Below are 57,671 nucleotides of genomic sequence, written 5' to 3'. Positions count from 1 at the left end.
ACAGGCCGAAGGCACGCGCAAGAAATGCGTAGGCGGTACGCGTACACCCATTGCGCGGGCAAGACGCATGCAGAAAAATTCGTTGATCGCCGAGTGGGGATAGCCCGTGCTTCGCATGTCGGGCTTGAGCAGATGCATGGACGGCTCACTGCCCACAGGCTCGAAGAGCGCGTAATCCGGCGCGTCGCCTCGCAAGGTCAGAAGCAGCTTCTGTTGGGCGCCCGCCGCGGACATGCGTTTAGGTGCCGTGGCGGTAAGCGCATGCTGCGGCATGGCCTGGATGCGCGCCTCCAGATTCGCGTATGACAAAGGCTGCAGACCGCTCGATGCCTCCTGTTCACCCTCTGCAAGCAGCGTCAAGGCACCGGCCGATTCACGGCCGTAATAGGCAAGCAGCCCCCACGCATCGCTCGCATCGACTTTGGCTTCGCGAGCGAGCGCAATGCGCATTTCCTCTTCCGGCAACAGGTTGTCGAAGAACCATTGCACCGGACGCTGGCTCGAGGCGTCTATGAAAGGCTGGGCATTCAGCGGGAATGCGGGTGAAAGCGCAAACGCGTCCTCACGACCCAGCCAGTCCTTGTCGTAGGTAAATGACCAGATACCGTTGTCATCGCTGACGGTGCCCACGCGCAGGCCGTTCGCATAGGCGACGAGCGTTCTAGCGGCCATGCGTAGTCCGCCTGCGATGAAGCGCCTTGGTGGCCGAGTCTGGGGGAATGTCCACGGAAACTTGCGCGCGCAGCCTGATGCCCAGTTCGCTGAGCAGATGCAGCACCTTGCCGATCTGCGCTGTGGGCTTACCGGCCTCGATATGCGTGATGAACTTGGGAGACAGACCCGTCGCAATGGCGACGTCGTCGCGTGTCAGCCCTTGGGCGAGCCTCGATGCCCGGACAAGATCGCCGAGCGCCGTCATGTCGTCAATGAAAACGTCGGATTGCGGCACTGTCACCCCTTTGTACGTTCGTACCCGCTCGGGAACATTATGCCACGGCACAAGGGTGTCGACCTGATTTCGTACCCGAGCGGGTACGAAATGGCGTATTAGCGGTTTATGCGTCGATTTCGTACCCGATCGGGTACGAACAGCAGAAGATTGTGGAGCGCACGCCTTTCACGTACCAGAGCGGATACGCGGCGGGTGTCGCTCGTCTTTCTCACTACTGCGGCAAAACGGGCGGCGCGGGCCCTGACCGGCTTGCTCGCGCCACGGCGGCGCAGCCGCCGCGGCGCGTCACATCATCAACCCAGCCAGCGGCGCGCGTTCTGGAATACGCGCATCCACGGGCTCGCGTCAGTGCCGCCCTCGCCCCAGCCTTCCGGATGCCAGCTCATCTGCACCGCGCGATGGACGCGCTCCGTGTGCGGCATCAGCACCGTAAAGCGACCGTCCGGCGTCGTCACCGACGTGATGCCGTTCGGCGAACCGTTCGGGTTGAACGGATACTGCTCGGTCGCCTGACCACGGTGATCGACATAGCGCATCGCCACCGCGACCTTCGACGCATCGCCTTGCTGCGAGAAGTCCGCGTAGCCTTCGCCGTGCGCGATCGCCACCGGAATGCGCGAGCCTTCCATGCCGTTGAAGAAGATCGACGGGGATGCCTGCACTTCGACCAGCGAGAAGCGCGCTTCGAATTTCTCCGACTTGTTGCGCGTGAACTTAGGCCAGGCTTCAGCGCCCGGAATCATCGAGGCGAGGCTGCTCATCATCTGGCAGCCGTTGCAGATGCCGAGCGCGAACGTGTCTTCGCGGCCGAAGAACGCGGCGAACATGTCGGCCAGTTGCGCGTTGAAGCGGATCGCCTTCGCCCAGCCTTCACCGGCGCCCAGCGTGTCGCCGTACGAGAAGCCGCCGCACGCCACCGCGCCGGCGAAATCCGCCAGATTGGCGCGGCCGGTCAGCAGGTCGCTCATGTGCACGTCGTGCGCGTCGAAGCCGGCGCGGTCGAATGCGTAAGCCGTTTCGAGGTGCGAGTTGACGCCCTGCTCGCGCAGAATCGCCACACGCGGACGCGCGCTCCTGCCGATGAACGGCGCGGCGACGTCTTCCGTCGGATCGAAGCTCAGCACAGGCGTGATGCCCGGATCGGCCGCGTCGGCGAGCGCCTCGTATTCGGCGTCGGCGCAAGCCGGGTTGTCGCGCAGACGCGAAATCCGCCAGCTCACTTCGCTCCACGTGCGATGCAGTTCGGTACGCGGCGCTTCGTAAATCTTCTTGGCGTCGCGATAAATTTCGATCGTGTCGCGCTCGTTGAGCTTGCCGATCACATGCGAGCACGCCGACAGGCCGTGTTCGCGCAGTGCGCCCAACACCGCGTCACGCTCGGTCGCGCGCACCTGAACGACAGCGCCGAGTTCCTCGGTGAACAGCGCGCGGATCGTGCGGTCTTCGCGGCGGCCGCTGGTCTGCTTCGCCCAGTCCTTGGCGTCGCCGTAATCGGATTCATGGGTCGGATCGAGCACCAGCATGTCGACGTTCAACGACACGCCGACGTGGCCCGCGAACGCCATTTCGCACACCGTCGCCCACAGGCCGCCGTCCGAACGGTCGTGGTAGGCGAGCAGCTTGCCGTCCTGGTTCAGGGCCTGGATCGCGGCGAAGAAACGCTTCAGGTCTTCCGGATCGTCCACGTCCGGCACCGTGTCACCGACCTGCTGCGTGACCTGGGCGAGAATACTGCCGCCCAGGCGATGCTTGCCGCGGCCGAGGTCGATCGCGATCAGCACCGATTCGCCCACGTCGCTCGCGCGGCGCAGTTGCGGCGTGAGATGGCGGCGCACGTCTTCGACCGGCGCGAACGCCGAGATGATCAGCGAGACCGGCGCGACCACTTCCTTCGCGACGCCGCGGTCTTCCCACTTGGTGCGCATGGACAGCGAATCCTTACCGACCGGAATGCTGATGCCGAGCGCCGGGCACAATTCCATGCCGATCGCCTTGACCGTGTCGTACAACGCGGCGTCTTCGCCCGCTGCGCCGCACGCGGCCATCCAGTTTGCCGACAGCTTGAGCTTGTCGAGCGACGCGATCGGCGCCGCCGCGATGTTGGTCACCGCCTCGCCGACCGCCATGCGGCCCGACGCCGGCGCGTCGATCACGGCGAGCGGCGTGCGCTCGGCCATGGTCATGGCTTCACCACGGAAGCCCGCATAGTCTATGGTGGTGATTGCGACGTCGGCCACCGGGACTTGCCACGGGCCGACCATCTGGTCACGCGCGGTCGTGCCGCCCACCGAGCGGTCGCCGATCGTGATCAGGAACGACTTGCTCGCCACCGTGGGGTGACGCAGCACGCTAGTCGCCACCTCCGACAGCGCGAGGCCGGTGACGTCCACCGGCTCGAGCTGCTGCTCGACGCGTTTGACGTCGCGATGCATGCGCGGCGCCTTGCCGAGCAGCACTTCCATCGGCATGTCCACCGGTTGGTGCGCCGCGTCGTCGTTCAGTTCGGAGTCGATCAGCTTGAGTTGACGCTCGGCGGTGGCCGTGCCGATCACGGCAAACGGGCAGCGCTCGCGCTGGCACATGGCTTCGAAGGCCGGCAGATCGGCCGGCGCGATGGCCAGCACGTAGCGTTCTTGCGCCTCGTTCGACCAGATTTCGCGCGGCGACAAGCCGCTCTCTTCCAGTTGAATCTTGCGCAGATCGAAGCGCGCGCCCTTGCCGGCGCCGTCGACCACTTCCGGGAACGCGTTCGAAAGACCGCCCGCGCCGACGTCGTGAATGCTCAGGATCGGGTTCTTCTCGCCGAGCTGCCAGCACGCATTGATGACTTCCTGCGCGCGGCGTTCGATTTCCGGGTTGCCGCGTTGGACCGAGTCGAAGTCGAGTTCAGCGGTGTTCGTGCCGGTCGCCATCGAACTCGCCGCGCCGCCGCCCATGCCGATGCGCATGCCCGGACCGCCGATCTGGATCAGCAGCGAGCCTTCCGGCAGATCGTGCTTGTGCGTGTGCTGGTCCGAAATATTGCCGATGCCGCCGGCGATCATGATCGGCTTGTGATAGCCGCGCACCAGACCCGCGACATTCTGCTCGTAAGCGCGGAAATAGCCGCCCAGGTTGGGCCGGCCGAATTCGTTGTTGAACGCGGCGCCGCCGAGCGGGCCGTCGATCATGATCTGCAGCGGCGAAGCAATGCGGTCGGGCCGGCCATACGCTTCGTGCTTGTCGTCCGGATTGCGGTGCGCGAGCGGCTGTGCGGCATCGCGCGCGTTTTCCCACGTCTCGACGCCGTCCGGCAGTTCCAGATTCGACACCGTGAAGCCCGCCAGACCCGCCTTCGGACGCGCGCCGCGGCCGGTCGCGCCTTCGTCGCGGATTTCGCCGCCCGCGCCGGTCGCGGCGCCCGGGAACGGCGAGATCGCGGTCGGGTGGTTGTGCGTCTCCACCTTCATCAAGGTGTGCGTGAGTTCGGTGCTGCGGCGATAGTGCTCCGGCAGTTCGCTCGCGCCGAGGTCGGCGGGCGTGCGCGGGAACCAGCGCTCGGCCATGCCGCCCGCCATGATCGCCGAGTTGTCCGAGTAGGCGACGATCGTGCCTTGCGGATTGAGCTTCTCGGTATTGCGGATCATGTTGAACAGCGAGATGTCCTGCTTTTCGCCGTCGATGGTCCAGTCCGCGTTGAAGATCTTGTGGCGGCAGTGTTCGCTGTTGGCCTGCGCGAACATCATCAGTTCGACGTCGGTCGGGTTTCGGCCGAGCTTCGTGAACGCGTCCACCAGATAGTCGATTTCGTCCTCGGCGAGCGCGAGGCCCAGTTCCGTGTTCGCCGCCACCAGCGCGCCGCGGCCCTGGCCGAGCACGTCGACGGTTTGCAGCGGCTTGGCCGGCAGTTCGTCGAACAGGTGCAGCGCGTGGTCGCGCGACGGCGACACGCTCTCGGTCATGCGGTCGTGCAAGGCTGCCGCGACGGCCGCGCGGGCTTCGTCGGAAAGCGCCTTCTTGCCGCCCAGCAGGCCGCTTTTCAGCGTGACCGTGTACTCGACGCCGCGCTCGATGCGGCGCACCTGCGTGAGGCCGCACAGATGCGCGATATCCGTTGCCTTGCTCGCCCACGGCGACACCGTGCCGAAACGCGGCACCACGAGGAAGGTCTCGGCCGTGCCGCGCTCTTTGGTTTCTTCGAGCGGATCGCCGTAGTGCATCAGCGCTTCGATCTTCGCGTTGTCTTCAGCGGAGAGCGGCGTCTGGGCGTTGACGAAGTGCAGATATTGCCCGCGCACGCCGGTGATGTTCGGATCGATGCGCGTAAGCGTTTCGAGCAGGCGGGTTTGACGGAAATCGGAAAGGGCCGAAGCGCCGGGGAAACACGAGAAGTGGGCCATGGACTTGACGTTGCGTCGCTAATGATGCCGATGAGTGATGCCGATGAATCGCGCGTGAAGGCGACGTGAGGCGGAACGGAAGTCCGAGATTATACCCCGGGAACGGGCTTCCGGCGGCCACGCGGCGTGTCCGGGCGGCCGGCGGCCGCGTGCTTGCGAATGTGTTCTTCCGATACGACATCCCGTCGACATGCCGATGCTTTAATCGACGCGCAAGTGGGGCAATTCATTCGCCCGGACGCGTCGGCGGGGCCGCGTGATGCGCGAACCCGCCCGCGGCGCGAACCGCAAACTCATTTGAACAGGCATGTCATGAACGTGAACCGCTATGGCAGTACCCATCAGACTTCGCATCCGCTGGCTTCGATGCAGCCGCCGCGGGGCATGGCCGCAGCGCCCACGCGGCAGGCGCCTCGCATCCATGCGCCGGACGAGACGCTGCGTGCGCCGGTTGGCAATGCGCCGGACTGGACTCGACACGGCAAGACGGACGACCGGGCACTGAGGGTTGGAGGCGGGGCTGAGCCGCTTGAGCGCATCGCCGGCACAGCGGTGCCGTATACGCTGGACGGTTCGGGTGAGCGGGTCCGGGACACCAAGGATGCCAAAGGCAATCCGGTTCGCGACACGTGGGACGCGGATGGCAAGCACACCCGCGACAGCGTGGACGTCAACGGTGCCCCTATTCACGACACGTGGGACTCGGATGGCAAGCACACTCGCGACAGCGTGGACGTCAACGGTGCCCGCATTCGCGACACATGGGACTCGGACGGCAAGCACACTCGCGACAGCGTGGACGTCAACGGCGAACACATCCGCGAGAGTTGGGACGCAGACGGCGAACACATCCGCGAGAGTTCGAACGAAAGCGGCAAACTGTTCGCGACAAATGGGATTCGAGCGGCAACCATATACGCGACACTTGGGACGCGAACGGCAACCACATCCGTGACGTCTGGGACGTAAACGGCAAGCACAAACGCATCGCCTGGCACGAAAAGCCCGACAACATACCTCCTTCGATGGACGCCGAGGGTCTCACGCCCGAACCTGCGGGCCGCAACGGACGCCCGATGCCTCCACCCGTGGCCGGCGGCGCTCCGGCGTCATCGCCACTCCCGGGTCATGGCGACGGCGGTAGCGAGCCGTCGGCACCTGGGGGCGGCGGCCAGCCCTCCGCGCCCACCGGCGATAGTGGCGGCCAGCCCTCCATGCCCACAGGCGGCGACAGTGGCGACATCCAGGCGCCCGACAACAACAGCGGCAATACCGACTACGATCAACCCGCCCCCGGCTCCGCGCAGACCCCGGCGCTGATCGAATTCACGCCGGCGCAAGGCGGCATAGTGAACCGCGCCTATCAACACGTGAAGCGCATGATCGACAGCGCACTCGACAAGCTCGAATCCGGTCATCCGGACAGCAACTTTGCGCGCTGGTTCGGCAGCCCGACTCAGCGGAACGTGCAGAAAGTCGAACAGGTCTTCACCCGCATGCAGCACGCCATGTCGCACGACCGGTTCACCTTCGTCCTCGGCGCGGCGCACGACAACTCGGAGCTGGCGCACGTGCAATCCAGTTCGCCGCATCAGATCAACCTCAAACCGCACTTCTTCGATCATGCGTTTGGCGCCAATACGCCAGAAGCGACGATCGCCCATGAATTGAGCCATTTCCCGTACATCGGCAACACCAAGGATCACCTGTATGGCCCGGCCGCCGTCGCCGGCCTCGCGGCACGGAACAGCGACATAGCCACCGACAACGCCGAAAACTACGGCATGTTCATTCGCGCGCAGGCAACGGCATGAGCCTCTGAGCAGCACCGGCACTCGCCGCGGCCGCGACGGATCACGAAGGACGACGACGCGTCCCGTACGCTCCAGGGCCCTCGCCGTTCCGCCCGCCGCGGCCGGAGCCCGCGCCGCGCGCGTGGCAGGCGGGCCGGTTTGACTGCTATCATTCGCCCTTTCATCAGATCGGCGCGGACGGCCCGAGCAGGCCGGGCAGCGCGCCGCATGTCACGCTCAATGGGAATACGCCGCTTCGGCGCCCCGTCGGCAAATCGAATCAGAACATGGATGTCATCGTCATTGGCGGCGGGATTGCGGGCGTCGCCACCGCTTATCAACTGCGCGCGGCCGGCCACCGGGTATGCGTCGTCGAGCGCCACGCCACTGTCGCGCAGGGCGCGACCTACGGACACGGCGGCACCGTCCTGCCCACCCCGCTGGACGTCTGGTTCGGCCCGACCTTCATGGCGAGCCGTCAAAACGCCAAGAACGGCGTAGTCAATAAAACCGGTTTCAACGGACCGGCGCGCCAGCTGGTCAAACAACTCGCCGAACTGCAGGACCCCGACGCCTTCGGCCATCAATTCGGACTGCTGCGACCGCTGATCGAGCTGTCGCGCGACACCATGGCCGACATGGAAGCGCGCTTCGGGCTCGAGTTCGAACAGGCAAGCGGCGTGCTCTATCTGGTGCGCTCTGAACAGGAGTGGCAACAGACGCGGCCGGCCCTCGGCCTGCTCCGGCTCTTCGAAGTGCCGCACCACGAGTTGACACCCGAGCAATGCGCCGCGTTCGAGCATTCCGTACGCACGGAGCCGGAATTCGCGGGCGGCGTGCTGTTCGACCAGGAGCGCACGGCCAACTGCCCGCTGTTCACGAAACTGATCAAACAGACGCTGGATACCCAGGGCGACGTCCAGTTCATGCTGGGCTGCGAAGTCTCCTCGATCCGCCTCGAAGGCCAGCGCGCCGCGGTCGAGTTGGCGCCGCGGCCGGGCGCGGCATCCCGCTCGCGCGAAGTGGATGTCATCCACGCCGACGCCGTGGTCGTGGCCGCGGGCCACGGCAGCCTGCCTCTTCTCGAGCGCCTTGGCTTGCGGCTGCCGCTGCATCCGCTGCGGCTGCACACGCTGGTCGCACCGATCGCGCATGAGGAATGCGCGCCGCACGTCGCCATCGTGGACGCGGTGAAGCGGATCGCGATCAGCCGGATGAACCATCGCCTGCGAATCGCGGGCGGCGCGGTTTTGCAAAGCGCCGGCCAGATCGACAAGCCGCTGGGCGAAGCCGTGACGAAAGAAGCGCTGGCCCTGCTCGGCCAGGCCACGCACGACTGGATTCCCGGCGCGGCGCGCATCTCCGCGGCCTTGCCGTGGGAAGGCGCCAAACTGCTGTCGCCGGACGGCTTGCCGGTGATCGGCAATGCGCTGCATCCGCGCCTTTTCGTCAATGTCGGTCACGGCCCTGCGGGCTGGGGCCTCGCCTGCGGGGCCGGCAAACTGGTTGCCGACCTGATTTCGGGCGGCACGCCGGACGTTCCCGCGGACACGCTGGCCGCATTGCGCGCGGACCGCTTCCACTGAACGAGGTGGGCGCGCGCATGAGCGGGCCGCTTCCACTGACTGTGAGGCGGGCGCGCGCATGAGCGCGCCGCAAGAGGCGCCCGCCGGGCGCCTATCGGCACTACCATAGCGATTCCCAAGCTTTCTCACCTGGCTCCAGGTGAACCGCCGAGCCCCGCCATGACAGATGCCGACCACACGCCGCCAACGCTCATCAGCCCGCACAACCGCGCATTGCCGCTACTGACGCTGACTGATCTGCGAATCGCGGAATCCCAGGCGGCGACAGCGTTGCCGCAGCACACGCTGATGTCGCGCGCCGGGAAATCCGCCGCGAGCTTCCTGCAGGAGCAGATCACCCGCGACACCTCGATCGGCAAATCCAGACAGAAGGTGTGGCTCATCGCGGGGCCGGGCAATAACGGCGGTGATGCGCTGATTCTCGCGACGGAACTGCACGAAGCCGGCATTGCCGTCAAACTGTGCATGCCGGTCGAAGTAAAACCGGACGACGCCCGCTGGGCTCTCGATACGGCGCGCGCGGCGGGCGTCGCGATCACCGCAACAGTGCCCGCCTCGCTCGACAGCTATACGTGGCTCGTGGACGGCATGTTCGGCATCGGTCTGACACGTCCGCTGGAAGGTGTCTTCGCGGACGTCGCGCGCCGCCTCTCGCAACGAACAAAAACGCGCCCCCGCAAAGGCGGCGTGCTGGCGCTCGACGTGCCGAGCGGACTCGACAGCGACACCGGCACGGTCGTAGCCAATGGCGACGGCGCCGCCGTCCATGCCACGCATACGATCACCTTCATCGGCGCCAAGCCGGGACTCTTCACCGCGCAAGGCCGCGACCTCGCGGGCGCGGTCACCGTCGCGCCGATCGGCGTGGACACCAGCGGCCGTACGGCCGTCCAACTGAACGCGCCCGAACTCTTCTCCGCCTATTTGCCGCCGCGTGATTTCGCAACCAACAAGGGCAGCTTCGGCAGCCTTGCCGTGGTCGGCGGCGACACCGGCATGTGCGGCGCGCCGATTCTCGCTTCGCGCGCGGCGCTTTACAGCGGCGCGGGCAAGGTACACGTCGCGCTTCTGGGCGAAGGCGCCCCGCCCTACGACCCGCCGCACCCCGAACTCATGCTGCATGCGATCGACGCTCTACCACTCGATCAGATGGACGCGCTCGCAGTCGGCTGCGGCATGGGTCATCGCGACCGCGCCACCCAGGTCATGCACGACGTGCTGCGCCTCGACGTGCCCAAGCTGTTCGACGCGGACGCGTTGAACCTGATCGCGAAAGATCCCGCGCTCGCCGCCGAAGTCACCGCGCGCGGCGTACAGGGCGATCCGTGCATCCTCACGCCGCACCCGCTCGAAGCCGCGCGTCTGCTCGGCACCGACGCGCCGGGCGTGCAGCGCGACCGCCTCACCGCGGCACGCGCGCTTGCCGCACGCTTTGCCAGCGTCGTGGTCCTGAAAGGCACCGGCACGGTCGTCGCGGCACCGGACGGCCGTCTCGCGATCAATCCGACCGGCAACGCCGCGCTCGCGACGGGCGGCACCGGCGACGTGCTCGGCGGCATCATCGGCGCGCTGCTCGCGCAACATCTGCCGCGCTACGAAGCGGCGCTTGCGGGCGTCTATCTGCACGGCCTCGCCGCCGACACGCTGAGCGCACAAGGCCACGGTCCCGCGGGCCTGACCGCGGGCGAACTGGCGCCGATGGTGCGCACCTTGCTGAACCGTCTGTTCTATCCGGCAGCGGAGTCCTGAAAGCGTTCGTCCCAACCTATGGGCGCACCGTCCAAAGCGCTGCCGCCCGTCACGCAACGCCGTTATACTGACTGACTGCGCCGCGCGTCGGAGCAAGCACGGGTAACGGCGAAGTTTCCCCGAAATTTCGGCCGAAGCTTCGCCGCCACCCGCGGCGAACCCGGGCGCGCGGCATCGCTCTAACAGCATCGTTGCATCATCCTCGGCAGCGCTTCACGCGCGCGCCTTTCTTCGTGCCCCTTGGTTAGACGGACGCTATGACCCAGAACTCGCTCCCCTCCTGGTCCTCGCTGCAAACGCATTACGAGAAGATTCGCGATGCGCACCTGCGCGACTGGTTCGCCCCCGAGAACGATCCCGCTCCTACCCGTGCCGAGCGCTTTGCGTTCGCGGGCGGCGGTCTCGCGGCCGATTTCTCGAAGAACCGCATCACCGACGAGACGCTGAAACTGCTCGTGCAACTCGCGCGCGAAGCCGGCGTCGAAAAACGCCGCGACGCCATGTTCGCGGGTGAAGTCGTCAACCCGACGGAAGGCCGCGCCGCGCTGCACACGGCACTGCGCGCCACGGATCCGAAAGCGCCGTTCTACGACCAGATTCAGGCCGAGCGCGCCAAGATGGCCGCGTTCGCCGAGCAGGTGCGCAGCGGGGAGTGGAAGGGCTATACCGGCAAGCGGATTCGCTACGTGGTGAACATCGGCATCGGCGGCTCGGACCTCGGGCCGAAGATGGTCGTGCACGCGCTGCATCATCTGGCCACACCGGAGATCACCACGCACTTCGTGTCGAACGTCGACGGCGCCGATCTGTACAACGTGATGCAGCAGATCGATCCGGAAGAAACGCTCGCGATCATCGTCTCCAAGACCTTCACCACGCTCGAAACCATGACCAACGCGCGCTCGCTGCGCGACTGGTTCGTCGAGAAAGGCTGCCCGGAAAGCGCGCTGGCGAAACACTTCGTCGGCGTGTCGGCCAATCCCACGGAGGTGGTCAAGTTCGGCATCGCGAAAGAGAACGTGTTCGAGATGTGGGACTGGGTCGGCGGGCGCTATTCGTTGTGGTCGGCGGTGGGGCTGTCGATCATGATCGCGATCGGACCGCAGCAGTTCGGCGAACTGCTCGCGGGCGCCAACGAGATGGACCAGCATTTCCGCGACGCGCCGCTCGAAAAAAATCTGCCGGTGCTGCTCGGCATGATCGGCATCTGGTATCGCAACTTCTTCGGCTCGCAAAGCTACCTGGTCGCGCCGTATTCGGAAGCACTGCATTTCCTGCCCTCGTATCTGCAACAGCTCGAAATGGAGAGCAACGGCAAGTCCGCGCGCCTCGACGGCGCGATGGTCGACTATCCGACCGCCGCGGTGACGTGGGGCGAACCGGGCACGAACGGTCAGCATGCTTTCTTCCAGATGCTGCACCAGGGTCCGACGATCGTGCCGATCGATTTCATCGCCGTGTTGACGCCAGAGCATCCGCTCGTCAGCCATCATCCGAAGCTGCTCGCCAATTGCTTTGCGCAGAGTGAAGCGTTGATGCTCGGCCGCACGCTCGAGGAAGCGAAGAAAGTGGCCGGCGCGGACAAGCCGGAGCTGGCGCCGCACCTTGTGTTTCCGGGTAACCGCCCGACCAGCACGCTGCTGGTCGATGCGCTCACCGCACGTTCGCTCGGCGCATTGATCGCGTTGTACGAGCACAAGGTGCTGGTGCAAGCCTCCGTGTGGGATATCAACCCGTTCGATCAATGGGGCGTCGAGTTGGGCAAGATCCTCGGCAAGGTGGTCGAGGCTGATCTGACCGCGCCGAGCGTCGATGAAAAGAAGCATGACTCGTCGACGTCCGCGTTGATCGCGCGGGCACGCGCGGCGTTGAAGAAGTGACGGTGAGCGGCACGGCGCATCGCGCCGTCTAGTCGGTGATGAGTCGGTGATGAATTTGCGCTGAATGTGTTTCGACTCTGCGCTGAAGCTGTTCAGTGCGCTCACCTGCCGACACAGTAGCTTCCGCAATGAAAAAGCGGGCCCCTGTGGCCCGCTTTTGCTTTGGCAGCGACGCCCGTCGCGCCCACGGCTCGCTCACACGAGACGCCCCGCCTCGATCGTTACCGTCGTATCGCAGCGGCGCGCCAGTTCGATGTCATGCGTGACGAGAATCAACGTCGCGCCGTTCGCGCGGTTCATTTCGAACATCAGATCGATCACCGCGTGACCAGTGGCCGCGTCGAGACTGCCGGTCGGTTCGTCGGCGAACAGGATCGCCGGATGCGTGACGAACGCACGCGCGAGCGCCACACGTTGTTGCTCGCCACCCGACAGCAGCTTGGGGTAGTGACCGGTCCGCTTGCCGAGCCCCACCTGCTCCAGCAAGCCACGCGCACGCGTCGCAGCTTCGCGGGTGCTGATGCCGCCCTGCAGTTCCAGCGGCAAGGTGACGTTTTCGAGCGCCGTTAAATGCGACATGAGTTGAAACGACTGGAACACGAAACCGACGGAGCCGCTACGCAATGCGGCCCGCTCGTCTTCGTTCAGCTCGCCGAGTTCTCGGCCGAGCAGCCGAACCGAGCCCGAACTCGCGCTGTCCAATCCTGCGAGCAAGCCGAGCAGCGTAGACTTGCCCGACCCGGATGCACCGACAATCGCCACACTGCTGCCGGCAGCGATAGCAAGATCGATGTCGTCGAGAATCGTCAGTTCGCCCGTTGCATCCTTAACCTTCTTGCACAAACCCCGCACTTCAATGACTGGATCAGTTTTGTTTAGCATGGTGAAGCGTAGGTTGAAAGTGCGTGCCATGACGTCTCGCGCCACGGCGCTGACGAAGGCTTGCGGCTGCACCGTGATGGCCGCCACCCTGTTTTCAGCGAGCTTCGCGGCCCGGGCCGCCAATGCGCCCGAACCGGTCAAGCCGGTGATCGTCGTGCTCGGCGACAGCATCTCCGCCGAATACGGCCTGCCCCGCGACACTGGCTGGGTTGCGTTGATGCGCCAGCGCCTCACCGACGAGCGAATCAATTATAGCGTCGCCAATGCGAGCATCAGCGGCGACACCACGAGCGGCGGACGCGCTCGCTTACCCGCGCTCATGCAACGCCTGAAGCCGAGCATCGTGATCGTCGAACTCGGCGCCAACGACGCATTGCGCGGCGTGCCGCTTTCCACCACCGAAGACAACCTGCGCACGATCATCGAGCAGGCTCAGCAAGGTCACGCGAAAGTCGTACTGGTCGGCATGTATGTGCCACCCAATTACGGCCCCGACTACACGCAAAAGTTCCACGGCCTGTACGGCGAGTTGTCGAAGCAACTGCGCGTGCCGCTCGTGCCGTTTCTGCTCGCCGGCATCGCCGACAAACCGGAGATGTTCCAGGCCGATCAGATTCATCCCACCCAGCAGGCACAGCCAGTGCTACTTAACAACGTGTGGCCCGCAGTCAAGCCACTCCTTCGCACAAGTTCGCCGCGCTGAAAAGCCTGCTAACAACTTGTTTCCAGTACTTCGGGAACGCGGATCGGTAAGTTCTATCTGACACTTTCGTAATCCCGTGTAGCCCGGCTCGATTTTGAGCGACTTTTGAGGAGATAACGTGAAATATTTACCGTTAATCGCTTTGACCGTGGCAATTTCCGCCTGTGCCGCTCAACCGCCTGCTGGCGTTCAGTCCGTTGGGCAAAGCCAGCAGCCGCCTAAGGCTGTTGCAACCTGCATCGCGCAAAAATGGGCAGACAGCTCGCAGCAACAAGTCGTGTCGCAAGACACGCTGGCTAACGATCAAGCCATGGACGTGTATGTTCCGGGTCAGCAGCCGCCTAACGGCGCCGCGGCTGTCGTACGCCCTTCGTACACCGGCAAGGGCACCTGGGTCGGCTTCCGCGCCAATGGCGCCGCAGGCAGCGACGCCACGAGTGCAATCAGCGGCTGCCTGTAACGCGCTGCTGCCAACCGTTTGACGAGCTTGCACTCGTCAAATGAAAAAGCCCCGCCATAGCGGGGCTTTTTTGCGTTCGCGCGTGGGCTTACGCGTGGGCGTTACTCGCCGCTTGCTTGCGCATTGCTGCTGTCGAGCGAACCGTAGAACTTCACCTTGGAACGCGCGCGCACGGCTGCGACATACGCCTCTGCTTCAGATTGCGCATCGACCTGCGCGATCTGTTGCTGTGCGGCGGCCAAACGCTGCGGATCGACCGTAGTGCCGGCTACCACCGCGTTCACACGGTAGATCGCATAGCCGTCGTCACCCAGATCCACACCGACATAAGCGGGCAATTTTTGCGCGTCCGCCTTGTAGATTGCACTCAATGCCGCCGGCGGCACGCCCTGCGCGTCGTTGCGTGATACCTTAAGCGACGACGAGAATCCCGTGGTCGCCTTCGACTTCTCGAACTCGGCGAGTTTGGCCACGCCGTCTTTGTGAGCCGCGTCATTCGATTGAACCGCGATCACCTTTTGACGCACGGCGTCCTTGACGGCCTCGAGCGACGGCACCGCTGCCGCCTTGTAGTCAGTCACGCGCGCCGCGATCAACGTATTGCCGCCGACGTCGATGGCCTGCGTGTTGTTGCGCGCCGTCACCGCGTCGTTCGCGAACACCGCGGCGAGGAATTTCGCGTTGTTCAGCGGGCTGTCAGGTGCAAGCTTCGGGTCCGGCTGCGGCGTGACCGTAGCGGTTTGCAATTGCAGCTTGTACTTGTCGGCAGCCGGCTGGAGGCTCTTCGCCTTTTCGTAGACGATCGACGTGAAGCCTTCTGAATCGTCGCTGAAAGCCTTGCTTGCCAACTGCGTCTTCAGGTCTTTCGAGATCTGTTCTTTCACTTCGTCGAACGGCTTCGTAACGGCCGGCTTCACGTCCGTCACCTTGACGATGTGATAGCCGAAGTCGGTCTGCACGATGCCGCTGACTTCGTCTTTCTTCAGCGCGAACACAGCGTCGTCGAACGCCTGGCCGCCTGCGATCATGCCGCGGCCGAAGTAGCCCAGATCGCCGCCCTTCGACGCCGAACCCGGATCCTGCGAATTCTGCTGCGCGATCTGCGCGAACTGGTCCGGATGCGCCTTGATCTGCGCGAGCAACTCCTCGGCCTTCTGCTTCGCCTTGGCCTTGTCGGCCGCGCTCGCGTCTTTCGGCGCTGCGATCAGGATGTGGCTCGCACGCACCTGACCGTCGGTACGGTAGTGCGCGATGTTGTCGTCGTAGAACTTTTTCAGGTCGGCGTCGCTCGGCTGCACGGAAGCGGCGAGCGTTGCCGGCGACATCACGAGATACTGGATCGTGGCGGTGGCCGGCGTGGCGAATTCATTGCGATGCGCGTCGTAATACGCTTGCAGTTGCGCGTCGGTAGGCTGCACCTTCGCCGCGTAATCGCGCGGATGGAACGCGATGCCCTGCACTTCGCGCTGCTGTTCCGCGAGTTCGGTCAGATGCTGCGCGAGCGTCTTCGACGTGAACGCACTGCCTTGAATGCTGGCCGGCAACTGTTGCGTCGCGATGCTGTAGCGCACGCGTTCGTCGTACTGGTCGGGCGTCATGCCTTGCATGGCGAGCAGCTGCTTGTAGCGGTCGACGTCGATCGTGCCGTCAGGATTCTTCAGCGACGAGATCACCGGATCGTTGAGCAGCACGCGACGCACAGCGTCGTCGGATGCGGTCAGGTGCAGGCGCTGCGTTTCATCGGCCAGCACACGCTGTTCGATCAGGCCGTCGAGCATCTCGCTGCGACGCTCCGGCGTGTCGAACGACTTCATGTCGAACTGAGCGCCGAGCATCTGACGGGCACGGTCGAGTTGCTGACGCATCGCGTTATCGTATTCAGCGCGCGTGATCTTGTGACCGTTGACGCTCGCGACGTTTGCACTTTCGTCAAAGAAGCCGCGAAAGCCCTGAATACCCACAAAACCCAACCCCGGCACAATGACGAGGATGAGCATAAACATCATCAGGCGTTTGTGATTGCGGAAAAAATCGAGCATGCGTGAGGAGTGCCAAAAACAGAACGCCCGATCTTACAACAGCGGGCAATAAAAAAGGCGAACCGGAGTTCGCCTTTCGAGGATACTGGCGGAGTGGACGGGACTCGAACCCGCGACCCCCGGCGTGACAGGCCGGTATTCTAACCGACTGAACTACCACTCCTTATGCAGCAACTGCGCTGCGCTGAAACATTCAGCCGAATCTGAAACTGGTGGGTGCTGAGAGGCTCGAACTCCCGACCTACGCCTTGTAAGGGCGCCGCTCTACCAACTGAGCTAAGCACCCGTTTCACGATTCAGTGCTGCCGCTGCGTGACTTCTGTCTACCGACTTCCCTCAAGCAGCGAGCCCATTAGTTTAGCGCATCCTTCAGAGCTTTGCCAGGCCTAAATTTAGGAACCTTTGCTGCCTTGATTTTGATGGCGGCGCCGGTGCGCGGATTGCGCCCGGTGCGCGCGGTACGCTTGCCGACCGCGAACGTGCCGAAACCGACCAGCGTGACCGAACCGCCCTTCTTCAACGTACCTTTGACACCACCGATCACCGCGTCGAGTGCACGGCCTGCCGCTGCCTTCGAAATGTCGGCTTCCTGTGCAATGTGATCGATCAATTCCGTCTTATTCATCCCAACCCCCGAGAATGTTATGGCGATCGTGACGGCGCTCTATAGCGCCTGATATCACGCGGCCGGCGGCCAACGCCGGGCGCAATCATTAGAATTGGCCGAAACCCTTGTGTCAAGCGGGGTTGAGCCTGATTCGAGTGGTTTTCAAGCGGGCTTTTTATAACCGGATGTTGCCGCAATTCGATGCGCAAACAACCAATCGGCCGACGCATCAAGGCTTTGCTCAATAGATGGGAAAACGTGTCTCACGAAACTACTCGCCGACATTGAGCGAACAATAAAAAACCCGCGGCCGTGACCGCGGGTTTTGTTCCAGCAAGCAGCTTCGTTGCAGAGTGCGTTAGTGCTTCACGACTTCAGTTGCTGCGGCGTCTTTGCCAGGCTCCGCTGCAACCGGCGCAGCAGGTTTCGGCTCTTCATCCGGCAACGCCGACGGCACACGTTCGAGCGCAAGTTCGAGCACCTTGTCGATCCACCGGACCGGCACGATTTCGATTGCGTTCTTCACGTTGTCCGGAATCTCCGTCAGATCCTTAACGTTTTCTTCCGGAATCAGCACCAGCTTGATACCACCGCGATGCGCCGCCAGCAGTTTTTCCTTCAGGCCACCGATCGGCAGAACTTCGCCACGCAGCGTGATTTCGCCCGTCATTGCGACATCGGCACGCACCGGAATACCGGTCAACACCGACACCAGCGCGGTCGTCATCGCGATACCGGCAGACGGACCGTCTTTCGGCGTCGCGCCTTCCGGCACGTGGATGTGAATGTCCTGCTTCTCGAACGCTTCGTCCTTGATGCCGAGACGACGCGAGCGCGAACGGACCACCGAGCGTGCCGCTTCGACGGATTCCTTCATCACGTCGCCGAGCGAACCCGTACGGATCACATTGCCCTTACCCGGCATCACCGCGGCTTCAATGGTCAGCAGATCGCCGCCCACTTCCGTCCACGCAAGACCCGTGACCTGGCCAACCTGATTTTCCTTCGCAGCCAGACCGAAGTCGTACTTGCGCACGCCAAGGAACGTGTCGAGGTTGCTGCCGTCCACCTTCACCGCGCCTTCCGCCTTCTTCAGCAGAAGCATCTTCACGACCTTGCGGCAGATCTTCGAAATTTCACGCTCGAGCGAACGTACGCCCGCTTCACGCGTGTAGTAACGAATGATGTCGCGGATCGCGGTTTCCGTCACATCGACCTCGCCGTCCTTGAGGCCGTTGTTCTTCTTCTGCTTGGGCAAAAGATAACGTTGCGCGATGCTGACCTTCTCGTCTTCCGTATAACCCGACAGACGGATCACTTCCATCCGGTCGAGCAACGGCGGCGGAATGTTCAGCGAGTTCGACGTCGCCACGAACATCACGTCCGACAGATCGAAATCCACTTCAACGTAGTGATCGGCGAACGTATGGTTCTGTTCCGGATCGAGCACTTCCAGCAGAGCCGACGACGGATCGCCGCGGAAATCCTGACCCATCTTGTCGACTTCGTCGAGCAGGAAGAGCGGATTGCGCACGCCGACCTTCGTCAGGCTTTGCAGAATCTTGCCGGGCATCGAACCAATGTACGTACGACGGTGGCCGCGAATCTCGGCTTCGTCGCGCACGCCGCCGAGCGCCATACGCACGAACTTGCGGTTCGTGGCGCGAGCGATCGACTGACCCAGCGACGTCTTACCAACACCCGGAGGCCCAACGAGGCACAGGATCGGCGCTTTAACCTTGTCGACACGTTGCTGGACCGCGAGATACTCGAGAATGCGTTCCTTCACTTTCTCGAGACCGAAGTGGTCTTCGTCGAGCACGCGCTCCGCATTCGAGAGGTCGTTGTTGACCTTGCTCTTCTTGCGCCACGGCAGGCCGATCAGCGTGTCGATGTAGTTACGCACGACGGTCGCTTCAGCCGACATCGGCGACATCAGCTTGAGCTTTTTCAGCTCGGCGTCGGCCTTCTTCTTGGCTTCCTTCGGCATGCGGGCAGCCGTGATGCGCTTCTCGAGTTCTTCGAGGTCCGCACCTTCTTCGCCTTCGCCGAGTTCCTTCTGGATCGCCTTGACCTGTTCGTTCAGGTAGTACTCGCGCTGGCTCTTCTCCATCTGGCGTTTGACACGCCCGCGGATGCGCTTTTCAACCTGCAGGATGTCGATCTCGGCTTCGAGTTGCGCGAGCAGATGCTCGAGTCGCTCGATGACCGGGAACATTTCGAGGATGTGCTGCTTCTGGTCGAGCTTGAGCGGCAGATGCGCCGCGATCGTGTCGGCCAGACGACCGGCTTCGTCGATACCCGACAGCGACGTCAGGATCTCCGGCGGGATCTTCTTGTTCAGCTTCACATACTGGTCGAACTGCGACACGATCGCGCGGCGCAGCGCTTCGGTTTCAGCGCTGTCGGCGTGGTCGGGTTCGAGCGGCATGACTTCGCACGAGAACTGCGTTTCCTGTTCTTCGATGGAAAGCGTTTTCGCGCGCTGCAAGCCTTCGACCAGCACCTTGACGGTGCCATCGGGCAGCTTGAGCATTTGCAGGATGTTAGCAACGCACCCTACTTCGTACATGTCCTTTTCGGTCGGCTCATCTTTCGCAGCCGTTTTTTGGGCGACGAGCATGATGTGCTTGCCGCCTTCCATCGCTGCTTCGAGAGCCTTGATCGACTTCGGGCGGCCTACGAAGAGCGGAATCACCATGTGCGGGAAGACGACTACGTCACGCAGCGGGAGCAGCGGGAGCGTAATGCGTTCCGGCGGAAGGAGTTGGGTTCCTGACATTTCATTTCCCCATGAGTGGAATCAGTTCGTTCGATAGGTGAGGCCAGCAGAAAAGATTGCAAGCCTCCGCGTGTGGGAAAAGTTCAGTGACTCCGAAGGTTCAGTGACTCCATAGTGAAAACAACCATCCTGACCACACGATAAACGAAAAAAGCCGTTCACGTTGCCATGAACGGCTTTTTTTGCAAGAACCCGAAAGCCGATCAGTTCGAACCCGCGACCTTGGGCGCGTCTTCGTAGATCAGTAGCGGTTTGCCGTCGCCGTCAATAACGTTGTCGTCGATGATGACCTTGCTAACGCCTTTCATCTGCGGCAGGTCGTACATCACATCAAGCAACGCCTGTTCCAGGATGGAGCGCAGACCACGAGCACCCGTCTTGCGACGAATTGCCTTACGCGCCACAGCCTGCAACGCGGCCGGGCGAATTTCGAGCTCGACGCGTTCCATATTGAACAGCTTGTGGTATTGCTTCACCAGAGCGTTCTTCGGTTCGACGAGGATTTTCATCAACGCGACTTCGTCGAGCTTGCCGAGCGTGGCCACCACCGGCAGACGGCCGATCAGTTCGGGAATCAGGCCGAACTTGATCAGATCTTCCGGTTCCACTTCGCGCAGCACTTCGCCGGCGTCGCGGTCCTGCTTGCTCTTCACGCTTGCGCCGAAACCAATTCCGGTCTTCTCGGTACGATCGACGATGACTTTTTCGAGGCCGTCGAAAGCGCCACCGCAAATGAACAGAATATTGGTGGTGTCGACCTGGATGAAGTCCTGATTCGGATGCTTACGCCCGCCCTGCGGCGGCACCGACGCCATCGTGCCTTCGACCAGCTTCAGCAGCGCCTGTTGCACGCCCTCGCCCGAAACGTCGCGGGTAATCGACGGGTTGTCGGACTTGCGGCTGATCTTGTCGATTTCGTCGATGTAGACAATGCCGCGTTGGGCCTTGTCGACTTCGTAATTGCAGTTTTGCAGCAGCTTCTGAATGATGTTCTCGACGTCTTCACCGACGTAGCCGGCTTCCGTCAGCGTGGTTGCGTCGGCAATCACGAACGGAACGTTCAGAAGGCGCGCGAGCGTCTGCGCGAGCAATGTCTTGCCGGAACCGGTCGGCCCGATCAGCAGGATGTTGCTCTTGGACAGCTCGATCTCATCCTTCTTGTCGAGATGCTTCAGGCGCTTGTAGTGGTTGTACACCGCCACAGCGAGAATTTTCTTCGCGCGCTCCTGACCAATCACATACTGGTCGAGGATTTCACGGATTTCCTGCGGACTCGGCAGATCGGACTTGGACAAGCCCGCCTCGATGCCCGCACCTGCAGCCTCATCGCGGATGATTTCGTTGCACAGGTCGATACATTCATCGCAGATGAACACCGACGGGCCGGCAATCAGCTTTTTGACTTCATGCTGGCTCTTGCCGCAAAACGAGCAATACAACAGCTTTTCGCTGTTAGAACCTTTCTTGTCCGCCATAGATGTGTGAGCCTCCGGACACTCGATTACATAATACGCCGTTTGCCCCCGCCTCGCAGTTTGGGCGCGGCAGGGACTGAGCCAAGGTGACGGCGTTTGCCGCAGGCGCTCGGACGAGTCTTGATTGTTTCACAATCGATCGGCTAACGGTTTCGCCCCAATTCAGGGCAAAACCGCACCAGATCAAGGACGCTTGTGCGCCACCTGGTCAACCAGACCGTAAGCTTGCGCGTCGTCGCCGGACATGAAGTTGTCGCGGTCGGTGTCGCGTGCAATACGTTCGACCGGTTGGCCGGTGTGATGCGCCAGCAGATGATTCAGCCGTTCCTTCAAATACAGGATTTCGCGCGCCTGAATTTCAATATCCGACGCCTGACCGCGAGCACCGCCGAGCGGCTGGTGAATCATCACCCGCGAATTCGGCAGAGCAAAACGCTTGCCCTTCGCGCCCGCTGCCAGCAGGAACGCGCCCATACTAGCCGCGAGACCCATGCACAGCGTAGAGACGTCCGGCTTGATGAACTGCATCGTATCGTAAATCGCCATACCGGCGGACACCGAACCACCCGGGCTGTTGATGTAGAAACTGATGTCCTTGTCCGGGTTCTCGCTTTCCAGGAACAGCATCTGCGCAACCACGAGATTAGCCGTCTGATCGTTCACTTCGCCGACCAGGAACACAATGCGTTCCTTCAGCAGACGCGAATAAATGTCATACGAGCGCTCGCCCCGGCCGCTCGTCTCCACGACGATCGGCACCAGACCGAGCGCCTGCGCTTCGAGATCCCGCGACGACTGGGAGGTCAACGTGTCCAGCATTTGAGCGCGAAAGGTCATGCAGTGGATCCTTGTCTGAAATATTTTGAATATTACATGCTAGACAGGTGTGGTCGACGACCCCGTATTCAAGTGCGCAATCCGTGCGAGCGGGATGCCTGTGCCTCACACAACGCTCCACACTTTTGCAGCACAAAAAAACGGCGTGCGGGCCGTCGCTCCGACAGCCGGCACGCCGTTGCAGCGACGCTTACGCTTGCGCCGTTGCGCTTGCCAGTTCTTCGAAGCTCACTTCCTTGTCCGTCACCTTAGCCTTGCCAAGGACGAAATCGACGACGTTGGCTTCAACGACGTACGCTTCCATTTCGGCAAGGCGTTGCTGGTTGGAATAATACCAGCGGACGACTTCCTTCGGGTCTTCATAGCTTTTCGCGAATTCGTCCACTTCGGCACGAATCTGCTCCGGCTTGGCTTGCAGTTCATTGGCCTTGACCAGCTCGGCCAGCACAAGGCCCAGCTTGACACGGCGCTCAGCCTGTTCCTTGAACATGGCAGCCGGAATCGGTGCGTCTTTGGCGTTCGGCACGCCACGTTGCTCCAGATCCTGACGCGCCATCGCGACGAGGCGTTCCTGATCCTGCTCGATCAGCGCGTTCGGTACGTCGAGTTCCGAAATCTTCAGCAGCGCGTCCATCACCTGGTTCTTGACGATGGCTTGCGTGCGGCGCTTCGCTTCACGTTCGAGATTGTCTTTGATCTCAGCGCGCATCTTGGTCAGGTCGCCGTCTTCGATACCGAGCGACTTGGCGAATTCACCGTCGATTTCCGGCAGATGCGGCCACTCGATTTTCTTCATCGTGATCGTGAATTGCGCGGTCTTACCGGCGACTTCCTTACCGTGGTAGTCCTCGGGGAAAGCTAGGTCGAATTCCTTCGCTTCGCCGACCTTCAGGCCAGTGGCTGCCTTTTCGAATTCCGGCAGCATGCGGCCTTCGCCCAGCACGAACGCGAAGTCTTCAGCGCTGCCGCCCTGGAACACTTCACCGTCGATCTTGCCGACGAAGTCGACCGTCACGCGATCGCCTTCTTTGGCCGCCGTGTCCGCGCCGCCGTCACCGTGCTCGCCGGATTCACCGCGAGCGTGGAAGTGCACGCGCTGCTTGCGCAGGATCTCCAGCGTGCGGTCGATTTCCGCTTCGCTGATGGTGGTCGTGGTGCGCTCGATTTCCGCCGTGGCGACGTCGCCCAGCTTCACTTCCGGATACACCTCGAATGTCGCGTCGAACGCGTAGTCGCCTTCAGTGGCGTCGGTCTTCGGCGCAAAGCTCGGCTGACCAGCGACGCGCAGGTTTTCGGCGCGGCTGATGTCGAAGAATTCCTTGCCGACCTTGTCGCTCAGCACTTCGGCTTCCACCTGGCCCGAATACTGTTGCGTCACCATCTTGAGCGGCACCTTGCCCGGGCGGAAACCCGGCATGCGCACGTTCTTCGCGAGTTGACGGATACGCGAGTCCACTTCCTTCTGCACGGCGTCCTTCGGCAGGGAAATCGTGACGCGGCGTTCGAGCTTGCCGAGGTTTTCAACAACGTTAGCCATGGCTTCAATCGTCCTAAAATTATTCGAGCGAATCAGTTATCTTCTCCGTGCCGCTTTTCGATGCTGCGCGGTGTCGCGCAGTGTGGCGATCACGTCTTTAGCATCGATTGCGCGCCTGCGCCGCGGGCTAGCAGGCCACCGGCAGCACGGTTGGGTCCAAAGAGCCGAATATTTTAGCAAACTATTTGCGCGACTAGCCGGGATTCGATGAATGCGCGCTTTTTTATCGGGATTTTGATCGGTTTCCGGCCGCTTTCCGACCTGTTTGATGCCAGTTTCTGCCCCGTTCCGGTGCGCCCCGGCGGCGTGCCGCCGCCCCTGCGCCACCTGCTCTCACGTGCAAGCCGGGCGCTTTGCGCCACTTCACATCGATCATTCAGCGTCGCCGGACTGATGCGCCGTGCGGTTGCGCGCGCCGCCGCCGACAATGCCCGCTATGCCGTTCGACATATTCAGTCAGCGCGCCCATGCTGATAAGCTAATGGACGCGCTCGGGGCTGCGCCCGCATCGTCATTTCACCCGCCCTCGCAACGACTCCAACCATTCAGAGACACCATGCCGAATTCGCCGTCCTCGCCCGTCGTCGTCATTGCTCCCGATTCCTTCAAAGGCTCGCTTAGCGCGGAACAGGTCGCGCAAGCAATCGCGTCGGGCATCCAGCGCGCCCGCCCCGACGCGAGCGTGCGCATTTGCCCGATGGCCGACGGCGGCGAAGGTACGCTCGACGCCATGCTCACGAGCGGCGGCGAGCGCCGCAAGCTGAGCGTGCGCGGCGCGGCCGGTCCGATGCGCGAAGCGCTTACGGGCCTCCTCGCGGACGGCAGTGCGATTATCGAAACGGCGGAGATCGTCGGCATTACGGATCCGGTGGGAATGGGCGTGCCCGTCGAGGCGCGTAGCACACGCGGCATGGGCGAAGCGATTCGCGCGCTGATGGACGCCGGCGTGCGGCGCTTTTTCGTCGCGCTTGGCGGCAGCAGCACGAACGACGGCGGCGCGGGCCTGCTGGCGGGCCTCGGCCTCAAGCTGTTCGACGCGCAGGACAAGGAACTCGACGCCACACCGGAACAACTCGCGCGGCTTGCGCGAGTGGACGTGTCGCAACTCGACGCGCGCCTGGCGGACACACTGTTCGTCGGCATGTCGGACGTCGACAATCCGCTTACTGGCGACCACGGCGCAACCGCGGTGTTCGGTCCGCAAAAGGGCGTGAAACCCGAGCAGATTGCTTCAATCGACGCAGCGCTTGCCCGCTTCGCCGATCTGCTCGAACCGGCGCTCGGCCGCACGGCGCGCGACCAGCCCGGCGCGGGCGCGGCCGGCGGCCTCGGCTTCGCGCTGCATATGCTCGGCGCGCAGTTCGAACCGGGCGCGGAAACCGTCGCGCGGCAAATCGGTCTGGACGCCGCGCTCGAAGGCGCGAACTGGCTGATCACCGGCGAGGGCCGCTCGGACGTGCAAACGCTGCACGGCAAAGCGCCCTTCATCGCGTGCCGTCATGCGCAGGCAGCGGGCGTGCCCGCCACGCTGCTCTCGGGCGGGGTCGACTCCGCGGCCTTGCCGCGCCTTGCCGAATATTTCAGCGGGTGCTTCTCGCCGGCACCCGGGCCGATCACGCTCGAGGTCGCGATTCGCGACGCGGCACGCCTTCTGGCGGACGAAGCCGAACAGTTGACGCGCCTGAAGTACGGCACGCGTTGACCGGCAGGACGGTTGCGGCAACAATCACAGCGCCGCGACCGCTCACTCACTACGGGAAGACCATGAAGGCACCCAAAGCCGGGCTCGAACAATTCCTCACGTACCGTCTGCATGTTCTCAACAAACTCGCCGAGCGCGGCATCAGCGAACGCTATCAGGACAAGCTCGGCGTCACCTTGCCCGAGGCGCGGGTGATTGCGTCGGTGGGATCGTTCGGGCCGTTCTCGATCATGGAACTGGCAAGGCATGCCAATCTCGACAAAAGCCAGGCAAGCCGCGCCGCTGAAGCATTGATCAAACAAGGACTCGTGAAGCGCGAAGCGAGCGCCGAAGACGGCCGTGTCGTGCTGGTCTCCCTCACGCCCGAGGGCCGCGCGTTGTATCGCAAGGTGATGCCGATCGCGCGCAAGTGGAACGGTGACATGTTCGGCTGCCTCGACGAGCAGGAACAACTCGCGTTCGGCCACGCGCTCGACAAGATCATCGGCACGATGACCGCGCGCGAGGAAGAGTGACCGGCGCGGCATAGGCGCGCGCCGAGTTCAGCCGTTGCCGCCTTGCCCGTTTGTGTCACCCGTGGCGGCATCGTGAGTCGTCGCGCTCGCCACACCGGACCCTGCGGACCCACCAGACACACCACCAGACACACCACCAGACGCCACGCCCGCTCGAACCTGAGCGCGTCGCGCGAGTCGCCAGGCGATCGCCCCGAGCGAACCGACGGCCAGCAGCAGCGCCGCCCATAGCAAATAGCGGCGCATCGCATCCGGATTGTGGCTCGCGACCTGCGCGCTCGCCGCCTGCTCGGCAGATAGCGCGTCACCCAGACGGGCCGTCGCGGGCACTGCTGAGGCGCCCATCAACAACTCGCTCCGGCTCACCGCCGCCGACGCCGTCGCCGCGCTCCCGACCGCCAGCGTGAACGGCGCCGCGCCACGCGCGGCGAAAGTCAGCGTAGCCGGACGCCAGCCCGCGGCAATGGTTAGCGCTCCGCTGCCGAGCCCACCGTTGCGCGTGTCGACCACCACACGCCATTGCCGATCCGCGTCGGGCGTCAATTCGAGTGAAGGATTGCTCTGCTCCACCGCGCCGTTGTGCAAGCGGAACAGCATCGCACCGGCGACTTCGCGCCACGGCGCCTCCAGCCCCGAGCGGGAATAGACGACGGCAGGCGCGACGGTATTTGGCTGAGGCAGATTCAGCCGCAGCCGGTCGACGGGATACGGGCCACCGGTGTTGAAGAAGTACTCGCCGGGCTTCACGCCCGCGTGGGCGACGATGCCTTCGCGCCACGCCCGCTCCGCGCGTTGCACGGGCTCGACGGCAAGCGCCTGCACCTCCATCTCCATCGAGTCGACGTACGGCGCGCCGTCGAGCCAGCGCAAACGCAGGTACCGCGCAGGTGTGCCGCCCAGCTCGATCCGGTCCTGACTCAGCGTGCTGCCGTTGTAGCTGACCTTGAGGAGTTGTGCGTCGCCCGCGGGTTGCCAGTGACGCAAATCATCACTGGCTTCCACGCCCACGCGCCCCTGGTAATTGTCGTCGCGCAGATGCACGAGCAACGCGCTCACGCGACTCGTGCGCGACAAGCGCCCGGTATCGATTACGTCCGTGTCGTGCTGCGCGCGGGACGGCGGCGCCGACGTTGCACGCAACGAACCATCGCCGGCAATCGTCACCCCGAGCGGCGCGCCAGCGCTTTTGGCGGCCGTGGACGGCAACGGAAACCAGCGCGCCGGACGCAGCGTGGGCGGCGTGCGAGCGGGTTCGCGAGGCGCGTCGAGCGAGTACGGCACCGGCTCGCCCGCACCGTTGAAGATGCGCACGTCACCCAGATCGCTGCGCTGGCTTGCCGCGTAGACGGCTGCCGGCAACGTCATGCTGTAATGCGCGGCGCCCTCGTCGAGTTGGAGCGCGAAGCGTTGTGCGAAATCATCCGCCGCAAATGCGGGCGCGCACGTCCACGCCGCGACGATCGCAACACCCCAGCCAGTCAATGCGAAGACATGTTTCATTGTTCAGTTTCCAGGACCATAGCCTTGGGCGGCAACGGCGAGAAGAAGCCGATGAAGCCGATCAATAGCAACATCGACCCGATGCCGATAAACGATGCGGTCCTCCCGATTTCCGTCACGAGGGACAGGTCGAACAGAACCCGCTTGAGCAAAGTCGCCGCGAGCAGCACGGCGCCAATGAGCCAGAACAGCCGGCTCAACCGGCTCACCCGGCGCCTCACCCAGATCGTCACGGCGAAGCGCGCACACCGTCCAGAATACCGATATTGACGCCTGCACGAGCATGAAGTGACATTGCATCGAGCGCATACGGCAGGCGGCCACGATAAGGCGCCAACCATGTCAAAATTCGGCACCGGCCATCGAGCCTTCATCTCCCACATTTCATCCAAGGAAGTTGCAGTGGATATCAACAAACAGGTCGCGGCCCTCACCGCTTCGGAACTCCAGACGGCCGGCGCAAGCCAGGCTACGGCGATCGCGGTCAGTGTGCTGCTGCGTCATCTTCGCTCGCCTGAGCTCGCGAAGCTATTGTCGTCGGCCTTCGAAAATCACCAGGCGGTCATGCTGCAAACGCCGTGGCCCGATCAGATGTTGCAGGCGTTCGAATCGACCCGTCGTTTTCTCGAAGGCGCCGCACAAGCGGATCTGCCAGGCACGCAAGCGCCCGCGCAAACGCCGGACGCCTGAGCGCGGCCGAATAGCGCCGGCGGCATTGCCGAAAAAGCAAAAAACCCCGTCAGCCCAAAGACTTGACGGGGTTTTTCACTACGAATAAATGGTGCGAGGGAGGGGACTCGAACCCCTACACCCTTGCGGGCGTCAGGACCTAAACCTGGTGCGTCTACCAATTTCGCCACCCTCGCAGCCGGGCAATGCGCGATGCGTTTGCCCGTTGTCCTGCATACTGTCGGCCGCGTCTGAAACACGCGCCCGAAAGCGTAAGCGCGAGATTCTAACCGATTGATTCGCGCTTGTCTGCATTTGCCCGGCATCTGTCGAAGCGGCGCCGATGCTACAATTTTTGGCTTGATGCACGCACGACGTGCCCCCTCTTCGCCTGCCCTTCCCCACATTCCCAATCCAGTGAATTTCGAAGAATATTGCCAGCAGAAAGCGGCGCCGCCCGGATCGAGCACTTACTATGCGCTTCGGCAGGCGCCCGCGGCCAGCCAGCCGCTGTTGACCGCGCTGTTCGCGCTGCGCCGCGAGTTCGAGGAAACGGTCAAGGAGACGAGCGATCCGGCCATTGGCCGCACGAAACTCGCGTGGTGGCAAAACGAAATCGCCGCGCTGGCTTCGGGTTCGCCGTCGCATCCGGTGTCCAAGGCGCTGGCCGCGCATCTGCCCGACGTGAAAGCCGAGTATCCGGCGCTGCAAACGTTGCTCGCCGGGTTCGAAATGGACCTCGACCAGGCCCGTTACCTCGATTACCCGAATTTGCGGCGCTATGTGCAAGGCGTGGGCGGCACGTTCGCCTCGCTGGTCGCGCGCGCCACGGCGAAAGACGCCGCTCAGGCGTCGAACTGGTCCGCACCGCTCGGCGAGGCGCTAATGCTTGCGCAATTCGTCGTGGAAACGGGCCATGACGCGCGCCACGGCCGCATCTATATTCCGATCGACGAAATGCAGCGCTTCAATGTGACCGCCGCGGATCTGATCAATCGGAAATACACCGAGGCATTCACGGAGTTGATGCGCTTCGAGACGAAGCGCGCCCGCGATGCACTGCAAAACGCCCTCGGCGCCGTGCCCGCCAACGAGCGCCGCACGCAGCGCACGCTCGTCGCGCAAGCCGCCTTGGCGTTGGCTCTGCTGGATGAAATCGAACGCGACGGCTATCACGTGCTGCATCAACGCATCGCATTGACGCCGATTCGCAAGCTTTGGATCGCGTGGCGCGCAAAGTGACCGGGCGGTGCGTCGGTCTGGCGTCGGAAGCGTTCGGCGCCTCACTCACCGCGTCGCTAGAAAAAGACGTCGGTAGACGGGTTCCCAAAAAACCGTTGCCGAGGTGTCGTCAAAGGGTGTCGACAAAAGCTGCCGTCAAACCCGTAGCAACGGCAGCGGCTCGAACCGCTGCTGCAGAATCGCCGGCGCGTCGAGCCCCCACCACGGCCCGAGCACCGTGGCGTAAAGCTGCCGGAAATCGACGCCGACCGGCAAGTTGCCATTGCCGTCAAGCCGCGCCAGCACCGGCGGGACGCCGTACAGACCACCTCGCACGCGTCCGCCCATGACAAAATGCGGCGCCACGGTGCCGTGGTCCGTGCCGTTGCTCTGGTTCTCACGCGGACGCCGGCCGAACTCGGCATAAGTCATCACCAGGGTATCGTCCCAGCGACCGAGTTCGACGAGCGCCGATTTCATCGACGCCACTCCTTCCGCGAGCTGTTTGAGCAGCACCGCCTGCTGACCCGGCTGATTCTGGTGTGTATCGAAACCGTTCAGCGTCAGGCGGATCACCGCAACGCCGTGGTCGTTTTTCGGTGCGTCGCCAGCCGCGAGCACTTGCATCGCTGCCTTGATCGAACTGCCGAAGGCTCCACCCGGAAACACGGTTTTCAACTGAGGCTGCCCTTGCGTTGGACGCAGCCGGTCGGCGGCTCTCACAATGTCGTTTTCGACGTCGAGAATATGCGCCAGCTCCGGATTGCGCTCGTGCAGCGATACGGGCGTGGCGAGCCGCGAAGCCGCTACGAACTGCGCCGGATTGACCAGCGCGATGGCGCGCGCGCCGTTCGCGAGCGGCCCCATCTCGGCGCTGCCGATCACCACGCCGTCGGCGGCGAACCCGACGGGCACCGGCATTTGTGCAAACGCGCGGGTGAGCCATCCTTCGCGCAGATACTGGTCGGAACGCGACGCGGTGTCCCAGATCTCGATCGAACGGAAATGCGACAGGTTGGGCTGGGCATAGCTCACGCCCTGCACGATCGCCAGTTGCCGGTCGCGCCACAGTGGCATGAGCGGTTGCAAAGACGGATGCAATCCGGTGCGCTCGTCGAGTTGAATCGCCTGCTCGCGTTTGATGCCGATGTTCTTGCGCAACTGATAGTAAGCAGGATCGGCAAACGGAATCACGGTATTCAAACCGTCGTTACCGCCTTTCAATTCGATGAGGATCAACAGGTTTTCGTAGCCGCGCGCCGACGATGCGTACGGCTCGGCCGACTGCGCGCCGTATGCGCTTGGCAGCCAGAACGTGACGCTCGAAGCCGCGCACATCGAGAGAAAGCTGCGTCGTTTCATCCTGCACCTCGTTCGATTGTCACGGCGCGGGTCATGTCCGCTTCGACAGTCCCGTCTTTTTCACCGTTTGGCGCGTGCCTGTTTCAATGGCTCACTTCAATTGATACGCCGGGTCCATCAGCAATGCTTGCAGATAGGCGCCCGCGGTCGAACCGGTCTCGATCGCGTCCACCGGCGTGAGCGGCAAGACCGCGTGCTGCAACTGCAACTCGGCCGACAATCCGGGCCGCGCCGTCGGCGCGGTGTTGTAACGCGCGAGCCATGTTCCAATGTCGAAGCGTACGCCACCTTTGCCACCCTGAGCGGCATGCGCCGTTGCGCGCTGCAGCGGCGCTGTGGTCTGCATGCCGGACATCGCGTCGCTTGCCGCGATCCTCGCGCCCGCCAGATTCGCCGTACGCAGTGGACCCGCGGCCTCGGTGGCGCGGAACAACTGCTCGACGAACTGCTTGCGGGCAAGCAGTGTGGAACTGTTGATCCATGTCGTGCCGCCCGGCCATCCTTTGACGTTCGGCGGATAGAACAGGTTTTCGCCGAGCGTGCGGATTTGCGCGGCAAACGGCGCGGTATTCTCATAGCCGATGTCGAATGCGCGCAGCGTGCCGACCACGAACTCCGCCGGCGACTTTACGAGGACGCCGCGATGATCGTCCTCCCAGAACGCGTCGCTCAGGAAAATGCCGCGCAACGCCACCTTGATGTCGTAGCGGCTCGCGCGGAAGCGCGCCGCGATCGGCGCGATACTCTGCGGGTCCGGCGTATCCGAGACGAACTCGCGCCACAATTTCGTGGTCACGAAGGTGGAGGTCTCTGGCTGCGCCAGCAGAATATCGAGCACCTGATCGCCATCGAACGGCCCGGTCTTGCCAAGCACGGTCTTCTCACCTTCGTCATGCTGGTTGGAGCGCCACACGTAGGCCTGCGTGTCGGGATCGAGACTCCACCCGGTGTACGCGCGCGCCGCCTCGGACACGTCACGTTGCGAGTAATGCCCCTCGCCAAGCGTGAATAACTCCATCACCTCACGGGCGAAATTTTCGTTGGGCTTGCCCTTGCGATTACTCGCGCCATCGAGGTACTGCAGCATCGCAGGATCTTTCGCGACGTCGTGCAGAAGCTCGCCGAAGTTGCCGAGCGCGTTTCGGCGCAACAGCATGTTCTGCATCGCCATTTGCTGCGGATACTGCACCTTGTCTTGCCCCGACGTGAAGTGGTTATGCCAGAACAGCGTCATGCGCTCGGTAAGCGGCGACGGTGTGGCCAGCATCTCGCGCACCCACCATGCGCGTAATAGTTCGTAACGCTGCCCGCGCAATCGCTGCGCTTCGCGACGCTGATCATCGGTCCATGCCTTGCGCGTTTCGCGTGTCGGTATCGGTTCGAGGACCCAGTCGGGCAGCGGCGTGACCGCCTCGGTTCTGGCGGTCGCGAGCACTGTGTCGACGGCCTGCACTCGCGTGAGTCCGACGTATTGCGCGAGCTCGGCGGCATCTGGTGCGAAGCCGACGCGCGTCAGAAAGAAGCGCGCGTCGTCGGCATCGAGAATGCTCTGCTCGCGTTCGGAAGCCGCACTGTCGCCTGCAGTGGGCGCATGATGAGTGCGATGTCCGACATGCGACGCGGCCGACGGCACGGCGGCGGGCGGCAAACCCACGGCCGCAGCCGGTAAACCGATTGCCAGGACCGTCATGGCAGTGGCCCATGCTGCCAACCTGCGGCGGCAATTACCACCTGTGAGCAATCTCATCATCGATCATCCGGATTGACGGGACACGTTGAACAAGCGGCGGCGCACGCAATGCATGCACAGCGCGATTCGCATTGACGGATCAACGGCAGACGGGGCGGGAAGTTGACGAGGGAAGTGCAACGAATTTTTTCACGCACGGCGGAACGCGAAAGATGTTGCGGGACGAAGAGTGAAGCGCGTGCCAACGCAGGCACGAAAATAGCTACCGCTTATAGAGTTCGCGGACAGCGTCTTCGATATGCTGCCGTAACAGACGCCGTTCGTCGGGCGTCATATGACCATCACGACGGCGTTGATCGAGATCGGGGGGAACAGCGGTGCGCATAATCACATCCGACGCGGGGCGTTCGGTCGCGGGATCGTGGCGATTGGATCTGCCTGACTTAGGCGAGCGCTCGCTCGCAGCTCTGTCGGCCGAAGGCTGGGCATGGGCGAGCGTTGGTACCAGTGACCCTGCAAGCGTACCGGCTACCGCCAGTGCAATCACGCTGAGGCGCACATTCGGCCAAACCCCTCCCTTCATGTTGTTCCCTTCGTGGCGCGGCAACCGGCTACCTCAAATGCGTATACAGACCCCGGTAACGGGCCGGGTACGAGAGTTTTATTCGAGTGAAGTATCCACCGAACAGCCGCATTCAGTAAAGGAGTCTACCTGCCCCCGCTTTACGTCGTGCCACACTGCGGGTAAATTTTGTAACTGACTGTAACCCCGAAAACGATGCAAACGCGCACCACTTTCTAATCGCGCTAAGATGCCGACCATGGAAACCAAAAACCCTTCGAAAATTCTCGTCGTCGACGACGATCCGCGCCTGCGCGATCTGCTGCGCCGCTACCTCGGTGAACAGGGCTTCAATGTCTATGTCGCCGAGAACGCTCCTTCCATGAACAAGCTCTGGGTGCGTGAGCGCTTCGACCTGCTGGTGCTCGATCTGATGCTGCCCGGCGAAGACGGTCTGTCGATCTGCCGCCGTCTGCGCGGCAGCAACGACCGTACGCCGATCATCATGCTCACGGCCAAGGGTGAAGACGTCGATCGTATCGTCGGGCTCGAGATGGGCGCCGACGACTATCTGCCCAAGCCGTTCAATCCGCGCGAACTGGTTGCGCGGATCCACGCGGTGTTGCGCCGCCAGTCGCCTTCGGAGTTGCCGGGCGCGCCGTCCGAAACCACCGAGGTGTTCGAGTTCGGCGAGTTCGCCTTGAATCTCGCTACCCGCACGCTCACCAAGGCCGGCCAGGAAATTCCGCTGACCACGGGCGAGTTCTCGGTGCTCAAGGTGTTCGCGCGTCATCCGCGCCAGCCGCTGTCGCGTGAAAAGCTTATGGAACTCGCACGCGGCCGTGAGTACGAAGTCTTCGACCGCAGTCTCGACGTGCAGATTTCGCGTTTGCGCAAGCTGATCGAACCTGATCCGGGCAGCCCGCGTTTCATCCAGACGGTTTGGGGTCTGGGTTACGTGTTCATCCCCGACGGTGCAGCCTGAGTTTGCTCTCACCTCCAGTGTCGACCAGAGTTGGCGCTTCAGCGCTTACTCTGGTCCCATGCAAGGCCATTGCCTGCTTTGATTTCAGATAAGAAGGGCCCATGCGGATCGACCGGCGCCTCCTGACGCTCGCGTTCGGTGGCCTTTTCTGGCGGACCTTTCTGTTGATCGCGCTGTTGATCGCAGTCAGCCTCGCCGCGTGGTTCCAGAGCTTCCGGGTGATCGAACGCGAGCCGCGCGCGCAGCGCGTGGCGTTGCAGCTCGTCGCCATCGTCAAGCTCACGCGCACCGCACTCCTCTATTCCGATCCCGACCTGCGGCGCGCCCTGCTGCAGGATCTGGAAAGCAATGAAGGCGTGCGCGTGTACCCGCGCGAAACCACCGACAAGTACAAGCTGCAGCCCGACGAGTCGCTGAACCGGCTGATCGAACACGACATTCGCGGCCGCCTCGGCGACGACACCGTAATCGCGCAAAGCGTGAACGACATTCCCGGCGTGTGGATCAGCTTCAAGATCGACGACGACGATTACTGGGTCGCGCTCGACCGCGATCAGCTCGACAACGCCACCGGCTTGCAGTGGGCGGGCTGGGGTGTGTTCGCGCTGGCGTTGTCGCTGTTCGGCGCGGCATTCATCACGAGTCTCGTGAATCGTCCGTTCGCGCGCCTCGCCATGGCCGCTCGCAAAGTCGGCTCGGGGCAATCGCCAGAGCCGCTGCCCGAACGCGGCATGGGTGTGGCCGCGGAAACCAATCGCAGTTTCAACCAGATGGTGCAGGACCTCGAACAGCTCGAGGCCGACCGCGCGCTGATGCTCGCGGGTATCTCGCACGATCTGCGCACGCCGCTCGCGCGGCTGCGTCTCGAAACCGAAATGAGTCCGTCGGATCAGGCCACCAAAGACGCAATGGTCGACGACATCGAACAGATGGACATGATCATCGGCCGGTTCCTCGATTACGCGCGGCCGGTGCAGCGCGTGCCGGAACCTGTCGACCTTTCCGTGATCGCAGGAGAACTGGCCGCGCGCATGCAGAGCGAAGACAGCATGCGGCTGATTACGCGGCTCGCGCCGTCGGCGGTGATCGAGGCCGATGAAACCGACATGCGGCGCGTGGTCGGCAACCTGCTGGAAAACGCGCGCAAATACGGCCTGAGCGACGGCGACGGCATTCCGCACGTGATTCTCGAAACGCGGGTGTCGCACTCACGGGTTGAACTGTCCGTGGTCGATGAAGGGCCGGGCATACCAGAAGACCAACTGGCGCTTGTCACACGGCCGTTCTATCGTGTGAATTCGGCACGCACCCAGGCGAACGGCACCGGCCTTGGCATGGCCATCGTTCAGCGCCTCGTGGGCCGATACCGCGGCGCGCTGCGCTTGCGTAACCGCACGCCAGGACCGGGGCTCGAAGTGACTATCGAGTTTCCGCTGGCCAAGGGTGTCTGAGCGCAATAGTCTCATCCGCCCTTTTCCGCCATCTGCCGCACTGGATAACAACCATCTCGATAATTAGTTAAAAACTATTGGATTAATAGGTCAATAGAGTTATAGTGAATCACGTGTAACGCGCTCGTCTGCACGAGCTGGTAGCCTCAACATGCTGTTTTTCCAACACACGAAGGAGCACTCGCATGAAAACCGTTGGCGATAAACTCGAAGCGTTCACCGTCACTGCTGCAAAGCCGGGCTTCAACCATCCTGAGGAAAACGGCGTCTCGGCGTTCGAAGACATCACGGAGCAGTCGTTCCCGGGCAAGTGGAAGATCATTTATTTCTACCCGAAGGACTTCACGTTCGTGTGCCCGACGGAAATCGTCGAGTTCGGCAAGCTGGCCAAAGATTTTGAGGAACGCGACGCGGTGCTGCTTGGCGGCAGCGTCGATAACGAATTCGTGAAGCTGGCCTGGCGCCGCGAGCACAAGGATCTGGACAAGCTGAACCATTACGCGTTCGGCGACGTGAAAGGCGAGTTGATCGACCAGCTCGGCGTGCGTGACAAGGAAGCAGGCGTCGCGCTGCGCGCCACCTTCATTGTCGATCCGGACAATACGATCCAGCACGTTTCGGTGAATAACCTGAACGTCGGTCGCAACCCGGAAGAAGTGCTGCGTATTCTGGACGGCCTGCAAACGGACGAGCTGTGTCCTTGCAACCGCGCAGTCGGCGGCGCAACGCTCTAAACCGTGCTACCTGTCAAAAGCCCGCTGAGCTTGAACGAGCCGCGGGCTTTTTTATCGACGAACTGATAGGAAATCTCAATGGAATTCCTGGCTTCGATTAAGGCGCGTGTGCCTGACTATGCGAAAGACATCCGGCTGAATCTGGATGGGACGATCGCGCGCTCATCGCTCGAAGGCAATGACGCCGTCGGGGTCGCGCTAGCGGCCGCCTTCGCCGCGAAGAGCACGGTGATCGTCGACGCGATTCGCAATGCCGGCGTGTTGTCGCCGGAAGAGACCCAAGGCGCGCTGACGGCCGCTGCGCTGATGGGCATGAATAACGTCTGGTATCCGTACGTCGAGATGACGGAAAGCGCTGACCTGAAGTCGCAGCCGGCGCAGTTGCGCATGAACGCTTATGCGTCGCACGGCGGAGTGGATAAGCGGCGCTTCGAGATGTATGCGTTGGCGGCGTCGATCATCGGCAAGTGCCATTTTTGCGTGAAGTCGCACTTCGACACGCTGGTCGCCGAAGGCATGAGTTCCACGCAATTGCGTGACGTTGGGCGGATCGCCGCGGTGATCAACGCGACCGCGCAGTGCATTGCCGCCGAAGACAAGTAAGCCTCGATATGCGCGCAGTGCGATGCCGTTCCCGCTGCTGCGCGCGTTCTCAAACCAATCAGTTCTTGACCAGCAGAACCGCGGCCTGAGCCTCAATGCCCTCGCCTCGGCCCAGGTAGCCGAGCTTCTCGTTGGTCTTGGCCTTGACGTTGACGCGCTCGACCGGCAAATCCAGGTCGGCGGCGATATTGGCGCGCATGCCCTCGATATGCGGCGCCAGCTTCGGCGCCTGCGCCACCACGCTGCTATCGACGTTGGCGATGGAGAAGCCCGCCGCCTTCACGCGCGCGACGCATTCGCGCAGCAAAACCCGGCTGTCCGCGCCTGCGAACTTCGCATCGGTATCGGAGAAATGGCGGCCGATATCGCCCATCGCGGCCGCACCGAACAGGGCATCGGTAATGGCGTGCAGCAACACGTCCGCGTCCGAATGACCGAGCAGGCCACGCTCATAGGGAATCGTCACGCCGCCGATAATCAACGGGCGTCCCGGCACCAGCGCGTGCACGTCATAGCCTTGCCCAATTCTGAAATCCATATGCGTCAAATCCTCAAGTCCGCTCGTTAAATTTGAAATCGCCCGTCATGAAGCCGCGGGTCGGCTGAGAATCGCCTCGGCCAGATCGAAGTCTTCCGGATAAGTCACCTTGAAGTTGCGCAAGCTGCCCTGCACCAGTTTCGGCGCATGGCCCAGCCACTCGATCGCGCTTGCTTCGTCGGTCAGGTCGTGACCGTCGGCCTGCGCGCGCAGGATCGCCTCGCGCAACATGCCGATGCGGAACATCTGCGGCGTCTGCGCCTGCCACAAGCCGTCGCGCGCCTCGGTGCGCGCGATCCGGCCGTCGGTCGAGTTCGCGTCGATCCGTTTGAGCGTGTCCGCGACCGGCAAGGCCATGATGCCGCCCACCGCGTCGTCCTTCAGCGCGCCGATCAGCGTGCGGATCAGCGCGGGGGTAATGCCGGGGCGCGCCGCGTCGTGCACCAGCACCCAGTCGTCGTCGTGGGCGCCGAACTCGGCGAGCGCGTGCAGGCCGTTGAGCACCGAGGCCTGGCGCGACGCTCCACCGCTGCGGCGCACGGCGAAACGCAAGCCGCCGAAGCGGCGGGCGTCGAAATGGGCGTCATCAGGGGCGATCACGACGAGGGTTTGCGCAAACTCGCTGCAGGCGTCGAACGCCGCCAGCGAGTAATGCAACATGTCGCGGCCAGCGACAGTGCGATATTGTTTGGGCATCGCGGCGCCGGAACGGCTGCCGGTGCCTGCGCACGGAATCAGGGCAAATAGACGGGAAGTCACGAGTGCGGATGCCGCGAAGTCAAAGTAATGGACGGATTTTATAATAGGTCCTTCGCATCCACGCCCCGACACGCGTAAACTTGCCGGTCACGTGTGAGCCTGAGGCCGTTTTTTCTCATCTATGCCAGACATCGCCGCATCATCGCAGTACTCCCCGCCCGTCGCGCTCGTCAAGGCCGGCCAGCGTTTCGCCTTCGACGGCACGCACGGCTCGTCCGACGCGCTGCTGATCGCCCGCTACCATCTCGCCTATCGCGAGAAGGTGCCGCTGCTCGCGGTCGTGTGCGAAAGCGCCGTCGATGCGCAGCGACTGGCGCAGGAAATCGGCTTCTTCGCGCCCGAGGCGCGCGTGCGCCTGCTGCCGGACTGGGAAACGCTGCCTTACGATACCTTTTCACCGCACCAGGATCTGGTCTCGGAGCGTCTCGCCACGCTGCACGATCTGGGCGAAGGCCGTTGCGACATCCTGCTGGTGCCCGCCACCACGGCGTTGTACCGCATGCCGCCCGCGTCGTTCCTCGCGGCTTATACGTTCTCCTTCTCGCAGGGCCAGCGCCTCGACGAAGCCAAACTCAAGGCCCAGCTGACGCTGGCCGGCTACGAGCACGTGAGCCAGGTGGTGCGCCCGGGCGAGTACTGCGTACGCGGCTCGCTGCTCGATCTCTATCCGATGGGCTCGCCCTTGCCCTACCGGATCGACCTGTTCGACGACCAGGTCGACTCGATTCGCGCGTTCGACCCGGACACCCAGCGCAGCCTGTACCCGGTGAAAGACGTGCGCCTGCTGCCGGGCCGCGAATTTCCGTTCGATGAAGCCGCCCGCACCGCTTTTCGCAGCCGCTGGCGCGAGACCTTCGAGGGCGACCCGAGCCGCGCGTCGATTTACAAGGACATCGGCAACGGCGTGCCGTCCGCGGGCATCGAATACTATCTGCCGCTCTTCTTCGACGAAACCGCCACGCTGTTCCACTATCTGCCAGAAGGCGCGCAACTGGCATTCGTCGGCGATCTGGACGCGGCGATCAGGCGCTTTACCAACGACACGAAGCAGCGCTACAACTTCCTGTCGCATGACCGCGACCGGCCGATTCTGGAACCGCAGCGGCTGTTCCTGTCGGACGAAGATTTCTTCACGTTCGCCAAGCCCTTCGCGCGGCTCGCGCTGCCTGCCAACGCCGGCGGCGGCTGGTCCACTCCGTTGCCGAACCTCGCTATCGACCGTCACGCGGAAGATCCGGTAGCGGCCTTGCGCACGTATCTCGACACCACGCCGAATCGCGTGCTGTTCGCCACCGAATCGGCAGGCCGGCGCGAAACGCTGCTGCAGTTGCTCGCCGACAATCACCTGAAACCGGCGTCGAGCGACAGCTTCCAGGACTGGCTCACGAGCGACGAGCGCTTTTCATTGGGCGTCGCGCCGCTCGCCAACGGTTTTGCCGTGCCCGTCGACGGTATCGCGATCATCACCGAGACCGAGCTGTATGGTCCGCTTGCGCGTCGCGCGGGGCGCCGCCGCCAGGAACAGGCGAGCAACGTCGATTCGATGGTGCGCGATCTGTCCGAGCTCAAGGTCGGCGATCCGGTCGTGCATTCGCAGCACGGCATCGGCCGCTATATGGGCCTCGTCACCATGGATCTCGGCGAAGGCGAGACCGAGTTCCTGCACCTCGAATACGCCGACGACAGCAAGCTGTATGTGCCGGTCGCGCAGTTGCACGTGATCTCGCGCTATAGCGGCGCCGATCCGGAAAGCGCGCCGTTGCACTCGCTCGGCTCGGGCCAGTGGGAAAAAGCCAAGCGCAAGGCGGCGCAGCAGATTCGCGATACCGCCGCCGAATTGCTGAACCTGTACGCCCGTCGCGCGCTGCGCGAAGGCCATGCGTTCGCGCTCGAACCGAAAGACTACGTGAAGTTCGCGGAGAGCTTCGGCTTCGAGGAAACGCCGGACCAGGCCGCAGCGATCGCGGCCGTGATCGGCGACATGACGAGCGGTAAACCGATGGATCGGCTCGTGTGCGGCGACGTCGGCTTCGGCAAGACGGAGGTCGCGTTGCGGGCCGCGTTCATCGCGGTGATGGGCGGCAAACAGGTGGCACTGCTCTCGCCCACCACGCTGCTCGCCGAACAGCACACGCAAACTTTCAGCGACCGTTTCTCCGACTGGCCGGTGCGGATCGCCGAACTGTCGCGCTTCAAGTCGACCAAGGAAGTCAACGCGGCGATCCAGCAGATCAACGAAGGCACGGTCGATATCGTGATCGGCACGCACAAGCTGCTCTCGTCCGACGTCCAGTTCAAGCGGCTGGGCCTCGTGATCATCGACGAGGAACACCGTTTCGGCGTGCGCCAGAAAGAAGCGTTGAAGGCGTTGCGCGCCGAAGTGGACGTGCTCACGCTTACGGCCACACCGATCCCGCGTACGCTCGGCATGGCACTCGAAGGCCTGCGCGATTTCTCCGTGATCGCCACCGCGCCGCAAAAGCGCCTTGCGATCAAAACCTTCGTGCGCCGCGAAGAAGACAGCGTGATTCGCGAAGCCATGCTGCGCGAGTTGAAGCGTGGCGGCCAGGTGTACTTCCTGCACAACGAAGTCGAGACGATCGAGAATCGCCGGCAAATGCTCGAAGCGTTGGTGCCCGAAGCGCGTATCGCGGTCGCGCATGGTCAGATGCATGAACGCGAACTCGAACGCGTGATGCGCGACTTCGTTGCGCAACGCGCCAACGTATTGCTGTGCACGACGATTATCGAAACCGGCATCGACGTGCCGAGCGCCAACACGATCCTGATTCACCGCGCCGACAAGTTCGGTCTCGCGCAGCTGCATCAGTTGCGTGGCCGTGTGGGCCGCTCGCACCACCAGGCGTATTCGTATCTGCTGGTCCACGATCCGCAAGGGCTCACCAAGCAGGCGCAGCGCCGCCTCGAAGCGATCCAGCAGATGGAGGAACTCGGCTCGGGCTTCTATCTGGCCATGCACGACCTGGAAATTCGCGGCACGGGCGAAGTGCTTGGCGACAAGCAATCGGGCGAGATTCACGAGATCGGCTTCCAGCTTTATACCGACATGCTGAACGACGCCGTGAAGGCGCTCAAGGAAGGCAAGGAGCCCGACCTCACCGCGCCGCTCGCCGCGACTACGGAGATCAACCTGCATGCGCCGGCAATTTTGCCAGCGGACTATTGCGGCGATGTGCAGGAGCGTCTGTCGCTCTACAAGCGGCTGGCTAATTGCGAACACAACGATTCGATCGACAGCATTCAGGAAGAGTTGATCGACCGTTTCGGCAAGCTGCCGCCGCAAGCGCACGCGCTCGTGGAGACGCATCGTTTGCGGCTTGCCGCGAAGCCGCTGGGCATTTCGAAGATCGATGCCGGCGAAGCCGTGATCGGCTTGCAGTTCATTCCCAATCCGCCAATCGACGCGATGCGGATCATCGAGATGGTGCAGAAACACAAGCACATCAAGCTCGCGGGCCAGGACAAGCTGCGTATCGAAACGCGCAGCCCCGATCTTGCGGTACGTGTCGCCACGGTCAAGGAAACCTTGCGCGCGCTCGGCACTCCGAGCCGCGGCACGGCCGCCAGTGTCGCCGCACGCTGAGGCTGCGGACCGCGACGGCCTGGCGCCGCGTTGAAAAACCGGGGTACGTGTAGCATTTTTCGTTCATGCTGCGGTGCGCAAACGCGCACCGCAGCGTACGGACGGGCTTTTTTTTGGGTATGATCGAAAGACTCAAATGCCGGAGTCTTGTCATGTCGCACGTCGCTGAATCAGCGCAGTCCTCCCCGTCTCCCGACTCTGTTTCGAATCCCGCCTCCTCTGCGTCACTACCCGCTTCACTGCCTTGGGTCACCCGTCTCGTGTCGATGGACACGGTCAGCCGCAATCCGAATCTCGGCCTGATCGAAATCGTGCGCGACGAACTGCGCGCCGCTGGTATCGAGGCCACGCTCACGCACGACGAAAGCGGCAAATGGGCCAACCTGTTCGCGACGATTCCCGCACACGACGGCGAAACGAACGGCGGCGTGGTGCTGTCGGGTCACACGGACGTCGTACCCGTGGACGGCCAGAAATGGGACAGCGATCCGTTCAAGCCGGAAATTCGCGGCGACAAACTCTACGGCCGCGGCACCTGCGATATGAAAGGCTTTATCGGCGCGGCGCTCGCGCTCGTGCCGGACATGCAGCGCACCAAACTCGCCAAGCCGATTCACTTCGCCCTGTCGTTCGACGAGGAAGTGGGCTGTGCTGGCGCGCCCCTCCTGATTGCCGACCTGATGAAGCGCGGTGTGAAGCCGGACGGCTGCATTGTCGGCGAGCCGACCAGCATGCGGCTCATCGTGGCGCACAAAGGCATCAACGCCTACCAGTGCTGCGTGCGCGGCCAGGCGGCCCACTCGTCGCTCACGCCGAAGGGGTTGAACGCGATCGAATACGCCGCGCGTCTGATCTGCTACATCCGCGACATGGCCGACCAGTTCCGCGAGCAAGGCCCGTTCGACGAACTGTACGACGTGCCCTTCACCACCGCGCAAACCAGCACGATCGTGGGCGGCAATGCGATCAACACGGTGCCGGCCGAATGCAAGTTCCAGTTCGAATTCCGCAACCTGCCCACGCTCGATCCCGAGCCGATTTTTGCGCGCATCGATCAATACGCGCGCGAAACGCTGCTGCCGAAAATGTTGCGCGAGCATCCATCGGCGGCAATCGAGATTACGAAGATTGCCGCTGCGCCCGGCCTCGATTCGTCTGAACAAGCCGCCATCACGCAACTGGTGCGCGCGTTGACCGCCGATCAGGACAAGCGCAAGGTCGCTTACGGCACGGAAGCCGGTCTCTTCTCGCTGGCGGGGATTCCGAGCATCGTCTGCGGTCCGGGCAACATCGAACAGGCGCACAAGGCCAACGAATTCGTCGCGCTGGATCAGCTGGTGGCGTGCGAGCGCTTCCTGCAGAAATTCATTCACAGCATGTCGGTCGACGCGCACGCGCACTGAAACCGAGCCGCCTGAAAAGAGTCTTACTCATACCGACTTTCGCACACCCACGCCATGTCAACTGCCGCGCCGCAACACACCGACCATACGATCGACGGCGAGCCGATCCCCACGCTCGACGACATCGCCGCGCAGCATTTTGCGTTGACGCCGTGGGTGACGCGAACGCCGGTATTCGACAGAGTGGACTTTCCATCGCTGGAAGGCACGCTGGTGAATTTCAAGTTCGAACTGCTGCAGGCGGGCGGCAGCTTCAAGGCGCGCGGCGCGTTCACCAATCTGCTCGCACTCGACGAAGCCCAACGCAGCGCGGGCGTCACGTGCGTGTCGGGCGGCAATCATGCGGTGGCGGTCGCGTATGCGGCCATGCGCCTTGGCATCAGCGCCAAGGTCGTGCTGTTTCGCGCGGCCAATCCGGCGCGCGTGGCGCTGTGCCGGCAGTATCGCGCCGAGATCGTATTCGCGGAGAACATTGCCGAGGCATTCGAACTGGTGCGCCGCATCGAGGCGGAAGAAGGCCGCTATTTCGTGCATCCGTTCAACGGCTATCGCACGGTGCTGGGTTCGGCCACGCTCGGCTACGAGTGGGTCACGCAAACGCCCGATCTCGAAGCGGTGATCGTGCCGATCGGCGGCGGCGGCCTCGCCGCCGGTGTCGCGACGGCCATGCGGCTCGCGAATCCGAACGTGCATATCTATGGTGTGGAGCCGGAAGGCGCGGACGTGATGGGCAAGAGTTTCGCCGCCAATCACACGGTCAAGATGGGCCAGATGCACGGCATTGCCGATTCGCTCATGTCGCCGCACACCGAGGAATACAGCTACGAATTGTGCCGCCGTCATATCGATCAGCTCGTCACGGTATCCGACGACCAGTTGCGCGCGGCGATGCTCACCTTGTTCGGACAACTGAAGCTTGCTGTCGAACCGGCCTGCGCGGCAGCCACCGCCGGCTTGCTCGGCCCGCTGCGCGAACAGTTGCAAGGCAAGCGCGTGGGCGTTCTGTTGTGCGGCACCAATACCGACCCGGTTACATTTGCAGCGCATATCGAGCGCGCGCGGCATAGCGAGTCACTGTTTCCTCAATAAAGAAACAAACGTCGCGTTCCTGGCCAAAAGACTAGCCTATCCTTCTCAGGTTGGTATCATTCGAACATCGACTTCTGGGAGGAACCTCTATGAGCATGGTCAAGGAATTCAAGGAATTTGCCCTCAAGGGCAACGTGATGGATCTCGCGGTCGGTGTGATTATCGGCGGCGCGTTCTCCACCATCGTCAATTCGATTGTCAAAGACCTGATCATGCCGGTTGTCGGGGTTGCCACCGGCGGCCTCGATTTCTCCAATAAGTTTGTTCGCCTCGGCGACATTCCTCCCAGCTTCAAAGGCAGCCCCGAGTCGTATAAAGACTTGCAAACGGCGGGCGTCGCCGTATTCGGTTATGGCTCGTTCATCACCGTACTGATCAACTTCCTGATTCTCGCGTTCATCATTTTCCTGATGGTCAAGTTCATCAACAATCTGCGCAAGCCGGCTGAAGCCGCACCGGCAGCACCGCCGCCGACACCGGAAGACGTGCTGCTGCTGCGCGAAATCCGCGATTCGTTGAAGAACTCACCGCGTTAAACGTTCCGGCACGTCAGCCGCCGGCAAAGCAAAAGGCCTGTTGCGAGTCAATCGCAACAGGCCTTTTTCATATCGTGAGCCGATGCGCGCGGCGCGCACCCTCAAACCTCTTTCTGCTCCTTCCGACTGACCGCGCCTTCGATCATCGTCTCGAGCTGGCTGAAATTGACAGGCTTGGTTAAATGCGAAGTAAAGCCGGCACTGAGGCAACGACGCACGTCTTCGTCGGTGCCGAAGCCGGTCAACGCCACCGCGGGCGCGTCCGAGTGTTCGCGGAACGCCTTGATGAAGTCGAGGCCCGTGCCGTCGGGCAAACCCACGTCGCTGACAACCAGATCGAAATTCTGCACTTGAGTAGCGGCCAGCGCGTCGTCCACCCGGCCCACCGTCGTCACCTCGTGGCCGAGGCTGCGAATCAGTTGCGCCATGACCTCGGCGGTGTCCACGTGATCTTCGATCAGCAGGATGTTCAGCAGGCCGGCCGGATGCACGGCGTCCGGCACTACGACGGGTGAAGTCACCTCCGGCGGCATGGCCGTCGGCAAGGTGATCGTGAAGGTTGCGCCGCAATGTGCACCGGGGCTTTGCGCGGTCACCGTGCCGCCGTGCACGTCGGTCAGCGCCTTCGTGATCGCGAGCCCGAGCCCGAGGCCGCCGAACTGCCGCGTCATGTTCTGGTTGCCCTGCTCGAACGCATTGAAGAGTTTGCCGATCTGCTCCGGCTCGATGCCGATCCCCGTATCTTCGACCGAGATCTGCACATGCATGCGTTCGTCGCGCGTGCGTACGTAAATATGGCCGCCGTCCGGCGTGAACTTGGCGGCATTGCGAATCAGGTTCCACAGCATCTGTTGCAGCCGGGCGCGATCGGCGAGCACGTAATGATGCCGGGCGTTCTTGTGAACATGCACGTCCTGCTGCTTGACCTGGATCTCGCTGCGAAACAGTTCGAGCACGCTGTCCATCACGTCGTGCACGTCGACGGTTTCCAGCGTCAGGCGCAATTTGCCGTTCGCCACTCGCGTCAGGTCGAGCAGGTCGTCGATCAACCGCGCTTCGAGTTCGACGTTGCGGCGGATCATGCGCACGCTCGCGCGCGCCTGATCGGGCAGCCCCGGAATCATCTCCAGCACGCTGGCGCCCGCGAGCACCGGCGTGAGCGGCGTACGCAATTCATGCGACAGCATGGCCAGAAAGCGGTCCTTGGCGCGGTTCGCTTCTTCGGCAATCTGGCGCGCGGCCTGCTCCGACGCGAGCAGCCGCTCGCGCTCCTCGATCGCCTCGCGCTGCGAATGAATGTCCGTGCAACTGCCGAACCATTTGCTGATGTTGCCTTCGGCGTCGCGCATCGCCACCACCCGGGCGTCGAACCAGCGGTATTCGCCGTCGTGGCGGCGAATCCGCAGCTCGTGCCGGTAGTCGCCGGCGTTGCCCGACACCGCCTTGAGCCAGCTGCGGCGAATCGCTTCGCGGTCGTCCGGATGCACCGCGTCGAGCCAGGCGAGACCATGCGAGCTGCCTTCGGCAAGGCCCGTGTAGTCGTACCACTGCTTCGACAGAAAATCGCAGTCGCCCGCGGCGTTGCAGGTCATGACAAGGTGCGGCAACGCCTCCGACAAGGTCCGGTAATGCTGCTCGCGATCGCGCAACAGCAAGGCTTCGTCCGACGCTCGCTGCAGACGCACTTGCGAGAGCACCCGTTCGACGGCTTCGGGAAGGTAATCGAGGTAATCGCCGGATTTCGGCACCACGTCCGACACGCCCGCGCGCAGCGCTTCAATGACGCGCGATTCGTCGGTAAAGCCGGTCACGAGGATGGCGGGAATCCGCACGCCTTCCGCGCGCAACCGGCGAAAGAAGTCGAGGCCGGTCTCCGGCCCGCTGAGTTGATAGTCGAGCACCAGCAAATCGGGGCCGCCGCCCGCGAGCCGCTCACGGGCCGCGTCGACGCCGGCGCAGATGGCGACCCGGCAGCCGGCGCGCTCGAGCGACTTGCGCGCGAGCCGCAGGATGCCTTCGTCGTCATCGACGACGAGCACGTAGGCGGCATGCTGCGTGGACACGTCTTCGGTCATGCGGAGTCTTCTCTGGCTAAGGTCTTCAAGTGGTCTCTATCTTGTCACGAGCGGCTTTCGGCCACCTTCATGCGAGTGTTGCATTACGGCGCCGCGAGGCGCTGCCCGGACGGCAGTTTGACCACTTGCAGGAAAAACCCGAGGCGGCGCACGGCTTCGATGAACGCATCGTATTCGACCGGCTTGGTAATGTAGACGTTGCAGCCGAGTTCGTAGCAGCGCGCGATTTCCCGCGGATCGTCGGTGGTGGTCAATACGATCACCGGCACGGCGGCCGTCTGTGGCGATTCTTTGAGACGTCGCAAGACTTCGAAGCCGTCTACCCGCGGCATTTTCAGATCGAGCAGGACGACGAAATTCATCAGATCTTCGCGCGCCGGGCAAGATTTGCCCGCCTGGTCGACGCCGGCACTCGCGGCGGCGTCCGCCGGCGCCGGGCCGAAGAAATAATCGAGGGCCTGCTGGCCGTCGTGAAAGCGCACGAAACCGTTCGAAATGCCGGCACGGCGCAAATTGCGCTCCACGAGCGTGGCGTGGCCGTCGTCATCTTCGATCAGAACGATGCTGACCGTTTCCCCGTGACTCATATGCTCTCCGTGCTGAACGATGCCTGGATGCCTGCCCGCCCGTGATTATCTTCGCTGCCGCCGCGTCTGCGCGCTCATGTCATGTTCAAAGGCGTGCGGGCTGTTCCGGCAATACGACGAAAAAGGTCGAACCCGCGCCTTCCGCCGATTCGACCCACACCCGCCCGCCGTGCCGCTCAACCATGCGCCGCACCACGGCGAGGCCGATGCCGTCGCCTTCGGCGACGTCGCCGTGCAGGCGCTGAAATGCCCTGAACACTTTCGACATATACGCAGCCGGAATGCCGAGGCCGTTGTCGCGCACATAATACGTGCGCATGCGCACCGCGCGCGGCTCCGTGTCCTCGACCGGCTCGGGTTCCAGCGCGCCGACTTCGATGCGTCCGTTGCGCGCCGGATCCAGATAATTCAGTGCATTGCCGATCAGGTTGCTGAAAATCTGCTCGATCGCGCCCGGGTCGCCCCATACGGGCGGCAGCTCGCGCACGGTCACCACGGCCGAGCGTTGGCCAATCACGCCTTGCAGCGCGTCGACCACCCGGCCCACCACGCGCCCGACGCTCACGCGCTGCCACTGATATTCGAGCCGGCCGGCGCGCGAGATCCGCAACAGCGCGTCGATGATGGCGGCGGCTTGCGTCACCGCGGTGCGCAAATAGTGCAACGACTCGCGCACGTCGCCATCGAGAATATGCACCATGCGTTTATGCTCGGCTTCCGACAACCTGGCCGCCTCGACGACGCTATCCAGTTCATTACAGGAGACCTGCAATTCCTTCGAGAAACCTTGCAGATTCACCAACGGCGAGCGCAGATCGTGCGACACGCTGTAGATGAACATTTCATTGTCTTGCGTCTCCTGACGCAACTCCTCATTGACGCCGGCCAGTTCACTCGCGCGCGCTTCAAGCCGCGTTTTCAACATGGCCTGCTCGGCCTCGGCTTCGCGCAGACGCGTGCCGGTCTGATGCAGCACCCTGTCGAGCGCGGCGATTTCATCGCTGCCCGATAACGGCGCGGCGAGCGTGCGCCCACTGCCCAGACGCTCCGCGTTACCGGTCAACACTTCCAGCCGGCGGCCGATGCTGCGCGCAAACACCACTGCGGTGGCCGCCCAGATCAGCATCGAGCCCAGCACGGCGCCGATCAGCGCGTATTGCTGACGCGCCCGCCGTCGCGCGAGCGCCGCCGAGCGGTCCGCGTCGAGCCGCGACGCTTCGTCGCCGAACGCCGCGAGTTCCTCGCGAAATAGCGCGATCTGCTGCGGCAACGCGCCGGTCTCCAGCGCGGCGAACGAATTCGGCGCGCGTCCCGCATGCAGCGCCTGCGAGATCGCGACAGTCTGCGCGCGATAGGCGTCGATCGCCCGCTGCATCTTGTGCACGCGCTCGACCTGTTGCGGCGCATCGGCAACCAAAACTTCGAGCTTCGACAGACGATCGCCGAGATCGACCCAGACGGTATGGCGGTCGATCAGCGACGCGTCGCCGATCACCATGGCGGTGCGAACCCGCGCCGCCTGACGCAACAACGGATCGACAATGGCCGACGACTGATAAAGGATCTGCTTGCTGTTGGTGACCCATTGCGCGGCCTGCGCTGTCTGCTCCTGGGTATCGAAGACGACGCCGAGAAGCGCCAGCTCGACCGCGCTTGGCACGGCGATCAGCAGCAGACCCTTCGTGAATAGTTTCATGTTCGCCCGAAGGGTCGCAAAGGGTCGCTCCGGCCGCGGCGCTCGCAAAGCCGGCCATGCCGCGCCGCGCTGGCGGCCTTGGCGGTGACGGGATCGGCGAGCATGGCGCAGTGCAGCCGGACGGGCCATTATCGACGTGAATTGGAGATATTTCAACGTAGCGGCAAGATGCGCTCGCCCACACAAAAATGACTTTTTTATTGGTATGAGATGTTTTTTCCGCGCCTCGTGCGTCTATGATGGAGACAGATGTGCTGGGAAGCGAAAGCGCGCGGCGAGGCGGTTCGGCATGATTCGTGCGGGAGGCGGTGGGGCGGCGCAGTCGTCGAATCACCGTGAATCCGGCCTTGTCGTATGCTATAAAAGATCGACGTGCGGCGCGCGAAGCCGGGAGTGGTCGCATGAGGACGCTGCGTTTCTTGCAATTCTTTTTCAGGCGAATTTTTATGTCCTTCCCGAAAAAGCGTAGACGCGCGAAGGTGGACGGCGATGAGTCGTTCCTCGCGGTACTACGGCATTTCAAGCCGTTCGGTCAGCTCGACACCAAAATTGCGCGCGCTCGCGCGCAAGACGAGCCGGTCCTTTATGCGCACGTGCTGCCTGGGCTCGACGTCCTCTTGTGCAGTGTCCGTGGCGCACAACCGCCCTATCCGGCTCCCGCCGAATTGCGGCGCCGCTGCATCGAATCCATTACCAATGCACTGGAGCAACCGCTCGACGGGCTCGAGAACGGCGGTTACTGGTATGAGGCGGATGGCTTCGGTTTCCTGGTGTTTGCCAGCCGGGCTCGCGGCAAGATTCTCACGGAATTCGGCGCGACCCGCATTGGCGGCGCCCGTCGTGGGGTTCGCCGTCAGGACGCGGCCGGGGATGCGGCTCCGCGATCGCTGCGATAGACGGCTGCGCTCGGCCTCAACGGTAGATAATCAAGTTCGCAACGCCAGCGCCTGATCGCGGAGTCGATCAGGCGCTGGCGTTGTGTCGTTTCTCGTTGTGTCGTTTCTCGTTGTGTCGTTTCTCGTTGTGTCGTTTCTCGTTGTGTCGTTTTCTGCGGTGTGCCGGCTGCGTCGTACCGTTACGTGGCTGCGTCACGACATTCCGTGACGTGACGGCGTGACGTTTCCGTTACCTCATTGCTGCTCCGCATTCGATCCGCGCCGCGGCCCGGCTTTAATCGCGTCCACGCGTGCCGAACTGGCCGATCTCATTTCGTCGCAATGTCATCCATGCGGCCGCGCACTGGCGGCACGCTGATCAGCCACAGAAAAATCAACGACAGGCCACCGCCCAGGCTCCAGCTCAACCACTCCGCAGGCAGAACGAAAGGCATCAGCTCCCCTTGTATGCAGCCGCGCTAGCCGGCGACATCACCGCCGGCTTCTTATCCGCAGCACCGGGCGACGATGCGCCACCCGAAGACTTGTTGACCGGCGCGCCATCCAGAGAAATAGCGGCCTTCGGCTGCTGCTTCACGCCCGGCGGCGGCGCCGTCGGCGCCTGCCGGACCTGCGCCAGCAACTGGTTGCATGGCAACGGCTTGTTGTTGCTCGGCGCGAGCAACGGAATCAGCGCCGCGAACGGATTGATCAACCCGAGGCCGACGGCCGCGCCGCCGCGCAACGCCAGCGCGGCAGCGTTCACACCAACATGCGGATCCTTGAAGGTGCCTTTCACATAGAGCGGCGAGCGCAGCGAGAATACCCGGAAGCCCTTGGTATGCGGATGCACGCCCAAATCCATCGACTCGTCGCGCAGATTCACGTTGCCGTCGATGTCGATCACCGCGTCGTCCGTATCGAGCGCGAAGACACGCGAATCGAGCACGCCATTGGTGGCGACAAAATCGGCGGCCGCGCAGTTGATCTTCACGTCGCGATTGCCGAACAGCTTTTCATACACGACGTTCGCCACGTTCAAGCCGGCCGCTTCCATCAGCAGGCGGCTTACCGTGCCGTCCGTCACCAGCGCCTTCACCTCGCCGTTCGAGGTGGCCGCGAGCGCGGCCGGCGAATTGCCCGTCGCCGTCAGCGCGGCGTCGCCGTTAATTTCGCCGAGCGCGTTCTGCATCGTCTTGAAGTTCGGGAACAACTGCTTGAGCTTGAGATGCCGCGCCGATGTGGCGAAACGGCCCTTCAGCGGCGTCGCACTGCCGTCCAGATGGATGTCCGAAGCGAGCGTGCCGCCCGCCACGCCGAACTTCAACGGCTCCAGCGAGAGCACGCCGTCGGTCATCACGATATGCGTGTACAGATCCGTGATCGGCAGATTGATGTCCTTGACGATGCGCCGGCCGGTAAACTTCACGTCGGCGTCGATCGCCTTCCAGCGGTCGGTGCGGAATTCTTCGACCGGCAGCGCCTTGTTGGAAGGTTGCGCCGTTGCGTCGCCGCGCTTGGCCTTGCTCGCGTTCGAATCCGCGCCGATCACCGGCGCCAGATCCGAGAATTGCAGCAGATGCGAGACCAGTTCGCCCTGCAACAACGGACGCGGTTCACGCGCCGTATAAGTCAACGAGCCGTTCAGATCGCTGCCGCCGACCCGGCCTGTAAAATTTTCATACTTGAAGACGCTGCCGCTGGACTTGAACTGGCCGACGAAGCGTCCTTCGGTCGCATACGGCGGCGTGTCGGGAAGGGTCACGCCCGTCAGCGAATAGAGACGCGCCATGCTGTTGCCTTGCAGCCAGAGGCGCAGATCGACCGCAGCAAGATGCGCCGGGTCGGTGATCGTACCGACGAGGCCGACATGCAGATCGCCCGCCTTGACATCGGCCTGCACCGGAAACGGCCGGTTTGCGTCCTGTAACGCCAACACGCCGCCGACCTTACCGCTGCCCGACACCGGCGTCTTGTTGTAAGTCCCTTTGACGGTCCAGCCGATGGCGTAGGGTGGAATCTCCCGTTTCGCTGCTGCCTGAGCCTCGGCACTGCTTGCACCGCTTGTACCGCTCGCTCCGCTCACACCCGTAGCCGGTGCCGACGCCACGACCGCGCTGCTCGCGCCCGCGCCAACGGCAGCGCTGGCGCCTTTCGAGCCGCCCGCGACCATCGCACCCGAGGCGCCCGTAGCCGCCGTCGTACCCGACGCCGTGATATCCGTGGCCGATGCGCCCGAGGCCGCCGCTGCGGAAGCCGCTGCGGCTTCGGATGCCGCTTGCGCATTCGCCTGCGCGGTCAGCTTGTTCGCGCCCGACTTGCCGATCGCTTCCGCCGACGCGCTGCGCGACGCCGCTTCCTGCTGCTTCATCGCCTCACCGATCGGAATCGGCTGGCCGAGCGTATCGACGACCATCTGCAAGTCGACTTTTTTCTGCTGATCGGACAACGCGATGTTGCCCTTGGCGAACGCGATATCGTGCAGATCGAGTTTCCATTCGGAAGGCCCGCTGGACGAAGCCAGTTTGAAGGTCCAGTTGTTGCGCCCGTCGAGCAGGCGCTCCAGGTCCACCGAGGGATTCACAAGGTTGATCGCGGGAATCACGATATCGTGCGCGAGCAGCGGCAATACCTTGACCTGGAAGTCGATCTCGTCGAGCGTGGCGAATTGCGGCTGCCTGGTCCAGTCCGGATTGCCGACGGTAATGTTGGCCGCCGAAAAACGCGGCCAGGGCACCCAGCCGCGCCAGCCGGTCTCACCCACCGGATGCCGCCAGCCCACTTTCAGGTCGCCGTTAATGGCGAACGGCCTGCCGATCGCCTGCGTGACTTTGTCGTTGATATAGGGCCTTGCCCGGTTCCAGTCGAAAGTCAGGATGAAAATGGTCAACGCCACAATCAGAATGACGATGATCGCCAGCAACCATGCGATGATTTTCCCGATCCGTCTTCCGATCGTGCTCGACACTGCCATTGATAGGCTCCGCGGTTGATTCCAGGTTGAGCACCGAGCAGCACGTTGCGTGCCCGCCTGGTGGCCGTCAAGTGCTAGTGCTTTGCCGTTTTATCATGCTGCACCGCCGGCCGCGCATTCACTGCGCTGCGGGAACGGTTCCTAACGAGTCATTACCCCATCACCGCGAGCTTCGACCTCATGCATTGCCTATTACGGTCCCACTTATGACCGACGTCCCTTTGGTTTTCGCTGACGGCATCGCGCGGCGCGATGCCGTGCGCGGCCAGACGCTGCTGCAACCAACCACCTTCGCGTTGCATGCGGGCGACCGCGTCGCGGTCACCGGGCCGTCCGGTTCGGGCAAGAGCGTGTTCCTGCGCGCCCTCGCCCTGCTCGATCCGCTCGATGCGGGACGCATCATGTGGCATGGCGCGGCGGTGGAACGCGCCGCCATACCGCGCTACCGGCGTAACGTCGCGTATATCCGGCAGCGGCCCGCGCTGCTCGACGGCAGCGTGGAAGACAACCTGCGCTATCCGTTCGAACTGCGCGCCTATCGCGACGTGCGTTTCGATCGCGCGCGCGCGGCGAGCCTCGCCGCTCAGGCCGGCCGTGGCAACGACTTTCTCGACAAGAGCGCCAGCGAACTGTCCGGCGGCGAGGCGCAGATCACCGCGCTGATTCGCGTGTTGCAACTGGCGCCCGAGGTCCTGCTGCTCGACGAACCCACCGCCTCGCTCGACCCGGAGTCGTCGCGCGCGATCGAAGGTCTGGTGCATGCCTGGTTCGACGCCGATCCTCTGCGTCATGCGTCGATCTGGGTATCCCACGATCCGGCGCAAGCCATCCGCATGAGCGAGCGGCATCTGGTCATGCGCGCGGGCGTCCTTGGCGAAACGGCGCGGCAGGAAGAGCCGACCGAGCGTCACGATCATCCGGAGTACGGCCAATGACATTGCAAAACCTGAGTCTCTGGGATGTCGCGATTGCAGCGCTGCTGATCGTCGTGAACGGAGTCGTCTCGGTCGCGTTGAAGCTCGATCTCGAACGCAAGCTGGCATGGGCCGCCGTGCGCACCGTCGTACAGTTGCTGGCGATCGGCTACGTGCTCGGCTGGGTGTTCCGTTACGACCGTTGGTACGTGGTGCTGCCGCTCATGATCCTGATGACGCTGATCGCCGGCTTCGCGGGCGCGCAGCGCGGCAGCCGCACCTATCGCGGACAACGCGCGGACAGTGTGCTGTCGATCTGGATCAGTTCGTGGCTGGTGGCCGCGGTCGGGCTGTTCGTCGTGATCCGCATTCAGCCGTGGTACGAGCCGCAGTATGCGATTCCGATTCTCGGCATGATCCTCGGCAATACTCTGACCGGCGTGTCGCTCGGTATCGAACGGATGACCGAGGAGTTGACCGCGCGGCGCGACCGCGTCGACATGGCGCTCGCGCTCGGCGCGACGCGTTGGGAAGCCGCGCAGGCGCCGGCGCGGCAAGCGGTGCGCGCGGGCATGATGCCGACGCTCAATCAGATGGCCGTGGTCGGCGTGGTGAGCCTGCCCGGCATGATGACCGGCCAGGTGCTGGCCGGCCAGTCGCCGCTACAGGCCGTGCGTTATCAGATCGTGATCATGTTTCTGATCGCCGCGTCGTCGGCCCTCGGAACGGTGGGCGCGGTACTGCTCACGTACCGCCGGCTCTTTTCGGCGGAGCACCGGTTTCTGTCCGCGCGGCTCGTGGAGCGGACCGCGGCGCGGCGTTAAGCGCGCCCGCCTGCTCTTGCGCGCGCCCCACTCAACGCTTCGCGCTGATCGCGATTTCCGTGCCGTCGCTGAGCGTGAGCGTTTTCGTGCTGCCGTTGACAGGCATCGTGAATCGCACGATCTGACTGACGCTGACGTCGTTCGGACACTTGAGCGTTTTGCCGCCGCTCGTCACTGATTTCACGCCGTGCGGTGTCTGTGCCTGGAAGCTCAATTGCACGGTTGCCGTGCCGTCAGCGGCGACGACCGGCGCAAAACGGATCTGGGTCTGGCGAATCATCGCGCCGTTGGTATCGAGCGGCAGCGACGCGTAGTTCGGGCATGCATCCGTGGCGGGAACCGGGCCGCCGGGCGGCACAGTCTTCCACGTGAAGTCATCCGATTCGCCGGAGCGGATCGTGCGGGTTTCCTGCGAATTGCCGAACTGTTTCGACGTGACGCGAACCGTGTAGCGGATCGGGCCGTCGAGGGCGGACTGAGACGTAACCGTGATCGGCGTGGCCGCGTGGGCCGCCGGCACCAGCATGCCTGGCGCGAGCACGCAAGCGAGAGAAGCGACAACTGAAACGGCGGAGAGTCTGAAGCTCATACTGTCACCTCGTTGTTGTGCCGCTGCGCGCTCGCTTCAGCACGACTGCCCACGCACCGCGTGACTGGATGAAGCCGGTCGATGCCTGGCCAGCCGGGGCTGCGAGACACGCAGCTGTTTTAGCATGATGCCCCGTCAGTCTAACGCCAAGCGAAGCCGCGCGCGCTGCCCGCGAATCAGGTGTTAACCCGCTTGCGGCAACGCGTTTTCTGCGCGTGTGGCCGCACAGGCACGCGCGAGCGCACGCCGCGCCGTTCTGCTACAAATCGTCACGCACGTTGCGAGAACGCGCCGCTTGACCTACCTCAAATGAAAACGGCCGGCGCGCATGGCTGCGACGCCGGCCGTATGAGCCAGGCTTGCTGGTTCAGGCGCAGTGCGGCTTAGTCTGCAAAGCCCGTCAGCACCAGCTTGCCGATGGCCCGCCCTTCTTCGAGCAGTTGATGCGCGCGGCGCAGATTCGCCGCGTTGATGGCGCCGAGGTCCTGACCGACCGTGGTGCGCAACGTGCCCGCGTCGACGAGACGCGCCACTTCGGTCAGCAGTTTGTGCTGCTCGATCATGTCGGGCGTGCCGAACATCGAACGGGTGAACATAAATTCCCAGTGGAACGCGGCGCTCTTCGCCTTCAACAGTTCGACCGGCACAGGTTTGCTGTTTTCCACAATCGTGCAGATGCCGCCTTGCGGCTTGATGACTTCGGCCGCCGCGGGGAAGTTCTTGTCGGTGTCGTTGAACATGAGCACGTAATCGACCTGGTCGATCCCGAGCTTTTTCAATTGCGCGGGCATATCGCCGAAGTGATCGACGATGTGATCCGCGCCCAGTTCCGTCGCCCATTTGGCCGATTCGGGCCGCGATGCGGTCGCGATCACCGTGAGCTTCGCGAGTTGCTTCGCCAGTTGAATACCGATCGAACCGACCCCGCCCGCTCCGCCGATGATCAACACGGTCTGCCCCTCATCCGCGCCTTGCGGCGACACGCCTAGGCGGTCGAACAGGGCTTCCCAGGCGGTGATTGCGGTCAACGGCAGCGCGGCCGCGTGCGTGAAATCGAGCGACGCGGGCTTGCGCCCGACGATCCGCTCGTCGACCAGGTGGAATTCGCTATTGGCGCCCGGCCGCGTAATGCTGCCCGCATAGAACACAGGATCACCCACTTTGAACAGCGTCACGTCCGGACCGACCGCGACGACCGTGCCGGCGGCATCCCAGCCAAGTACGCGCGGGGCTTTTTCGACGGTGTCTTTTGGGGCGCGCACCTTGGTGTCGACCGGATTGACGGAAATGGCCTCGACCTTGACCAGCAGATCACGACCGGTGGCCTCGGGCTTGGGGATATCCACATCGACCAAGGCTTCGGCTTGATCAATGGGCAAGTAGCGATAGAGACCGACAGCTTTCATACATGCTCCTGTTCGTTTCAGACGAAATGGGAGGATCGCGATCCTTGCGCAGAGCCTGTCGCGCCGCTGATCAAGGACTTCGATCCCAATGGCGTGATCCTAAGCCGGTTCTTACTTCTTTAAAACCGCGATAATGACTTAAACATCTTTTGGAAATTCAGAAGAATGAATCTGACTGCTCATCCCATGCGTGGCGCTTCAGGCGATCGGGAGCGGCTCGATCTGCTCGATGTCGCCCTGTTCGTGCGTGCGGCTCTGCTGGCCAACGTATCGGCGGCTGGGCGCGAATTCGGTTTGTCGGCCGCGGTGGCCAGCTCACGCATCGCACAGCTGGAAAAACTGCTCGGCGCGCGGCTGCTGCACCGGACCACCCGCCGCATCAGCCTCACGCAGGATGGTGAAGTCTTCATGTCGCGCGCCGAAGCTCTGCTCGACGCGGCCGCCGCCGCGCGCGCCTCGGTTGGCCGCGCGCAGGCCGAGCCGCAAGGCCGCTTGCGGGTTTCGATGCCGTCGTCGTTCGGGCGGCAACACGTTTCGCCGGTGATCAGCGAATTTCTGCGCCGCTTTCCCGGCGTGAGCGTCGATCTGCGATTGACGGATCAGGTAATCGATCTCGTCGATGCGGGGATCGACGTGGCGATCCGTGTCGGTGTGCTGAAGGATTCGTCACTGGTGGCGCGGCGCCTGGCAGTGAATCGCCGGGTGCTGTGCGCGGCGCCCGCTTACCTTGCCGCGCGTGGTACGCCGCACCATCCTTCGGAGCTTGCGGAACACGAGTGCATGATTCTGTCGGACCAGCGCGACTGGGCCTTCGAAACACCCGCCGGCGCGCTCGAGGTTCGCGTGAGCGGACGGCTTGTCACGGACAACGGCGAAGTGATCCGCGACGCGCTGCTGGCCGGTTTCGGCATCGCGCTCAAATCGACCTGGGACGTGGCGCCGTTTCTGCGCAGCGGCGAACTGGTCAGCGTGCTGGATAGCTATCCGCTCGCCGAGCGCGTGGCCATTTGGGCGGTGTATCCGAGCCGCTCCTTCGTGCCGCCGAAGACGCTCGCCTTTATCGAATTCCTCGCCGCCCATTTCGGCGATCCGCCTTATTGGGATCGGGAACCGGGTTGAGCGGAGGGGCTATGCGGGAAGGTAATGG

The 57,671-nt window shown here is 63.2% G+C and carries 47 protein-coding genes, 3 tRNA genes and 1 pseudogene (1 of these 51 running past the window's edge); 24 read left to right on the top strand and 27 right to left on the bottom strand.

The annotated features are described in order from the left end of the window. The 3 genes from P0D70_RS12245 to purL form a co-directional block, all read right to left on the bottom strand. Positions 1-672 carry the 5' portion of a HipA domain-containing protein gene (locus P0D70_RS12245; protein ID WP_408184668.1) on the bottom strand. 621 nt of this gene lie to the left of the window's left edge, so only the first 672 of its 1,293 coding nucleotides appear in the window; the start codon lies at positions 670-672; its stop codon lies off the left edge, out of view. Beyond that, positions 662-949, bottom strand: a complete 288-nt coding sequence (locus P0D70_RS12240; RefSeq protein ID WP_408184667.1) for a helix-turn-helix domain-containing protein — start codon at positions 947-949, stop codon at positions 662-664. The genes P0D70_RS12245 and P0D70_RS12240 overlap by 11 nt, the downstream gene beginning before the upstream one ends. Positions 950-1,245: 296 nt before the next feature. Continuing rightward, positions 1,246-5,331: a phosphoribosylformylglycinamidine synthase gene (purL, locus tag P0D70_RS12235; RefSeq protein ID WP_408184666.1), complete on the bottom strand. Its 4,086-nt coding sequence runs from the start codon at positions 5,329-5,331 to the stop codon at positions 1,246-1,248. A gap of 312 nt (positions 5,332-5,643) precedes the next feature. Here purL and P0D70_RS12230 point away from each other — a divergent pair, with 312 nt between their 5' ends. The 5 genes from P0D70_RS12230 to pgi all read left to right on the top strand — a co-directional run bounded on the left by P0D70_RS12230 (position 5,644) and on the right by pgi (position 12,339). Next, the gene (locus tag P0D70_RS12230) at positions 5,644-6,300 is read left to right on the top strand and encodes a hypothetical protein (protein WP_408184665.1); all 657 of its coding nucleotides are present in this window, start codon (positions 5,644-5,646) and stop codon (positions 6,298-6,300) included. Between the two features lie 107 nt (positions 6,301-6,407). Beyond that, positions 6,408-7,145 carry a M35 family metallo-endopeptidase gene (locus tag P0D70_RS12225; protein ID WP_408184664.1) on the top strand — a complete coding sequence of 246 codons (738 nt, stop codon included), beginning with the start codon at positions 6,408-6,410 and terminating at the stop codon, positions 7,143-7,145. Positions 7,146-7,411: 266 nt separating this feature from the next. Then, positions 7,412-8,710, top strand: coding sequence for an FAD-dependent oxidoreductase (locus P0D70_RS12220; protein ID WP_091800543.1), 1,299 nt, complete (start codon positions 7,412-7,414; stop codon positions 8,708-8,710). A gap of 159 nt (positions 8,711-8,869) precedes the next feature. Continuing rightward, complete coding sequence (locus P0D70_RS12215; RefSeq protein ID WP_408184663.1) at positions 8,870-10,459, top strand: NAD(P)H-hydrate dehydratase; 1,590 nt, start codon at positions 8,870-8,872, stop codon at positions 10,457-10,459. Between the two features lie 257 nt (positions 10,460-10,716). After that, complete coding sequence (pgi, locus tag P0D70_RS12210) at positions 10,717-12,339, top strand: glucose-6-phosphate isomerase (RefSeq protein ID WP_408184662.1); 1,623 nt, start codon at positions 10,717-10,719, stop codon at positions 12,337-12,339. Between the two features lie 195 nt (positions 12,340-12,534). Here pgi and P0D70_RS12205 read toward each other — a convergent pair whose 3' ends face one another. Further along, positions 12,535-13,221, bottom strand: coding sequence for an ABC transporter ATP-binding protein (locus P0D70_RS12205; RefSeq protein WP_408184661.1), 687 nt, complete (start codon positions 13,219-13,221; stop codon positions 12,535-12,537). Between the two features lie 28 nt (positions 13,222-13,249). On the opposite strand from P0D70_RS12205, the gene P0D70_RS12200 reads away from it, so the two are divergent. Both P0D70_RS12200 and P0D70_RS12195 read left to right on the top strand, forming a co-directional pair. Next, positions 13,250-13,924, top strand: a complete 675-nt coding sequence (locus P0D70_RS12200) for an arylesterase (protein WP_408184660.1) — start codon at positions 13,250-13,252, stop codon at positions 13,922-13,924. Between the two features lie 118 nt (positions 13,925-14,042). Further along, positions 14,043-14,384, top strand: a complete 342-nt coding sequence (locus P0D70_RS12195; protein WP_091794382.1) for a hypothetical protein — start codon at positions 14,043-14,045, stop codon at positions 14,382-14,384. 101 nt (positions 14,385-14,485) lie between these two features. On the opposite strand, the gene P0D70_RS12190 is transcribed toward P0D70_RS12195, so the two are convergent. The 8 genes from P0D70_RS12190 to tig all read right to left on the bottom strand — a co-directional run bounded on the left by P0D70_RS12190 (position 14,486) and on the right by tig (position 23,661). Then, complete coding sequence (locus tag P0D70_RS12190; RefSeq protein ID WP_408184659.1) at positions 14,486-16,423, bottom strand: SurA N-terminal domain-containing protein; 1,938 nt, start codon at positions 16,421-16,423, stop codon at positions 14,486-14,488. A gap of 86 nt (positions 16,424-16,509) precedes the next feature. Beyond that, positions 16,510-16,586: transfer RNA gene (locus tag P0D70_RS12185), tRNA-Asp, on the bottom strand. A gap of 47 nt (positions 16,587-16,633) precedes the next feature. Next, a tRNA-Val gene (locus tag P0D70_RS12180) sits at positions 16,634-16,709 on the bottom strand. A gap of 66 nt (positions 16,710-16,775) precedes the next feature. Further along, positions 16,776-17,048 (bottom strand): HU family DNA-binding protein, encoded by a 273-nt coding sequence (locus tag P0D70_RS12175; protein ID WP_091794386.1) that lies wholly within the window; start codon positions 17,046-17,048, stop codon positions 16,776-16,778. A 340-nt stretch (positions 17,049-17,388) separates the two neighbouring features. Further along, positions 17,389-19,812: an endopeptidase La gene (gene lon, locus P0D70_RS12170; RefSeq protein WP_091794388.1), complete on the bottom strand. Its 2,424-nt coding sequence runs from the start codon at positions 19,810-19,812 to the stop codon at positions 17,389-17,391. Between the two features lie 203 nt (positions 19,813-20,015). Next, entirely contained in the window at positions 20,016-21,287 is a 1,272-nt protein-coding gene (clpX, locus tag P0D70_RS12165; RefSeq protein WP_007182009.1) for an ATP-dependent Clp protease ATP-binding subunit ClpX, read from the bottom strand. Positions 21,288-21,470: 183 nt separating this feature from the next. After that, positions 21,471-22,124: an ATP-dependent Clp endopeptidase proteolytic subunit ClpP gene (clpP, locus tag P0D70_RS12160; protein WP_007182010.1), complete on the bottom strand. Its 654-nt coding sequence runs from the start codon at positions 22,122-22,124 to the stop codon at positions 21,471-21,473. 190 nt (positions 22,125-22,314) lie between these two features. Further along, a complete protein-coding gene (gene tig, locus P0D70_RS12155; protein ID WP_091794390.1) occupies positions 22,315-23,661 on the bottom strand; it encodes a trigger factor in 1,347 nt (448 codons plus the stop codon). A 207-nt stretch (positions 23,662-23,868) separates the two neighbouring features. On the opposite strand from tig, the gene P0D70_RS12150 reads away from it, so the two are divergent. The 3 genes from P0D70_RS12150 (at position 23,869) to P0D70_RS12140 (ending at position 25,878) form a co-directional block, all read left to right on the top strand. Beyond that, on the top strand, positions 23,869-24,135 hold the full coding sequence (locus P0D70_RS12150) for a hypothetical protein (protein ID WP_408184658.1): 267 nt from the start codon (positions 23,869-23,871) through the stop codon (positions 24,133-24,135). An 82-nt stretch (positions 24,136-24,217) separates the two neighbouring features. Beyond that, positions 24,218-25,363: a glycerate kinase gene (locus P0D70_RS12145; protein WP_408184657.1), complete on the top strand. Its 1,146-nt coding sequence runs from the start codon at positions 24,218-24,220 to the stop codon at positions 25,361-25,363. Between the two features lie 62 nt (positions 25,364-25,425). Next, on the top strand, positions 25,426-25,878 hold the full coding sequence (locus P0D70_RS12140) for a MarR family winged helix-turn-helix transcriptional regulator (RefSeq protein ID WP_091794395.1): 453 nt from the start codon (positions 25,426-25,428) through the stop codon (positions 25,876-25,878). Positions 25,879-25,905: 27 nt separating this feature from the next. Here the strand turns inward: P0D70_RS12140 and P0D70_RS12135 are convergent, their stop codons facing one another. Both P0D70_RS12135 and P0D70_RS12130 read right to left on the bottom strand, forming a co-directional pair. Then, entirely contained in the window at positions 25,906-27,378 is a 1,473-nt protein-coding gene (locus P0D70_RS12135) for a DUF3999 domain-containing protein (protein WP_408184656.1), read from the bottom strand. After that, positions 27,375-27,663, bottom strand: a pseudogene (locus tag P0D70_RS12130) (DUF2339 domain-containing protein); the annotation flags it as partial. The pseudogene P0D70_RS12130 and the gene P0D70_RS12135, both read right to left, overlap by 4 nt. 117 nt (positions 27,664-27,780) lie before the next feature. Between P0D70_RS12130 and P0D70_RS12125 the strand changes: the two are divergent. Continuing rightward, on the top strand, positions 27,781-28,068 hold the full coding sequence (locus tag P0D70_RS12125) for a hypothetical protein (protein WP_091794399.1): 288 nt from the start codon (positions 27,781-27,783) through the stop codon (positions 28,066-28,068). 89 nt (positions 28,069-28,157) lie between these two features. Here the strand turns inward: P0D70_RS12125 and P0D70_RS12120 are convergent. Continuing rightward, a tRNA-Leu gene (locus tag P0D70_RS12120) sits at positions 28,158-28,244 on the bottom strand. Positions 28,245-28,464: 220 nt separating this feature from the next. On the opposite strand from P0D70_RS12120, the gene P0D70_RS12115 reads away from it, so the two are divergent. Beyond that, positions 28,465-29,289, top strand: coding sequence for a squalene/phytoene synthase family protein (locus P0D70_RS12115; RefSeq protein WP_408184655.1), 825 nt, complete (start codon positions 28,465-28,467; stop codon positions 29,287-29,289). A gap of 135 nt (positions 29,290-29,424) precedes the next feature. On the opposite strand, the gene P0D70_RS12110 is transcribed toward P0D70_RS12115, so the two are convergent. From P0D70_RS12110 to P0D70_RS12100, 3 genes are all read right to left on the bottom strand, one after another. After that, positions 29,425-30,630, bottom strand: a complete 1,206-nt coding sequence (locus tag P0D70_RS12110) for a DUF1501 domain-containing protein (RefSeq protein WP_408184654.1) — start codon at positions 30,628-30,630, stop codon at positions 29,425-29,427. A 91-nt stretch (positions 30,631-30,721) separates the two neighbouring features. Then, positions 30,722-32,320 carry a DUF1800 domain-containing protein gene (locus P0D70_RS12105; protein WP_408184653.1) on the bottom strand — a complete coding sequence of 533 codons (1,599 nt, stop codon included), beginning with the start codon at positions 32,318-32,320 and terminating at the stop codon, positions 30,722-30,724. A 262-nt stretch (positions 32,321-32,582) separates the two neighbouring features. Then, a complete protein-coding gene (locus P0D70_RS12100) occupies positions 32,583-32,903 on the bottom strand; it encodes a hypothetical protein (RefSeq protein WP_408184652.1) in 321 nt (106 codons plus the stop codon). Positions 32,904-33,132: 229 nt separating this feature from the next. Here P0D70_RS12100 and ompR point away from each other — a divergent pair, with 229 nt between their 5' ends. The 4 genes from ompR to P0D70_RS12080 all read left to right on the top strand — a co-directional run bounded on the left by ompR (position 33,133) and on the right by P0D70_RS12080 (position 36,655). Then, positions 33,133-33,867: an osmolarity response regulator transcription factor OmpR gene (gene ompR, locus P0D70_RS12095; protein ID WP_006048917.1), complete on the top strand. Its 735-nt coding sequence runs from the start codon at positions 33,133-33,135 to the stop codon at positions 33,865-33,867. Between the two features lie 101 nt (positions 33,868-33,968). Then, positions 33,969-35,318 (top strand): ATP-binding protein, encoded by a 1,350-nt coding sequence (locus tag P0D70_RS12090; RefSeq protein ID WP_007182020.1) that lies wholly within the window; start codon positions 33,969-33,971, stop codon positions 35,316-35,318. Between the two features lie 185 nt (positions 35,319-35,503). After that, complete coding sequence (locus P0D70_RS12085; RefSeq protein ID WP_091794410.1) at positions 35,504-36,052, top strand: peroxiredoxin; 549 nt, start codon at positions 35,504-35,506, stop codon at positions 36,050-36,052. Between the two features lie 78 nt (positions 36,053-36,130). Next, a complete protein-coding gene (locus tag P0D70_RS12080; protein WP_091794412.1) occupies positions 36,131-36,655 on the top strand; it encodes a carboxymuconolactone decarboxylase family protein in 525 nt (174 codons plus the stop codon). Positions 36,656-36,713: 58 nt separating this feature from the next. Here P0D70_RS12080 and ispF read toward each other — a convergent pair whose 3' ends face one another. Then, on the bottom strand, positions 36,714-37,193 hold the full coding sequence (gene ispF, locus P0D70_RS12075) for a 2-C-methyl-D-erythritol 2,4-cyclodiphosphate synthase (RefSeq protein ID WP_091794414.1): 480 nt from the start codon (positions 37,191-37,193) through the stop codon (positions 36,714-36,716). A 45-nt stretch (positions 37,194-37,238) separates the two neighbouring features. Next, positions 37,239-37,952 (bottom strand): 2-C-methyl-D-erythritol 4-phosphate cytidylyltransferase, encoded by a 714-nt coding sequence (gene ispD / locus P0D70_RS12070; protein ID WP_091794416.1) that lies wholly within the window; start codon positions 37,950-37,952, stop codon positions 37,239-37,241. Positions 37,953-38,073: 121 nt separating this feature from the next. On the opposite strand from ispD, the gene mfd reads away from it, so the two are divergent. The 4 genes from mfd (at position 38,074) to mscL (ending at position 44,584) form a co-directional block, all read left to right on the top strand. After that, complete coding sequence (gene mfd, locus P0D70_RS12065; protein WP_408184651.1) at positions 38,074-41,556, top strand: transcription-repair coupling factor; 3,483 nt, start codon at positions 38,074-38,076, stop codon at positions 41,554-41,556. A 152-nt stretch (positions 41,557-41,708) separates the two neighbouring features. Beyond that, on the top strand, positions 41,709-42,959 hold the full coding sequence (gene argE / locus P0D70_RS12060; protein WP_408184650.1) for an acetylornithine deacetylase: 1,251 nt from the start codon (positions 41,709-41,711) through the stop codon (positions 42,957-42,959). A gap of 54 nt (positions 42,960-43,013) precedes the next feature. After that, on the top strand, positions 43,014-44,048 hold the full coding sequence (locus P0D70_RS12055; RefSeq protein ID WP_091794423.1) for a threonine/serine dehydratase family protein: 1,035 nt from the start codon (positions 43,014-43,016) through the stop codon (positions 44,046-44,048). An 89-nt stretch (positions 44,049-44,137) separates the two neighbouring features. Then, on the top strand, positions 44,138-44,584 hold the full coding sequence (mscL, locus tag P0D70_RS12050; RefSeq protein WP_091794425.1) for a large conductance mechanosensitive channel protein MscL: 447 nt from the start codon (positions 44,138-44,140) through the stop codon (positions 44,582-44,584). Between the two features lie 101 nt (positions 44,585-44,685). Here the strand turns inward: mscL and P0D70_RS12045 are convergent, their stop codons facing one another. From P0D70_RS12045 to P0D70_RS12035, 3 genes are all read right to left on the bottom strand, one after another. Further along, entirely contained in the window at positions 44,686-46,659 is a 1,974-nt protein-coding gene (locus P0D70_RS12045; protein WP_408184649.1) for a hybrid sensor histidine kinase/response regulator, read from the bottom strand. Positions 46,660-46,742: 83 nt separating this feature from the next. Further along, positions 46,743-47,246 (bottom strand): response regulator, encoded by a 504-nt coding sequence (locus P0D70_RS12040; protein ID WP_408184648.1) that lies wholly within the window; start codon positions 47,244-47,246, stop codon positions 46,743-46,745. Positions 47,247-47,331: 85 nt separating this feature from the next. Further along, positions 47,332-48,942, bottom strand: coding sequence for a sensor histidine kinase (locus P0D70_RS12035; protein ID WP_408184647.1), 1,611 nt, complete (start codon positions 48,940-48,942; stop codon positions 47,332-47,334). Between the two features lie 401 nt (positions 48,943-49,343). Here P0D70_RS12035 and P0D70_RS12030 point away from each other — a divergent pair, with 401 nt between their 5' ends. Next, on the top strand, positions 49,344-49,838 hold the full coding sequence (locus P0D70_RS12030) for a hypothetical protein (RefSeq protein WP_091794435.1): 495 nt from the start codon (positions 49,344-49,346) through the stop codon (positions 49,836-49,838). Between the two features lie 308 nt (positions 49,839-50,146). On the opposite strand, the gene P0D70_RS12025 is transcribed toward P0D70_RS12030, so the two are convergent. Then, positions 50,147-50,272, bottom strand: a complete 126-nt coding sequence (locus P0D70_RS12025; RefSeq protein WP_408184646.1) for a hypothetical protein — start codon at positions 50,270-50,272, stop codon at positions 50,147-50,149. Then, positions 50,272-52,791, bottom strand: a complete 2,520-nt coding sequence (locus tag P0D70_RS12020) for an AsmA family protein (RefSeq protein ID WP_408184645.1) — start codon at positions 52,789-52,791, stop codon at positions 50,272-50,274. Before P0D70_RS12020 ends, P0D70_RS12025 begins: the two co-directional genes overlap by 1 nt. Before the next feature lie 206 nt (positions 52,792-52,997). On the opposite strand from P0D70_RS12020, the gene P0D70_RS12015 reads away from it, so the two are divergent. Together P0D70_RS12015 and P0D70_RS12010 are read left to right on the top strand one after the other, a co-directional pair. Further along, positions 52,998-53,726, top strand: a complete 729-nt coding sequence (locus tag P0D70_RS12015) for an ABC transporter ATP-binding protein (RefSeq protein WP_408184644.1) — start codon at positions 52,998-53,000, stop codon at positions 53,724-53,726. Beyond that, positions 53,723-54,529 (top strand): ABC transporter permease, encoded by an 807-nt coding sequence (locus tag P0D70_RS12010; protein WP_408184643.1) that lies wholly within the window; start codon positions 53,723-53,725, stop codon positions 54,527-54,529. The genes P0D70_RS12015 and P0D70_RS12010 overlap by 4 nt, the downstream gene beginning before the upstream one ends. 31 nt (positions 54,530-54,560) lie before the next feature. Here P0D70_RS12010 and P0D70_RS12005 read toward each other — a convergent pair whose 3' ends face one another. After that, a complete protein-coding gene (locus P0D70_RS12005; RefSeq protein WP_091794443.1) occupies positions 54,561-55,118 on the bottom strand; it encodes a DUF6013 family protein in 558 nt (185 codons plus the stop codon). A 383-nt stretch (positions 55,119-55,501) separates the two neighbouring features. Then, entirely contained in the window at positions 55,502-56,524 is a 1,023-nt protein-coding gene (locus P0D70_RS12000; RefSeq protein ID WP_408184642.1) for a zinc-binding alcohol dehydrogenase family protein, read from the bottom strand. A gap of 165 nt (positions 56,525-56,689) precedes the next feature. On the opposite strand from P0D70_RS12000, the gene P0D70_RS11995 reads away from it, so the two are divergent. Further along, positions 56,690-57,643, top strand: coding sequence for a LysR family transcriptional regulator (locus P0D70_RS11995; protein WP_408184641.1), 954 nt, complete (start codon positions 56,690-56,692; stop codon positions 57,641-57,643). Positions 57,644-57,671 lie beyond the last annotated feature (28 nt).

The sequence above is a fragment of the Paraburkholderia sp. RL17-381-BIF-C genome (genome assembly GCF_046026435.1).
Classification (GTDB): Bacteria; Pseudomonadota; Gammaproteobacteria; order Burkholderiales; family Burkholderiaceae; genus Paraburkholderia.
This window is presented reverse-complemented; position numbering and strand designations above follow the sequence as displayed.

Excerpts from the sequence above, each read along its gene's own strand:
- P0D70_RS12080 (WP_091794412.1), top strand. The coding sequence starts at position 36,131 with ATGGAATTCCTGGCTTCGATTAAGGCGCGTGTGCCTGACTATGCGAAA.
- P0D70_RS12205 (WP_408184661.1), bottom strand. The coding sequence starts at position 13,221 with ATGCTAAACAAAACTGATCCAGTCATTGAAGTGCGGGGTTTGTGCAAG.
- P0D70_RS12215 (WP_408184663.1), top strand. The coding sequence starts at position 8,870 with ATGACAGATGCCGACCACACGCCGCCAACGCTCATCAGCCCGCACAAC.
- P0D70_RS12190 (WP_408184659.1), bottom strand. The coding sequence starts at position 16,423 with ATGCTCGATTTTTTCCGCAATCACAAACGCCTGATGATGTTTATGCTC.
- P0D70_RS12220 (WP_091800543.1), top strand. The coding sequence starts at position 7,412 with ATGGATGTCATCGTCATTGGCGGCGGGATTGCGGGCGTCGCCACCGCT.
- P0D70_RS12015 (WP_408184644.1), top strand. The coding sequence starts at position 52,998 with ATGACCGACGTCCCTTTGGTTTTCGCTGACGGCATCGCGCGGCGCGAT.
- tig (WP_091794390.1), bottom strand. The coding sequence starts at position 23,661 with ATGGCTAACGTTGTTGAAAACCTCGGCAAGCTCGAACGCCGCGTCACG.
- P0D70_RS12020 (WP_408184645.1), bottom strand. The coding sequence starts at position 52,791 with ATGGCAGTGTCGAGCACGATCGGAAGACGGATCGGGAAAATCATCGCA.
- P0D70_RS12090 (WP_007182020.1), top strand. The coding sequence starts at position 33,969 with ATGCGGATCGACCGGCGCCTCCTGACGCTCGCGTTCGGTGGCCTTTTC.
- P0D70_RS12035 (WP_408184647.1), bottom strand. The coding sequence starts at position 48,942 with ATGAAACTATTCACGAAGGGTCTGCTGCTGATCGCCGTGCCAAGCGCG.
- ompR (WP_006048917.1), top strand. The coding sequence starts at position 33,133 with ATGCCGACCATGGAAACCAAAAACCCTTCGAAAATTCTCGTCGTCGAC.
- P0D70_RS12230 (WP_408184665.1), top strand. The coding sequence starts at position 5,644 with ATGAACGTGAACCGCTATGGCAGTACCCATCAGACTTCGCATCCGCTG.
- P0D70_RS12175 (WP_091794386.1), bottom strand. The coding sequence starts at position 17,048 with ATGAATAAGACGGAATTGATCGATCACATTGCACAGGAAGCCGACATT.
- mscL (WP_091794425.1), top strand. The coding sequence starts at position 44,138 with ATGAGCATGGTCAAGGAATTCAAGGAATTTGCCCTCAAGGGCAACGTG.
- P0D70_RS12045 (WP_408184649.1), bottom strand. The coding sequence starts at position 46,659 with ATGACCGAAGACGTGTCCACGCAGCATGCCGCCTACGTGCTCGTCGTC.
- P0D70_RS12100 (WP_408184652.1), bottom strand. The coding sequence starts at position 32,903 with ATGAAGGGAGGGGTTTGGCCGAATGTGCGCCTCAGCGTGATTGCACTG.
- P0D70_RS12225 (WP_408184664.1), top strand. The coding sequence starts at position 6,408 with ATGCCTCCACCCGTGGCCGGCGGCGCTCCGGCGTCATCGCCACTCCCG.
- P0D70_RS12085 (WP_091794410.1), top strand. The coding sequence starts at position 35,504 with ATGAAAACCGTTGGCGATAAACTCGAAGCGTTCACCGTCACTGCTGCA.
- pgi (WP_408184662.1), top strand. The coding sequence starts at position 10,717 with ATGACCCAGAACTCGCTCCCCTCCTGGTCCTCGCTGCAAACGCATTAC.
- P0D70_RS12140 (WP_091794395.1), top strand. The coding sequence starts at position 25,426 with ATGAAGGCACCCAAAGCCGGGCTCGAACAATTCCTCACGTACCGTCTG.
- P0D70_RS12145 (WP_408184657.1), top strand. The coding sequence starts at position 24,218 with ATGCCGAATTCGCCGTCCTCGCCCGTCGTCGTCATTGCTCCCGATTCC.
- P0D70_RS12110 (WP_408184654.1), bottom strand. The coding sequence starts at position 30,630 with ATGAAACGACGCAGCTTTCTCTCGATGTGCGCGGCTTCGAGCGTCACG.
- P0D70_RS12150 (WP_408184658.1), top strand. The coding sequence starts at position 23,869 with ATGAATGCGCGCTTTTTTATCGGGATTTTGATCGGTTTCCGGCCGCTT.
- P0D70_RS11995 (WP_408184641.1), top strand. The coding sequence starts at position 56,690 with ATGAATCTGACTGCTCATCCCATGCGTGGCGCTTCAGGCGATCGGGAG.
- P0D70_RS12040 (WP_408184648.1), bottom strand. The coding sequence starts at position 47,246 with ATGAGTCACGGGGAAACGGTCAGCATCGTTCTGATCGAAGATGACGAC.
- ispF (WP_091794414.1), bottom strand. The coding sequence starts at position 37,193 with ATGGATTTCAGAATTGGGCAAGGCTATGACGTGCACGCGCTGGTGCCG.
- purL (WP_408184666.1), bottom strand. The coding sequence starts at position 5,331 with ATGGCCCACTTCTCGTGTTTCCCCGGCGCTTCGGCCCTTTCCGATTTC.
- P0D70_RS12055 (WP_091794423.1), top strand. The coding sequence starts at position 43,014 with ATGTCAACTGCCGCGCCGCAACACACCGACCATACGATCGACGGCGAG.
- P0D70_RS12000 (WP_408184642.1), bottom strand. The coding sequence starts at position 56,524 with ATGAAAGCTGTCGGTCTCTATCGCTACTTGCCCATTGATCAAGCCGAA.
- P0D70_RS12200 (WP_408184660.1), top strand. The coding sequence starts at position 13,250 with ATGACGTCTCGCGCCACGGCGCTGACGAAGGCTTGCGGCTGCACCGTG.
- P0D70_RS12030 (WP_091794435.1), top strand. The coding sequence starts at position 49,344 with ATGAGGACGCTGCGTTTCTTGCAATTCTTTTTCAGGCGAATTTTTATG.
- mfd (WP_408184651.1), top strand. The coding sequence starts at position 38,074 with ATGCCAGACATCGCCGCATCATCGCAGTACTCCCCGCCCGTCGCGCTC.
- P0D70_RS12010 (WP_408184643.1), top strand. The coding sequence starts at position 53,723 with ATGACATTGCAAAACCTGAGTCTCTGGGATGTCGCGATTGCAGCGCTG.
- clpX (WP_007182009.1), bottom strand. The coding sequence starts at position 21,287 with ATGGCGGACAAGAAAGGTTCTAACAGCGAAAAGCTGTTGTATTGCTCG.
- P0D70_RS12105 (WP_408184653.1), bottom strand. The coding sequence starts at position 32,320 with ATGACGGTCCTGGCAATCGGTTTACCGGCTGCGGCCGTGGGTTTGCCG.
- P0D70_RS12135 (WP_408184656.1), bottom strand. The coding sequence starts at position 27,378 with ATGAAACATGTCTTCGCATTGACTGGCTGGGGTGTTGCGATCGTCGCG.
- P0D70_RS12025 (WP_408184646.1), bottom strand. The coding sequence starts at position 50,272 with ATGCCTTTCGTTCTGCCTGCGGAGTGGTTGAGCTGGAGCCTGGGCGGT.
- P0D70_RS12005 (WP_091794443.1), bottom strand. The coding sequence starts at position 55,118 with ATGAGCTTCAGACTCTCCGCCGTTTCAGTTGTCGCTTCTCTCGCTTGC.
- lon (WP_091794388.1), bottom strand. The coding sequence starts at position 19,812 with ATGTCAGGAACCCAACTCCTTCCGCCGGAACGCATTACGCTCCCGCTG.
- argE (WP_408184650.1), top strand. The coding sequence starts at position 41,709 with ATGTCGCACGTCGCTGAATCAGCGCAGTCCTCCCCGTCTCCCGACTCT.
- clpP (WP_007182010.1), bottom strand. The coding sequence starts at position 22,124 with ATGACCTTTCGCGCTCAAATGCTGGACACGTTGACCTCCCAGTCGTCG.